The organism is Amycolatopsis sp. NPDC049868, assembly GCF_044461365.1.
Classification (GTDB): Bacteria; Actinomycetota; Actinomycetes; order Mycobacteriales; family Pseudonocardiaceae; genus Amycolatopsis.
This window is the reverse complement of record NZ_JBITKV010000005.1, coordinates 573,254-621,112: the sequence shown is the minus strand read 5'-3', so window position 1 is coordinate 621,112 and position 47,859 is coordinate 573,254. Positions and strand designations below refer to the sequence as shown.

Annotated in this window: 44 protein-coding genes (1 of these 44 running past the window's edge); 29 read left to right on the top strand and 15 right to left on the bottom strand. The window is 67.6% G+C overall.

All coding sequences use genetic code 11. The features are described from left to right. Window positions 1–510: 510 nt before the first annotated feature. Both ACIBTM_RS24425 and ACIBTM_RS24420 read left to right on the top strand, forming a co-directional pair. Window positions 511–1,329, top strand: coding sequence for an alpha/beta fold hydrolase (locus tag ACIBTM_RS24425; RefSeq protein ID WP_395879392.1), 819 nt, complete (start codon window positions 511–513; stop codon window positions 1,327–1,329). Further along, window positions 1,329–2,087 carry an SDR family oxidoreductase gene (locus ACIBTM_RS24420; protein WP_395879391.1) on the top strand — a complete coding sequence of 253 codons (759 nt, stop codon included), beginning with the start codon at window positions 1,329–1,331 and terminating at the stop codon, window positions 2,085–2,087. The genes ACIBTM_RS24425 and ACIBTM_RS24420 overlap by 1 nt, the downstream gene beginning before the upstream one ends. Here the strand turns inward: ACIBTM_RS24420 and ACIBTM_RS24415 are convergent. Next, window positions 2,026–3,624: a transposase gene (locus tag ACIBTM_RS24415; RefSeq protein WP_395879390.1), complete on the bottom strand. Its 1,599-nt coding sequence runs from the start codon at window positions 3,622–3,624 to the stop codon at window positions 2,026–2,028. The two genes, ACIBTM_RS24420 and ACIBTM_RS24415, sit on opposite strands and share 62 nt — an antisense overlap. 143 nt (window positions 3,625–3,767) lie before the next feature. Between ACIBTM_RS24415 and ACIBTM_RS24410 the strand changes: the two genes are divergently transcribed. From ACIBTM_RS24410 to ACIBTM_RS24395, 4 genes are all read left to right on the top strand, one after another. Continuing rightward, window positions 3,768–6,365: a bifunctional FO biosynthesis protein CofGH gene (locus ACIBTM_RS24410; protein ID WP_395879389.1), complete on the top strand. Its 2,598-nt coding sequence runs from the start codon at window positions 3,768–3,770 to the stop codon at window positions 6,363–6,365. A gap of 149 nt (window positions 6,366–6,514) precedes the next feature. Continuing rightward, window positions 6,515–7,366: an arpA protein gene (locus tag ACIBTM_RS24405; RefSeq protein WP_395879388.1), complete on the top strand. Its 852-nt coding sequence runs from the start codon at window positions 6,515–6,517 to the stop codon at window positions 7,364–7,366. A 21-nt stretch (window positions 7,367–7,387) separates the two neighbouring features. Next, window positions 7,388–8,206 carry a class I SAM-dependent methyltransferase gene (locus ACIBTM_RS24400; protein WP_395879414.1) on the top strand — a complete coding sequence of 273 codons (819 nt, stop codon included), beginning with the start codon at window positions 7,388–7,390 and terminating at the stop codon, window positions 8,204–8,206. After that, entirely contained in the window at window positions 8,203–9,981 is a 1,779-nt protein-coding gene (locus ACIBTM_RS24395) for a choline/carnitine O-acyltransferase (RefSeq protein ID WP_395879387.1), read from the top strand. Before ACIBTM_RS24400 ends, ACIBTM_RS24395 begins: the two co-directional genes overlap by 4 nt. A gap of 67 nt (window positions 9,982–10,048) precedes the next feature. Here ACIBTM_RS24395 and ACIBTM_RS24390 read toward each other — a convergent pair whose 3' ends face one another. Next, on the bottom strand, window positions 10,049–10,486 hold the full coding sequence (locus ACIBTM_RS24390; RefSeq protein WP_395879386.1) for a hypothetical protein: 438 nt from the start codon (window positions 10,484–10,486) through the stop codon (window positions 10,049–10,051). A 14-nt stretch (window positions 10,487–10,500) separates the two neighbouring features. Further along, window positions 10,501–11,838 carry an LVIVD repeat-containing protein gene (locus ACIBTM_RS24385; protein ID WP_395879385.1) on the bottom strand — a complete coding sequence of 446 codons (1,338 nt, stop codon included), beginning with the start codon at window positions 11,836–11,838 and terminating at the stop codon, window positions 10,501–10,503. Window positions 11,839–11,938: 100 nt separating this feature from the next. On the opposite strand from ACIBTM_RS24385, the gene ACIBTM_RS24380 reads away from it, so the two are divergent. Next, complete coding sequence (locus ACIBTM_RS24380; RefSeq protein ID WP_395879384.1) at window positions 11,939–13,381, top strand: ABC transporter substrate-binding protein; 1,443 nt, start codon at window positions 11,939–11,941, stop codon at window positions 13,379–13,381. Here the strand turns inward: ACIBTM_RS24380 and ACIBTM_RS24375 are convergent. Continuing rightward, window positions 13,361–14,260: a LysR family transcriptional regulator gene (locus ACIBTM_RS24375; RefSeq protein ID WP_395879383.1), complete on the bottom strand. Its 900-nt coding sequence runs from the start codon at window positions 14,258–14,260 to the stop codon at window positions 13,361–13,363. The two genes, ACIBTM_RS24380 and ACIBTM_RS24375, sit on opposite strands and share 21 nt — an antisense overlap. A 71-nt stretch (window positions 14,261–14,331) precedes the next feature. Between ACIBTM_RS24375 and ACIBTM_RS24370 the strand changes: the two genes are divergently transcribed. Next, window positions 14,332–15,366, top strand: a complete 1,035-nt coding sequence (locus ACIBTM_RS24370; RefSeq protein ID WP_395879382.1) for an SDR family oxidoreductase — start codon at window positions 14,332–14,334, stop codon at window positions 15,364–15,366. Between the two features lie 4 nt (window positions 15,367–15,370). Here ACIBTM_RS24370 and ACIBTM_RS24365 read toward each other — a convergent pair whose 3' ends face one another. Further along, a complete protein-coding gene (locus ACIBTM_RS24365; protein ID WP_395879381.1) occupies window positions 15,371–16,111 on the bottom strand; it encodes an SDR family oxidoreductase in 741 nt (246 codons plus the stop codon). 221 nt (window positions 16,112–16,332) lie between these two features. Here ACIBTM_RS24365 and ACIBTM_RS24360 point away from each other — a divergent pair, with 221 nt between their 5' ends. Both ACIBTM_RS24360 and ACIBTM_RS24355 read left to right on the top strand, forming a co-directional pair. Then, window positions 16,333–16,740, top strand: a complete 408-nt coding sequence (locus ACIBTM_RS24360; protein WP_395879379.1) for a DUF1508 domain-containing protein — start codon at window positions 16,333–16,335, stop codon at window positions 16,738–16,740. Between the two features lie 156 nt (window positions 16,741–16,896). Further along, window positions 16,897–17,985 (top strand): substrate-binding domain-containing protein, encoded by a 1,089-nt coding sequence (locus ACIBTM_RS24355; RefSeq protein ID WP_395879378.1) that lies wholly within the window; start codon window positions 16,897–16,899, stop codon window positions 17,983–17,985. Window positions 17,986–18,056: 71 nt separating this feature from the next. Here ACIBTM_RS24355 and ACIBTM_RS24350 read toward each other — a convergent pair whose 3' ends face one another. From ACIBTM_RS24350 to ACIBTM_RS24340, 3 genes are all read right to left on the bottom strand, one after another. After that, window positions 18,057–19,949 carry a S8 family peptidase gene (locus tag ACIBTM_RS24350; RefSeq protein ID WP_395879377.1) on the bottom strand — a complete coding sequence of 631 codons (1,893 nt, stop codon included), beginning with the start codon at window positions 19,947–19,949 and terminating at the stop codon, window positions 18,057–18,059. 194 nt (window positions 19,950–20,143) lie between these two features. Further along, a complete protein-coding gene (locus ACIBTM_RS24345) occupies window positions 20,144–21,028 on the bottom strand; it encodes a sortase (protein ID WP_395879375.1) in 885 nt (294 codons plus the stop codon). Beyond that, complete coding sequence (locus tag ACIBTM_RS24340; RefSeq protein WP_395879374.1) at window positions 21,025–23,382, bottom strand: hypothetical protein; 2,358 nt, start codon at window positions 23,380–23,382, stop codon at window positions 21,025–21,027. The genes ACIBTM_RS24345 and ACIBTM_RS24340 overlap by 4 nt, the downstream gene beginning before the upstream one ends. A gap of 197 nt (window positions 23,383–23,579) precedes the next feature. Between ACIBTM_RS24340 and pstC the strand changes: the two genes are divergently transcribed. Genes pstC through ACIBTM_RS24320 form a run of 4 tightly spaced genes read left to right on the top strand, consistent with a single transcriptional unit; the run spans window position 23,580 to window position 28,085 of the window. Next, a complete protein-coding gene (gene pstC / locus ACIBTM_RS24335) occupies window positions 23,580–24,569 on the top strand; it encodes a phosphate ABC transporter permease subunit PstC (RefSeq protein ID WP_395879373.1) in 990 nt (329 codons plus the stop codon). Continuing rightward, a complete protein-coding gene (gene pstA, locus ACIBTM_RS24330; protein ID WP_395879372.1) occupies window positions 24,566–25,702 on the top strand; it encodes a phosphate ABC transporter permease PstA in 1,137 nt (378 codons plus the stop codon). The genes pstC and pstA overlap by 4 nt, the downstream gene beginning before the upstream one ends. Before the next feature lie 41 nt (window positions 25,703–25,743). Further along, on the top strand, window positions 25,744–26,544 hold the full coding sequence (locus ACIBTM_RS24325; protein ID WP_395879413.1) for a phosphate ABC transporter ATP-binding protein: 801 nt from the start codon (window positions 25,744–25,746) through the stop codon (window positions 26,542–26,544). Then, window positions 26,541–28,085 carry a substrate-binding domain-containing protein gene (locus ACIBTM_RS24320; protein ID WP_395879371.1) on the top strand — a complete coding sequence of 515 codons (1,545 nt, stop codon included), beginning with the start codon at window positions 26,541–26,543 and terminating at the stop codon, window positions 28,083–28,085. Before ACIBTM_RS24325 ends, ACIBTM_RS24320 begins: the two co-directional genes overlap by 4 nt. A gap of 407 nt (window positions 28,086–28,492) precedes the next feature. Here ACIBTM_RS24320 and ACIBTM_RS24315 read toward each other — a convergent pair whose 3' ends face one another. After that, window positions 28,493–29,746: a DUF222 domain-containing protein gene (locus tag ACIBTM_RS24315; protein ID WP_395879370.1), complete on the bottom strand. Its 1,254-nt coding sequence runs from the start codon at window positions 29,744–29,746 to the stop codon at window positions 28,493–28,495. Between the two features lie 549 nt (window positions 29,747–30,295). Further along, window positions 30,296–31,207 (bottom strand): NADP-dependent oxidoreductase, encoded by a 912-nt coding sequence (locus tag ACIBTM_RS24310; RefSeq protein WP_395879369.1) that lies wholly within the window; start codon window positions 31,205–31,207, stop codon window positions 30,296–30,298. A 100-nt stretch (window positions 31,208–31,307) separates the two neighbouring features. On the opposite strand from ACIBTM_RS24310, the gene ACIBTM_RS24305 reads away from it, so the two are divergent. Further along, window positions 31,308–31,769 carry a GNAT family N-acetyltransferase gene (locus ACIBTM_RS24305; RefSeq protein ID WP_395879368.1) on the top strand — a complete coding sequence of 154 codons (462 nt, stop codon included), beginning with the start codon at window positions 31,308–31,310 and terminating at the stop codon, window positions 31,767–31,769. Here ACIBTM_RS24305 and ACIBTM_RS24300 read toward each other — a convergent pair. Next, complete coding sequence (locus tag ACIBTM_RS24300; protein ID WP_395879367.1) at window positions 31,747–32,700, bottom strand: helix-turn-helix transcriptional regulator; 954 nt, start codon at window positions 32,698–32,700, stop codon at window positions 31,747–31,749. The genes ACIBTM_RS24305 and ACIBTM_RS24300 overlap by 23 nt on opposite strands. A gap of 62 nt (window positions 32,701–32,762) precedes the next feature. Here ACIBTM_RS24300 and ACIBTM_RS24295 point away from each other — a divergent pair, with 62 nt between their 5' ends. From ACIBTM_RS24295 to ACIBTM_RS24285, 3 genes are all read left to right on the top strand, one after another. Further along, window positions 32,763–33,899, top strand: coding sequence for an epoxide hydrolase family protein (locus tag ACIBTM_RS24295; RefSeq protein WP_395879366.1), 1,137 nt, complete (start codon window positions 32,763–32,765; stop codon window positions 33,897–33,899). A 3-nt stretch (window positions 33,900–33,902) separates the two neighbouring features. After that, on the top strand, window positions 33,903–34,982 hold the full coding sequence (locus tag ACIBTM_RS24290; protein ID WP_395879365.1) for a winged helix DNA-binding domain-containing protein: 1,080 nt from the start codon (window positions 33,903–33,905) through the stop codon (window positions 34,980–34,982). Window positions 34,983–35,058: 76 nt separating this feature from the next. Next, on the top strand, window positions 35,059–35,355 hold the full coding sequence (locus ACIBTM_RS24285) for a hypothetical protein (RefSeq protein WP_240594742.1): 297 nt from the start codon (window positions 35,059–35,061) through the stop codon (window positions 35,353–35,355). A 19-nt stretch (window positions 35,356–35,374) separates the two neighbouring features. Here ACIBTM_RS24285 and ACIBTM_RS24280 read toward each other — a convergent pair whose 3' ends face one another. Continuing rightward, window positions 35,375–36,145: an FHA domain-containing protein gene (locus tag ACIBTM_RS24280; protein ID WP_395879364.1), complete on the bottom strand. Its 771-nt coding sequence runs from the start codon at window positions 36,143–36,145 to the stop codon at window positions 35,375–35,377. A gap of 84 nt (window positions 36,146–36,229) precedes the next feature. Between ACIBTM_RS24280 and ACIBTM_RS24275 the strand changes: the two genes are divergently transcribed. Both ACIBTM_RS24275 and ACIBTM_RS24270 read left to right on the top strand, forming a co-directional pair. Then, complete coding sequence (locus ACIBTM_RS24275) at window positions 36,230–36,601, top strand: PH domain-containing protein (protein ID WP_038517592.1); 372 nt, start codon at window positions 36,230–36,232, stop codon at window positions 36,599–36,601. A 1,087-nt stretch (window positions 36,602–37,688) separates the two neighbouring features. Next, window positions 37,689–38,816 carry a pentapeptide repeat-containing protein gene (locus ACIBTM_RS24270; RefSeq protein ID WP_395879363.1) on the top strand — a complete coding sequence of 376 codons (1,128 nt, stop codon included), beginning with the start codon at window positions 37,689–37,691 and terminating at the stop codon, window positions 38,814–38,816. Window positions 38,817–38,843: 27 nt separating this feature from the next. Here ACIBTM_RS24270 and ACIBTM_RS24265 read toward each other — a convergent pair whose 3' ends face one another. After that, complete coding sequence (locus tag ACIBTM_RS24265; protein WP_395879362.1) at window positions 38,844–39,314, bottom strand: NUDIX hydrolase; 471 nt, start codon at window positions 39,312–39,314, stop codon at window positions 38,844–38,846. Window positions 39,315–39,324: 10 nt separating this feature from the next. Then, window positions 39,325–40,068, bottom strand: coding sequence for a helix-turn-helix domain-containing protein (locus tag ACIBTM_RS24260; RefSeq protein ID WP_007033915.1), 744 nt, complete (start codon window positions 40,066–40,068; stop codon window positions 39,325–39,327). A 242-nt stretch (window positions 40,069–40,310) separates the two neighbouring features. On the opposite strand from ACIBTM_RS24260, the gene ACIBTM_RS24255 reads away from it, so the two are divergent. The 9 genes from ACIBTM_RS24255 (at window position 40,311) to ACIBTM_RS24215 (ending at window position 47,119) form a co-directional block, all read left to right on the top strand. Further along, window positions 40,311–40,556: a hypothetical protein gene (locus ACIBTM_RS24255; RefSeq protein ID WP_378440264.1), complete on the top strand. Its 246-nt coding sequence runs from the start codon at window positions 40,311–40,313 to the stop codon at window positions 40,554–40,556. A gap of 4 nt (window positions 40,557–40,560) precedes the next feature. Continuing rightward, window positions 40,561–41,022 carry a hypothetical protein gene (locus ACIBTM_RS24250; RefSeq protein ID WP_395879361.1) on the top strand — a complete coding sequence of 154 codons (462 nt, stop codon included), beginning with the start codon at window positions 40,561–40,563 and terminating at the stop codon, window positions 41,020–41,022. Window positions 41,023–41,325: 303 nt separating this feature from the next. Next, window positions 41,326–41,574 carry a hypothetical protein gene (locus ACIBTM_RS24245; RefSeq protein ID WP_395879360.1) on the top strand — a complete coding sequence of 83 codons (249 nt, stop codon included), beginning with the start codon at window positions 41,326–41,328 and terminating at the stop codon, window positions 41,572–41,574. Continuing rightward, complete coding sequence (locus tag ACIBTM_RS24240) at window positions 41,552–41,806, top strand: AMED_5909 family protein (protein ID WP_395879359.1); 255 nt, start codon at window positions 41,552–41,554, stop codon at window positions 41,804–41,806. The genes ACIBTM_RS24245 and ACIBTM_RS24240 overlap by 23 nt, the downstream gene beginning before the upstream one ends. A 308-nt stretch (window positions 41,807–42,114) precedes the next feature. After that, complete coding sequence (locus tag ACIBTM_RS24235) at window positions 42,115–43,689, top strand: FtsK/SpoIIIE domain-containing protein (RefSeq protein WP_395879358.1); 1,575 nt, start codon at window positions 42,115–42,117, stop codon at window positions 43,687–43,689. Next, complete coding sequence (locus ACIBTM_RS24230) at window positions 43,686–44,072, top strand: hypothetical protein (protein ID WP_395879357.1); 387 nt, start codon at window positions 43,686–43,688, stop codon at window positions 44,070–44,072. Before ACIBTM_RS24235 ends, ACIBTM_RS24230 begins: the two co-directional genes overlap by 4 nt. Further along, the gene (locus ACIBTM_RS24225; RefSeq protein ID WP_395879356.1) at window positions 44,072–45,691 is read left to right on the top strand and encodes a replication initiator; all 1,620 of its coding nucleotides are present in this window, start codon (window positions 44,072–44,074) and stop codon (window positions 45,689–45,691) included. Before ACIBTM_RS24230 ends, ACIBTM_RS24225 begins: the two co-directional genes overlap by 1 nt. Before the next feature lie 10 nt (window positions 45,692–45,701). Beyond that, the gene (locus tag ACIBTM_RS24220) at window positions 45,702–45,881 is read left to right on the top strand and encodes a helix-turn-helix domain-containing protein (RefSeq protein WP_007033922.1); all 180 of its coding nucleotides are present in this window, start codon (window positions 45,702–45,704) and stop codon (window positions 45,879–45,881) included. Continuing rightward, window positions 45,881–47,119, top strand: coding sequence for a tyrosine-type recombinase/integrase (locus ACIBTM_RS24215; protein ID WP_395879354.1), 1,239 nt, complete (start codon window positions 45,881–45,883; stop codon window positions 47,117–47,119). The genes ACIBTM_RS24220 and ACIBTM_RS24215 overlap by 1 nt, the downstream gene beginning before the upstream one ends. Before the next feature lie 64 nt (window positions 47,120–47,183). On the opposite strand, the gene lpdA is transcribed toward ACIBTM_RS24215, so the two are convergent. After that, window positions 47,184–47,859, bottom strand: partial view of a dihydrolipoyl dehydrogenase gene (lpdA, locus tag ACIBTM_RS24210; RefSeq protein WP_395879353.1) — the 3' portion only. Its footprint extends 710 nt past the window's final position; the window shows 676 of its 1,386 coding nt (coding positions 711–1,386); its start codon lies beyond the right edge, outside the window — the gene reads right to left on this strand; the stop codon is at window positions 47,184–47,186.

Here is a 47,859-nt window from a genome sequence, read left to right as displayed (position 1 = left end):
TTAAGCACGCCGCCAGCGTTCGTCCTGAGCCAGGATCAAACTCTCCAACAATGTCAAATTTGATCGAGGCAATTTAATGCTCTCAAAGGAACCTCAAACGAGGTTCAAATACATAAGCTCTACTGGCTTAGTTCACTAGCACACTGTTGAGTTCTCAAGCAACACACCCCGAATCGCACCGTGGCTACACGGCCTTATCCGAAGCAGTCATTCCTAGCAGTTTTTGGTGAGACACCCACTCAATCGCACTGAGCGAGAGCTTGGTTCGTGTCCCGGTCGGCCGCCCGGTTTCCCTGGCGACGAAGAGAACTTTACATGGCCGGAAACCCCCGAAAACAGGGGGGTACCTTAACGGCATTCCCGCAGGTCAGAGGCCATAAACGAGCCCAGGCCCGGCGATCACGCGGTGATCGCCCCAGGAGACCCCAGGTGAACTCCGAGGCAAGAACATTGCTCCGAGTACATTGCACCGTATTGATCCCATCGATTGCTCCGATTAGCGTCGGGCTCATGAGTACTGCGGAACTCGACGGCATCTCCGTCGCTTACGACGACCTCGGCACCGGGTTGCCCGTCGTCCTCGTCCACGGCCACCCCTTCAACCGTTCGATGTGGCGGCCCCAGGTCGAACGGTTCAGCCGGGAGGGCTACCGCGTCATCGCCGCAGACCTCCGTGGGTACGGCGAGACGACCAAGCCACCGGAGAGCACGAAGACCGGACTCGACGTCTTCGCCAAGGACATCTGCCGCCTCGCGGATCGCCTCGGCCTCGGGCGCTTCGTACTGGGCGGCCTCTCCATGGGCGGGCAGATCGTCATGGAGTTCCATCGCACCTACCCCGAGCGCGTCGCCGGGCTCCTGCTCGCCGACACCTCTCCCCAGGCGGAGACAGAGGAGGGCAAGCGCGTCCGCAACGAGATGGCGGACCGCGTCCTCGCGGAGGGACTGGACCCGTACGCGGAGGAAGTGCTGACGAAGATGGTCTCCCCGGAGAACGTCCGCACGATGCCGGAGGTGGCGGCGCAGGTACTGGGGATGATGCGCACAACCCCTAAAGAAGGAGCGGCGGCCGCACTCAGGGGGCGCGCCGAACGTCCGGACTACCGGGAGAGCCTCACTCGCGTGGAAGTACCGACCCTGGTCGTGGTCGGGACCGAGGACGAGTTCACGCCGGTCGCGGACGCCCAGCTCATGCACGACCTCATCCCCGGCTCCACCCTGGCGGTGATCGAAGGCGCCGCGCACATGCCTAACCTGGAGCGCGAGGCCGAGTTCAACGACGTGTTCGCACGGTTCTTGGCAGTGTCCAAACAAAGGATGACTACCTGATGCCCCAGAAGACCGTTTTCGTGACCGGCGCCAGCGCCGGGTTCGGCGTCGAGATCGTCCGCCGGTTCGCCGCCGACGGCGCCAAGGTCGTCGCGGCCGCGCGCAGCAAGGACCGTCTCGACAAGCTGGCCGGCGAGCTGGGCGAGAACGTCCTCCCGTTCGAGCTCGACGTCCGGGACGCCGACGCGGTGGCCGCGCTCCCCGGCACGCTGCCCGCCGAGTTCGCCGAAGTCGACCTGCTGGTCAACAACGCCGGCCTCGCGAAGGGGCTCGAGCCCGCCCACAGGGCGAAGCTCGACGACTGGGACCAGATGATCGACACGAACATCAAGGGGCTCGCGCACCTCACCCGCGCCCTGCTGCCCGGCATGGTCGAGCGCGGCCGCGGGCACGTGATCAACATCGGCTCGGTCGCGGGCAGCTACCCCTACCCCGGCGGCAACGCGTACGGCGCGACCAAGGCGTTCGTGCACCAGTTCAGCCTGAACCTGCGCGCGGATCTGCAGGGCACCGGCGTCCGGGTGACCAACGTCGAGCCGGGCCTGGTCGGCGGCACCGAGTTCTCGGTGGTCCGGTTCGAGGGCGACCAGAGCAAGGCCGACAACGTCTACAAGGGCACGACGCCGCTGACGGCCGCCGACGTGGCCGAGTCCGTCTTCTGGGCGGCTTCGCAGCCGGAGCACGTGAACATCAACGTCATCGAGTTGATGCCGGTGGTCCAGAGCTTCTCGGCGCTCCATATCCACCGAGAGCAGTGAGGCCGAAGAGGTCGAAGAGCGCCTGCTGTTCCGGGTTCCGCTCGGTCAGCAGGCGCCGCGTCCGCGGCCGGCCACCGGTGGACGGGTAGCGCAACACCGTCTCCCCTATTCCCGCGAGGCTGTCCATCAGTTCGCGGACCGACAGATTCATCCCCGCGCGGTCGGCCTCGCGCCGCATGAGGTGGGTGACCGTGGACGCGAGCACCGTGACCAGGGTGTGCACCGCGATCCGATGCGGTGTCCAGTCCCAGCGCGGGGCCGGACCGGCGACGGCGGGGCCGGTCAGCCAGCGGAACGTCGAGTCGAGGTGGGTACGGGCCCGGTACGCGGTGACGACCTCGGACACCGGCCAGTCGTGGTCGGTGACCAGCACCTGCTTGCCGAAGAACTCGTCGTGCAACCGCGACACCGCGGCGTCGTCGACCTTCCAGGTCAGCCGGATGTCCCCCGGTTTCGTTCCCGTCAGAGCGGGAGAAAGCACCCGTTCGACGCGGCGGCCGCGGGTGATCCGCGCGATTTCGGCGTTCACCTGGCCGCGGTCGCCCCGGTACGTGCCCGAGGCCAGCGCGGCGTCGAGACCGGCGAGTTCGCGGGTCGCGGTGCCCAGTTCCTCGCCGAACGCGCGGGCCTGCGCGTTGTGCAAGGTCTCCGAATGGGTCAGGATCACGCGCCGCCGCACCCCGGCGACCACGGCCCGGGTGTCGAGGGCGGTCAGCCCGGTGAAGCGCTCCGGGTCGACGGGTTTGCGCGCGGACGGCGGTTTCGCCAGCAGTTCCGGGTGCTCCGAGAGCGGGAGCGCGCCGACGAAATGCCGTCCGAGGTCCAGTTGGGCGGCCTGGCCCGCGGTGAAGACCAGCGTGACGGGATACCGCGAGCGGAGTTCCTCGGCGAGCGCGGCGAACGGCGGCGCCCCTTCCCGCGGGTACACGTGCGACGCCAGCGGGATCGCGCCGTCCTTGGTCACCACCAGGCCCAGGCCGGCGAGTTCGCAGCGGCAGGGGTCGGCCGTGGTGAAGGTGGCGAACTGCGGGACGTCGACGGCGAGCGCCGTGTCGCCCGTCCCCAGTAAGGAGAGCACCGCGTCGGCGACGGCCGTCTCGATCCGCGCGATCCGTTCGGGTGTGAGGCGTTGCAGCGCCCGCCGGTGATTCGGCAGGTCCGCCTGGACGAAGTCCCGGGCGACGGAGTCACGCCACCAGTCGGCCAACTGCGTTTCGGGCGCCGTCGCCCGGTGCAGGACGGCGAGCGCGAGATGCGTCCCCAGGGTGGTCGCCGCGCGCTGGGCCCCGACGGCTTCGTCGACCCGGCGCACGAAGTCGAGCCGCCGCAGCGTGGCCCACACCGCCGCGACGTCGCCGAAGGTCCGGTGACGCGCTTCGCCGGGCGCGGAGACGTCACCGTCCATCGCCCGCCCGATCTCCTCGGCCGTGCCGAGATAGCGCTGCGAAACCACCCTCGGCTCGCCGTCGACCCGCGCGGAGGTGACGAGGTAGTAGTACGTCCGCCCGCCGACCTTCTTGCCGATCACCGAAGCCACACTTTAGGTAATACACTCGCATCCCCTGATCGGCAACCGAGATCATGCTCTGACCAGCGGAAACAGTGACCACACCCACGTGGGTGACGCGGTGGCGGGATGCACACTGGCAGGTGGAGCGAGTCCGGCCATAGCGTGCGGGAATGGCATCCCCTGCTGACCCGAACGCCCCCACCACCTCGGCGATGCGCCGGGCGCTCGCCAGGGCGCGCGACGGGAAGACCCTCGACATCACCGAGGCCTCGATCCTGCTCCAGGCGCGTGGCGACGACCTCAAGACGCTGTCCGAGCACGCCTCCCGCGTCCGTGACGCCGGCCTCGTCGCGGCGGGCCGTCCCGGCGTGGTCACCTACAGCCGTTCGGTGTTCATCCCGCTGACCCGGCTGTGCCGGGACCGCTGCGGTTACTGCACCTTCGCGACCGTCCCCGGCCGCGTCGAATCACCGTTCCTCTCCCCCGACGAGGTTCTCGACATCGCCCGCAAGGGTGCCGAGATGGGGGTCAAGGAAGCGCTCTTCACCCTCGGCGACCGTCCGGAGGACCGCTGGAAGGCGGCGAAGGACTGGCTCGACGCGCACGGCTACGACGACACGCTGTCCTACGTCCGGGCGATGGCGATCCGGGTACTCGAAGAGACCGGCGTCCTCCCCCACCTCAACCCCGGCGTGCTGACCTGGCAGGACTTCCAGCGGCTCAAGCCGGTTTCGGCGTCGATGGGCATGATGCTGGAGACCACGGCGAAGCGGCTGTACACCGAGAAGGGCGGCCCGCACTACGGCTCGCCCGACAAGGACCCCGACGTCCGCCTGCGGGTGCTGGAGGACGCCGGCCGCAGTTCGGTGCCGTTCACCACCGGCATCCTGATCGGCATCGGCGAGAACTTCGAGGAACGCGCCGACTCCCTGTTCGCCATCCGCAAGGTCGCGAAGACCTACGGCGGCATCCAGGAGGTCATCGTCCAGAACTTCCGCGCGAAGCCCGACACCAAGATGCGGGCGACGCCGGACGCCGACCTCGAAGAACTCGCCGCGACCATCGCCGTCGCGCGGCTGGTGCTCGGGCCGCGGATGCGCATCCAGGCGCCGCCGAACCTGATCGGCCAGCAGTACGAACTGATGCTGAACGCGGGTATCGACGACTGGGGCGGTGTCTCGCCGCTGACCCCCGACCACGTGAACCCCGAACGCGCGTGGCCGCAGATCGACGAGCTCAAACGCCGCACCGAGGCGCTCGGGTTCACCGTGCGCGAGCGGCTGCCGATCTATCCGGAGTACGTCAAGACCGGCGAGCCGTGGATCGACCCGCGGATGAACGCGCACCTCGCGCCGCTGACCGACACCGAGACCGGGCTCGCGATCGAAGAGGCCATCCCGGTGGGCATCCCGTGGCAGGAGCCGGACGGCGGCTGGAAGGAGGCCGGGCGTACCGACCTGCACGTCGAGGTCGACACCATCGGCCGGACGGAAGACCGCCGCAGCGACTTCGACTCGGTCTACGGCGACTGGGCCGAGATCAAGGGCAATATCAAGACCGGGCCGCAGCGGTTCGACACCGACATCCGGGATGCCTTGCGCAGCGCGGAAAAGAACCCCGCCGGGCTCTCGGACGACGAGGCGCTGGCACTGCTGCACGCCGACGGGCCGGAGCTCGACGCGCTGGCGAAGATCGCCGACGACCTGCGCCGTGAGGTCAACGGCGACGACATCACCTTCGTCGTCACGCGCAACATCAACTTCACCAACGTCTGTTACACCGGCTGCCGGTTCTGCGCGTTCGCCCAGCGGCGCACCGACGCCGACGCGTACACGCTCTCGCTGGAGCAGGTCGGCGACCGGGTCGACGAGGCGTGGGCCGCGGGCGCGACCGAGATCTGCATGCAGGGCGGCATCCACCCGGATCTGCCGGGCACCGCGTACTTCGACCTCGCGGCGGAGGTGAAACGCCGTCAGCCGGACATCCACCTGCACTCGTACTCGCCGATGGAGGTCGTCAACGGCGCTTCGCGGACGAACCTCTCGATCGAGGACTGGCTGGCGCGGGCGAAGGAAGCCGGCGTCGACTCGCTGCCGGGTACGGCCGCGGAGATCCTCGACGACGACGTGCGCTGGGTGCTGACGAAGGGCAAGCTGCCGACGTCCGAATGGATCAACGTCGTCACCACCGCGCACAAACTCGGCATCACCACGACGTCGACGATGATGTACGGCCACGTCGACACCCCGGCGCACTGGGTCGGGCATCTGAAGCTGCTGGCGAAACTGCAGCGGGAAGGCCTGGAGCGCAACGGGCGGCGCGGGTTCAGCGAGTTCGTGCTGCTGCCGTTCATCCACCAGAGTTCGCCGATCTACCTCGCCGGGCTGGCGAGGGCGGGGACGACGCTGCGCGAGAACCGCGCGGTGCACGCGCTGGCCCGGCTGCTGCTGCACGGGATGATCGACAACATCCAGAGTTCGTGGGTGAAGCTCGGCGAGGAGGGCAGCCGCGCGGTGCTCCAGGGCGGGGTCAACGACATCGGCGGGACGCTGATGGAGGAGACGATCAGCCGGATGGCCGGCGCGGCGAACGGGTCGTACAAGACGATCAGCGACATGCGCGCGATGGTCGAGCCGCTGGGCCGCCCGCTGCGGCAGCGGACCACGGAGTATGGCACGCCGACGGCGGAGCGGATCGCCGCGGCCCAGGCCTCCGACGGTGTCGCGACCGCGGTGCGCCGGCCGCTGCTGCCACTTGTCACCTCCTGACGAATCGCGCGTGAAGGACCCCTTCCCTCGGCTCAGCCGCGGGAAGGGGTCCTTCACGTTCCGTGTGTCACCGCTCACAAGGCGCGGGGGGACCCGGCGTTCTTTGTGCTAAACCCGAGAATCACTTCCGGGCAGCCGAGAGGACGTCGATGACCGCGAGCGCAGTCCAGGTGGCCGATACCGCCCGCTATCCGTTGTCCGAGCCGGGAAGCCCGGCGTGGTGCGAAATCGTCGCCCGGACCCGCGCCGAACTGCGGGAAACGGGCTGCAGTGTGCTGGCCGACTTCATCCGTCCGGAGTTGCGTGACGTCCTTCGCCACGAAGGCGCGAAGATCGCTCCGGAGGCGTACGCGAAGATCGAACGCGTCAACGCCTACAACATCGCCATCGACACTCCGCTGCCGGAAGGCCACCCCGGCCGCACGATCATGGAACGCGGCAACGCTTTCGTGGCGAGAGACCGGATCCCGGCGACCGCGGTGATCCAGCAGCTGTACTCGAGCCGTGAGTTCCAGCGGTTCGTGGCCGACTGCTTCGAACTCCCCGAGCTGCACGAACTCGCCGATCCGCTGTCCGGTCTGGTGCTCAACGTGATCGAACCGGGCCGCTCGCATCCGTGGCATTTCGACACCAACGAGTACACGGTCAGCATGCTCACGCAGGAAGCCTCCGACGGCGGTGTCTTCGAGTATTGCCCGAACATCCGCTCCGAAACCGCGGAGAACTTCGACGACGTCCGCGCCGTCCTGGCGGGCGAAGGTGATCACCTGATCAGGCGGCTCACTCTGCGTCCCGGTGATCTTCAGCTGTTTCGCGGACGCTTCGCGCTGCACCGGGTGAGTAGTGTTCAAGGGGCAGTCGCCCGCCATTCCGCGATCTTCGCGTACAGCGAGCGCCCTGGGGTCATCGGCAGTCCGGAACGGACGAGACAGCTGTTCGGCCGGGTTCTGCCGGAACACGTCGCCTCGGCGGCCGTCCGGGGCGATCAGCTGCTCGACTAAGTCAGGAGCTTGGCCGTGCCATTGGATTCGACCGGCAAGATCAATTTCGACGACATCTACACCGAGCCCGATCCCCGCGCGTTCTTCGGCACCTTGCGCAGACTGGACTACGACATCCCGCAGCAGGCGAAGGCCTACTTCGCGAACCTGATCGACGAGTACCGCGCGGAAGCCGGCGTCAAGGTCCCGACGGTGCTCGACCTCGGCTGTTCCTACGGCGTCAACGCGGCGCTGTACAGATGCGGCACCTCGATGGAGCGCCTGTACGACCACTACGCGTCCGCCGCGTCCCTGAGCCGGGACGAACTGATCGCGCGCGATCGCAGGTTGGTCGAGAACGACACAGTCCGCTTCATCGGGCTCGACGCCTCCGCGCCCGCTCTGGACTACGCGCTCGCCGCGGGCTTCATCGACGAAGCGATCCACGCCGACTTGGAGAGCGAAGACCCGACAGAGGAACAGCGCGCGTTGCTGTCCGAGGTCGACATCGTCATCTCGACCGGCTGCGTCGGCTACGTCACCGAGAAGACCCTCGTGCGGATCGCGCGGGAAAATCGTCCATGGATGGCGCATTTCGTCCTCCGGATGTTCTCCTACGGCCCGGTCGCCGACAGCCTCGGCGAGCTGGGCTACGAGACGACCGGGGTCGAGGGCGTCTTCCGGCAGCGGAAATTCGCCTCGGATGAGGAACAGACGCAGATCCTGGACAATCTGTCCGTCGCGGGCGTCGACCCGCGTGGGCTGGAGGAAGGCGGCCGGTTGTACGCGCGGCTGTTCGTCTCCCGCCCGAACGGCGCGGCCTCCGCGCTGAACGCCCTTCCCCTTCGAGATCAAGGATGATCGTGAGCAGTCCGGAACCGTCCACCCGCACGTTCGGCAACGAGGACATCCTGCCGCGGGTCCCCGTGCCCAGCCTGGAGGACACCTGCCGCCGGTTCCTCGAGTGGTGCTCGCCGCTGCTCACCCCCGGCGAACTCGCGGAGACCGAAGGCGCCGTCACCGAGTTCCTCGCGGAAGGAAGCCCGGCGCACGAACTGCAGAGCGCACTCGAGGCCTACGACAACCGCGAAGACGTCCGTAGCTGGCTCGACACCTTCTGGCCGTACCGCTACCTCGGCCGTCGCGACCGGATCGCTCTCAACGCGAACTTCTTCTTCCTGTTCACCGAGTCCCCGCTGGGACAGCTGGAGCGCGCGGCCGAACTGGCGGCTTCGGCGGTGGACTACAAGCTGAAGCTCGACGAGGAACTGGTCCCGCCGATCCTGCTGCGCGGGCAGCCGCAGTCGATGGTGCAGCACAAGTTCCTGTTCTCGGCGACGCGGATCCCCGGCGCCGTGCAGGACACTGCGCGCACGCCGTACCGCGAGGACTGGCCGGGGCCGTCGAGGGCGCGGCACATCGTGGTGTTCCACCGCGACACCCCGTTCCGGATGGACGTCATCGCGCCCGACGGCCGTCCGTATTCGCCTGAACAGCTGGTCGCTGGGCTGCAAGCGATCGTGAAGTCGGGGAACTTCATCGAAGACCCGCAGACCGCCGCGGGGCATTTCACCACCAAGGCCAGGGCCGAGTGGGCGGCGACGCGGGAAGCGTTGCTGGCGGCGGGGAACGCGGCCGCGCTCGACGACATCGAGACGGCGTTGTTCTGCCTGTGCCTGGAGGACTTCACGCCGTCGGGCACGCAGGAGGCGTGCGACAACCTGCTGCACGGCGACAGCGGGAACCGCTGGTTCGACAAGGCCGTGTCGCTGATCGTGTTCGAGGACGGCACGGCGGGGATCAACGTCGAGCACTGCGAACTGGACGGGACCACGATCCTCGGGTTCACCGATGCGCTGCTCAGCGGGACACGGCTGGAGCGGGCGCCTGCCGACGGTGTGCCGTCGTCCGAGGTCATCGAGTTCGTCCTGGGTGACGCGTTGCGCGAGGACGCCCGTGCCGCCGCCGCGTCCTTCGCCGAGTACGCCGACGCGACCGCTACGAAGACGGTGTCCTTCACCGACTTCGGCGCGAAGCGGGCGAAGGAGCTCGGGATGTCCCCGGACGCCTTCGCGCAGATGGCGTACCAGCTCGCGCACAAGCGGGCGAAGGGGATCACGGGCGCGACGTACGAGTCGATCGCGACGCGGCAGTACCAGAACGGGCGCACCGAAGCGATGCGCGTGGTGACCCCCGAGGTGCTGTGGTTCGTCCAGGTGATGAACGACCCGCAAGCCGACCGCCAGACTCGCCAGGCCGCTTTCCGCGCGGCGGCCGCGAAGCACGTCACGCGGGCGAAGGAGTGCCAGGCGGGTGACGCGCCGGAGCAGCACCTGTGGGAGCTGCAGCTGATCCAGAAGCGGCGTGGCGTCGAGGGCTCTCCGGCGCTGTACTCGTCACCGGGCTGGCTGAAGATGCGCAACGACTACCTGAGCACCAGCTCGGCGCCTTCGGTGAACATCCGGTACTTCGGGTTCGGGTCGACCAGCCCGCAGTGCATCGGCGTCGCGTACGTGCTGCTGCCGGAGTCGCTGAATCTGTACCTGTGCACGCCGAAGCACGTGGCGCACGAGATGGAGCTGTTCGCGACGGAACTGACCGCGGCCGTGGCGGAATTGCAGGAGTTGCTGGCCTGAGTACGTGAAGGCGTCCTTCGCCGCGTCGGATGCGGTGAAGGACGCCTTCGGCCCGGACCGGACGGCGTCACATGGTCGTCGAGGTGAGGAAGGCCTGCTCGGACCCGTCGGCGACGAACGCGGTCCGCGTCTTGGTGGTCGTGGGCAGCTCGCAGGAAAGCCACTTCACCCCGGACGGGAAGAGTCCCTTCAAGGATTCGGGCACCGCCGGAGAACCCGCTTGGCACTTGTAGTCCGCCAGCACCTTCGCGACGGCCTCGCCGCGAAGCTTCACCAGAGCGGAAAACCGGAGGTCGCTCGGTCCGGGTGCCGCGTCCCGGCCTTCGGCGTTGCCCATCCGCTCCTCGACCCACGACGCCTGGACGATCTCGCCGACCTCCGGGAAATCCTCGGCGACCGCCGCCGGATCGGTGTGGACGGCCGCTTGCTTCGGCGGTGCCGGGGCACAGGCCGCGATCAGCACGATCGCGGCCGTGATCCCCAGCGTCTTCCCCATGATGCGCATGGGGACATCTTGGCTCAGGCGGTGAGCTTCAGGATGTCGATTCCGCGAGTGTTGTCGGCGACGTAGACGTAACCCTTGTGCCAGTACGGCGCCCACGCGCTGGCGTCCGCCGGGCGGAAGTAGGCGATCTGCTTCGGGTCGGTCGGGTCGCTGACGTCGAGGAAGCGCGTGCCCTGCGTGTAGAACGACTGCACGAGGACCTTGCCGCGGATGTCGAAGTAGTGCGCGGAGCAGTCACCCGTCGCCGGGTCGCTGCCTTCCTGCCCGGCGACGCTCCAGGTGCCGACGGACTTGAGGCGGAACGGCTTCTCCGGCGTCGAGCGCCAGCCTTCGCCGTTGTAGGAGTTCTGCAGCGACGAGATCGTCAGCACGCCGTCACCGGCGCAGCCGTCGAGGAAGCTCTCTTCGGTGGCGTAGATCAGGTCGCGGCCGTGCCAGCGGTTCGAGTCGGCGCCGTCGGCCGAGCGGTGTCCCGCCGGGTGGAAGCTGTTGTGCATGAACTTCGACGGCGCCGCCGTCTCCTCGATCCCGCCGCCCGCGTACGGCACGGGGTCGAACGCCGTCGCGCGGCGGACCTTGCCCTGTACGGGATCGCGGTGGTAGCCGTTGGTCCAGTAGCCGCGGACACCGCCCCGGCCGGACACCCACGCCACGCCCTCGTCGTCGACCTGGACGTCGTGCACGTAGTCGGTCTTGCCGTCGTTGCGCGCGAGCTCGATCGGGTTCGGGAACGTCTTGGGGTTGCGCGGGTCGCGGATGTCGGTCACCCAGATGGGGCGGCCACCCCACTCCGCGGGCTGGTTCGCGGCCTTCGCGGGGCCGCCGGTCCAGAGGTACCGGCAGTCGTCGACGCAGCTGGTCGTGTGGCCGGCGGGCACCTTGGTGTAACTCAGGAGGGCCGGTTTGTCCGGGTTCTTCAGGTCGATGATGTAGATGCCGGACTCGCCGGTCTGCGTGGTGCCGCCGTAGGCCCGCGGGTCCCGCGCGAGGAAGACGAGCTTGCGCTTGACATCGACCTCGGTGTCCTCGGTCTCCCACAGGCCGGGAAGGCTGACCTCGCCGATCAGCTTCGGGGCGGTGGGGTTCTTCGTCAGGTCGTAGACCTTCAGGCCGAACTCGCCGGAAACCGCCATGACGTCACGTTTGCCGTACTGCAGGAACCCCATGGCGATGGCGCCTTGCGCGTCGGGCACATTGCCGACGGCCTTGACGTTCTTCACCGCGCCGGGCGCGCCCGCGACCCGGACCTTCTCACTTGCCGGTTTGTCCTCTTCGCCGCACGCGGCGGCGGGCAGGCCGGTGGCGATCAAGGTCGCGGTGACCGTGGTGAGCGCCAAGCATGAACGAAGCAACCAGTTTCCTCGCACAGAAACCTCCCAGGCTGGTCCCTGCACCTTATGATCGCCGCTTTGCCCGCACAACCGCCGATGGTCGGCGTGGGACTGCTATGACATGACCATGCGCTTGCGTCTTCTGGCCCCGCTCCTCGCCGCCGCCGTGGTCGCGGCCGGCTGCACCGAATCCGGCGAACCGCCCGCACCGGACGTTCTTCGCGTGGGCCTGGCCGCCCCGGCGACCCTCCTGCCCGCGGACGTCCGCGACCAGTCCGGACGGATGCTCGCCGGCGCGCTGTGGACACCGCTGGCCGATTACGACCCGGCGACGGGGAAGACGGCGCCACGGGCGGCCGAAGCGTTCTCCAGCTCCGATCGAGTCACCTGGACGGTCAAGCTCAAGGACGGCGGGAAGTTCCACGACGGCACCCCGGTCACCGCGCAGTCCTATGTGGACACCTGGAAGGCGATCGGCACGGAGCAGTGGCAGGCGTCCCGGGTGGTCAAGGAGCTGTTGCGGGCCAAGGAGATCACCGCAACCGCACCGCTGACCATCCGGCTCGTGCTCGACCGGCCGTCCGGACAGGTCCCGGCACTGCTCTCCTCGCCCGCGCTGGTCCCGCTGCCCGCTTCCGTGCTGGCTTCGCGTGATTGGGCGGGTTTCGCGCGGCGGCCGGTCGGCAACGGGCCGTTCCGGCTGGACGGCGAATGGCAGCCCTCAGGCGGCAAACTGGTCCGGGTCGCCGACGCGCCGGGCAAAGCACGGGTGATCGAGCTGAAGACCGGCGACGCGGCGGCACAGTACGACGAGGTCAAGGCCGGGAAACTCGACCTGTCGACCTTCGTCCCCGGCGATCGCCACGAGGCGATGCACGCGGATTTCGCGCAGCGGCACGTGATGTGGGCCCTGCCCACCGTCGCCTACCTCGGGTTTCCCTTGACCGCACCGCATTTCTCCGACGCGACCGTCCGGCACGGCTTCGCGCTCGGGATCGACCGCACGGCGCTGGAGGCCGGCGCGCTCGGCAAGCAGGTTGATCCGGCGAAGTCGCTGCTGCCGCCCGCGGTCGCCCCAGGTGAGCGCAGCAGCACCTGCCGCCCCTGCACCTTCGACGCCGGAGCCGGGAAATCCCTGCTGACCCAGGCGGAGTTCCCGGCCGCTCCCGTCCACTTCGGACAGCAGCAGGCGAACTGGCTGCGCCCGCTCGCGGAGCAGGTCAGCACCGCCGTCGGTGTCCCGCTCGCCGCGGAGCCGGGGCAAGGACCGTTCGCGATCGACGTGGCGCTGACGACGCCGAGTCCGCAAGAAGTGCTGGCCGAGATCGTGAAGGCGACCGGCTACCAGAGCGACGGATTCGCCGACCTGCTGAAATCGGCCGAGGAGACCGACTCCGCCGAAAGCGGCGAGGTCTACCGGCTGGTGGAGAACCAGTTGCTGCGGGATCTCCCGGTCGTACCGCTGTGGTCCGGGCACGGGCACGCCGTCTGGGCGGATCGCGCGGGCGATGTCAAGGCGACGGCGTTCGGGGGCGTGGACCTCTCAGGGATTTCCGTGCGGTGACCCGAGCGTGCACTTACCCGCGACGACGTCGATGAAGGCCGACGTCAGCGGGTCCGGTGTGCTGCGGCAATAGGCGGCGAGCGTACGGCGGATCGCCGGTTCGGGCCGCAGGACCCGGCCGTGGAAGCCGTCGGGCAGCACGTTGGCCGGCACCAGCGCCGGACCGAGACCCGCCGCCGCGAGCATCGGGGCCGCCGCGCTCTGTTCGGTCCGGACCGCGGCCCTCGGCTGGAATCCCGCCGCGGCGCACGCCTGGTCGACGAGGTCGGCCAAGCCGTTGCCCGGTGCGTAGTGCACCCACGCGCAGTCGGCGAGGGTCGCCAGGTCGACGACGCCGGTGCCGTCGTCCTCGCGCGGTCCGTCGATCGGCAGGACGACGACGAACTCCTCGATCCCGAGTTCGCGCACCGGCCCGTCCCAGTCCGGCGGTACCGGGCCGACCGCGACGTCGGCCTCCCCCGCCGCCATCGCCTCCCGCAGTTCGTCCGCGTGCCGGAACTCCACCAGCCGCACGTCGACGTCGGGCCGCTCCCGGCGCCACACCCGCAACGCCGGGGGAAGGACCCCGAGGCCGACCGAGTAGACCGTGGCGATCTGCAGTTCCCCGGCCTCCAGCCCCGACGCCTGCCGAGCCGCGCACCGCGCGCGTTCGGCGTCGGCGAGGGTGGCACGGGCGTGCGGCAGCATGGCGCGCCCCATCGGGGTGAGCCGGACGCTGCGCGGCAGCCGTTCGAGCAGCGGGCCGCCGACGCCCTTCTCCAGCGCGCGCACCTGATGCGACAGCGCGGGCTGCGTCACGTGCAGCAACTCGGCGGCCCTGGTGAAGGAGCCGGTGTCGACGACGGTCACCAGGTATTCGAGCTGCCGCAAGCTGGTCATGAAGAAAGTTTATCGGAGCCGTGAGATCTATGCCTTGGACTTATCGACCGACCGGGGCCAAGCTCGATGACATGAACGAAGAACGCAAGGTCGCCCTGGTCGCCGGGGCCAACGGGGTCATCGGCAAGAACCTGATCGCCTACCTGGAGACCCTGCCGGGCTGGCACGTCATCGGCCTGTCGCGGCGCGGTGGCCCCGGGCAGATCGCGGTCGACCTGCTCGACGCGGACGACACCCGCGCGAAGCTCGGCGGCCTGGACGACGTCACGCACGTGTTCTACGCGGCCTATGTCGACAAGCCGACCTGGGCCGAACTGGTCCCGCCGAATCTGGCGATGCTGACCAACCTCGTCGACGCGATCGAGCCCGTCGCGCCCGGCCTGCGCCACATCAGCCTCATGCAGGGCTACAAGGTCTACGGCGCCCACCTCGGCCCGTTCAAGACCCCGGCCCGCGAGGACGACGCCGGGCATATGCCGCCCGAGTTCAACGTCGACCAGCAGCAGTTCCTGGAGCGACGCCAGTCCGGGAAGTCCTGGACGTGGTCGGCGATCCGGCCCTCGGTGGTCGGCGGCACCGCGCTGGGCAACCCGATGAACCTGGCGCTGGCCATCGCGGTCTACGCGTCGATCTCGAAGGAACTCGGCCTGCCGCTGCGGTTCCCCGGCAAACCCGGCGCGTACGACAGTCTCCTGGAGATGACCGACGCCGGGCTGCTGGCGAAGGCCACGGTCTGGGCCACCGGCTCGGAGAACGAGGCGTACAACATCGCGAACGGGGATCTGTTCCGGTGGAACGACCTCTGGCCGCGGATCGCGCGCTACTTCGACCTGGAGGTGGCGCCGCCGCTGCCGATGTCGCTGGACGTCGTCATGGCGGACAAGGAAGAACTCTGGAACTCGATCGCCGCGAAGTACGGCCTCGACGTCCCGTACAGCGCCGTTTCGTCGTCGTGGGCGTTCGCGGACTTCGTGTTCGGCTGGGACTACGACATGTTCGCGGACGGTTCGAAGGCGCGGCGGGCCGGTTTCCACGAGTACGCCGAGACGCCGGAGATGTTCTTCCGGCTGTTCGACGAGTTCAAGAAGGCGAAGGTGATCCCGTGATTCGCTAGCCGCGCCCGATGTACGGCATCGCGGTCGCCGTGATGGTCAGGAATCCGACGTTCGCGTCCAGCGGCAGCCCGGCCATGTACAGCACGGCGTCCGCGACGTGCCGGGCGTCGAAGGTCGGCTCGGCCTTGACGCTGCCGTCGGCCTGCGGGATCCCGTCGGCCATCCGCACTGTCATCTCGGTGGCGGCGTTGCCGATGTCGATCTGTCCACATGCGACGTTCCAGGCGCGGCCGTCGAGGGAGATCGACTTCGTCAGCCCGGTGACCGCGTGTTTCGTCGCGGTGTAGGCGACGGACGCGGGCCGCGGGGCGTGCGCGGAGATGGAACCGTTGTTGACGATGCGGCCGCCGCGTGGCTCCTGCGCCTTCATCAGCCGCACGGCCTGTTGCGCGCACAGGAACATCCCGGTCAGATTGGTGTCGACGGCGCGTTTCCAGTCCGCGAAGGACAGTTCGTCGACGGTCCCGCCCACCGACACGCCCGCGTTGTTCACCAGGAGGTCCAGCCGCCCCCACCGGGCGCGGACCGTCTCGAACAGCGCGGCGACGGAATCGGGATCCGCGACGTCGGTGGGCACGGGAAGCGCGTCCGCGGCACCGTCGGCGGTCTCGGCCAGCGCGTCGGCGCGGCGGCCGGCGAGGGCGACCCGGTAACCGGCGCCGAGCAACGCGCGGGAGATCTCCCTGCCGAGCCCGGAACCCGCTCCGGTGACGACCGCGATCCTGCCGTTGCCCATCGATCCTCCTCGCAGACCGTGCCGGACCGAACCGGCTCGGTGATTTTTTTCCGATTACCCGCGTCCGTTCAGGCTAGCGCGCCGCCACCGGAGGAAAACGTTCACCCCGCGGCCGTCGCGCCTTAAGGAAAACCGGTAACCCCTTCACCACATCGAGGCGATTCACCGGATGTGCCCAGGGGGAATTCACGTCGTTCACTTCGTCTACAGGACGGTGAACAGTGAAGAAGAATCCACGCTTCCAGCTGGTCCAGACCGGCGAACAGACCCTTCGATGGCGGCTGCTCGGCGGCAACAACGTGTCGCTCGGTTCGGCGCCAGACGACTATCCGAGAGCCGAGGAATGCCTCGTCGCGATCGCCTGGCTCAGCGCGCATGTTTCCGAACTGACCAGCGATTTCAGTCATCTCAGCGGTGGCCGCTGGCGGTGGCGCCTGCACTCCGGCGACCGCCTCGTCGCGATCGCCAGCCACGCCTACGGACGGCGTATCGAGGCCCAGCGCGGCCTCGACCGGTTCCGCTCGGCGACGACCGAAGCGTCCATCGGCGAAGGAATCGAGACAATAGCCGATTGGCGCCGCAAATACCGCCGCGATTCCGGCGGACATTCACCGAATCGTTCTCCGTGACGGCCGATCACGCAAAGTGCGTTCCCCGGAGATTAACCACCAGGACGTCGGGCGGGAACGCGAAGCACCGCCACCGGACAGTGTTGCGGAGCGAGGATTGTGTCAAGTCACGGAATCCCGCGACTACTTGGGGACTAGAGAAAGAGTGCAAACAAGATGCGTGCTCGTACCACTCGGTTTCTCGGCGCCACCGCGATCGCCGCGTGTGCCTGCCTCACCCTGACCGGCACCGCCTCGGCGGTCGCCCCGGCCAACGGCCTCTCCGAGGTCATCGCCGCGGCCGGCTCGGACACCACCGTCGACATCACCGGCGCGATCCTGGCCAACGCGAACGGCGGCGCCTGGAACAGCGACCCCGACAACTTCGTCAACGTGCCGCCGCTGCTGTCCGGCACCCAGACCTTCACCGTCCCGGCCGACCCGTTCGCCGACGAGATCGTCTACAGCGCGAGCAACCCGGCCCCGAACGGTTCTTCGCAGGGCAAGGCCGCGCTGAAGGCCTCCGCCGAAGCGGGCGACGGCAAGATCGACATCGCGCGGTCGTCCTCGGCCCGCGGCTCGTCCGACCCCGGCACCTTCGAGTACTTCGCCTTCGCCACCGACGGTGTCACCTGGGCCTCGTCGGCCACCGGTTCGGGCGCCGGCCTGACCCTGACCCTGGCGCAGCTGCGCGGTATCTACGACGGTTCCATCACCAACTGGAACCAGGTCGGCGGCGCCAACGCCCCCATCGCGGTCTACCTGCCGCAGACCGGTTCCGGCACGCTGAGCTTCTTCACCGGCACCGTCCTCGGCTTCGACCCGACCACCAAGCCGGTCACCATCAAGCGGTTCCAGGAGCACGACGGCAACTCCATCCCGGCCGCCGACCGCGCCAACGCCATCGCGCCGTTCTCCATCGCGCAGTGGATCGCGCAGGGCAACACGGTCGTCGCCGACAAGCGGGCGGGCTTCACCGTCAACCCGCTGACCGGGGCCGGCTTCAACGGCTCCCCGGTCGCCGGTTCGGCAGGCAGCTACACCCCGGCGTTCACCACCGCGTTCCTGGGTTCGCGCAGCGTCTACAACATCGTCGACTCCCGCACCCCCAGCTACGACCAGGCCAAGCGCGCCGTCGGCTTCGACGACGGTGACACGGCCTCGACCGCCAGCCCGCTGTGCGGCGGCCAGCTCGCCGCCACCATCCAGCAGTACGGCTTCCTGACCGTGTCGGGCCCGAACGGCCTGTCCTGCGTCAAGTCCTGACCCCCTCCTAGCGCGTGAAGGCCCCCTTCACTCGGCTCAGCCGAGGGAAGGGGGCCTTCACGCGAGAAGTGTTACTTAGGGGCGACGCCCAGCGCGGCGAGCGCCGGGTCGGTCATGATCACGCCCGCCCCGGTGACCGGGTCGAAACCGGGGGCGCCGAGGTCGATCGCGGTCGACACGAGCGCGTTCCGGATCTCCGCCGGGGTCGCGGCCGGCTTGCCCTGCTTCAGCAGCGCGGCGATGGCGGCGGCGCTCGGCGCGGCGGCCGAAGTCCCGAAGAACGGCTGGAAACCGCTCACCGAGGTCGCGACGCCGTCGGCCGCGGTGATGTCCGGCTTGTTGCGCGTCGCACCACCGGTCGAGGACACGTTGCCGGGGGTGATCACCGAACCGTCCGGGTTGTAGAACTGGTGACGGCGACCGTCCGAAGTGAACCGCTCCCACTTGCTGGCGGAAGTGAACAGACCCGGGTACGGGCCGGCCGGGTTCGCCGGGTCACCGGTCTCGAGCGCGCGGCCGAAGGCACCGGCGGCCGGGGCGGCCGCGACACTGAAGGCGTTGACGGCCGCCGAGTGGCCGGAGGTGACACCGTTGGTACTGAAGGCTTTCAGGTCACCCGAGGGGACGAAGCGGCCGCGGATCACGTTGAGCGCGATGAACCGGTCGGAGCCGCTGTACTTGACCACGGCGACCTTGAAGCCCGAGCCACTGGCCGGGACCTGGGCGATCTCGTACGGGTTCTGGGTGCCGTTCTGCGCGCCCTCGCTGGAGGCGACGACCGAACCGGACGAGTTCAGGACGAACAGGTCGTAGTCGCTGGTGGCCTTGCCCCACGGGTCGGACCAGAACAGGGTGACGTAGCGGCCGACCGAGTTCGGCGAAAGCGCGTTGTACAGCTGGGTCGTGGTGCTCGGGTCGAAGTCGTGCGGCGTGCCGGTGATCCCGGAGATCTTGCTGCTGGAGCCGCGGAAGTCGCCCTCGTAGTAGCCGCTGGTACCGTCGGTCAGGTTGCCCGAGTTCCCCGCGGAGGAGAAGTAGAGCGCGCCGGCCGCGGTCACGTCGTTGACGGCCTGCGCGACCGGGCCGTCCTGGAACGGCGACTCGTCGAAGTAGGACACGTCGTCGACGATGATCGTGCACTTGCCGGTGTTCCGCAGGGCACGGATGTTGTCGGCGAAGCTCTGCTCGCTGGTGAACGCGGTGGCGAAACCGAGCGCGGCGCCGGGCGCCATGTCGTGGATGATCTCCAGCATCGCGGTGCCCTCGTCACCGCTGCCCGCCTGGCCGGGGAGGACGTCGACGGCGGGGAGCTCGCCCGCGGTCTGGGACGCCTTCAGCGACTTGATGCCGTCGGAGAGCACGCAGACCTTCTGACCCGCGCCGGTGACGCCGTACTTGGTACGGGCGGTGTCGTTGCCGTGCGCCTTGTCGCCCTCGGCGACCTGCAGCGCGGCGGCGGTCTGCTTGGCCGCGGCCTGCCGCCGGTCCTGCGGCGCGGATTCGTTCCAGGTCATGGCCTGAGAAGCGGCCTTGACCTCGGCGACGTCCCCGCGTCCGGCGATCGCGTCGACGGCGTTCAGGGGGAGGTCGGCGCGGATCGCGCCGGCGGGAGAGGCGTAGCGGACGGTGCCGCCCGCCGCCTTGACGGCGTCCACGAGGGACTGTCCGGCGCCCTTGATGTCCACCGCGACCGTGCCGGCGTCGCTGACGCCCAGCCCGGTCCGGTACTCGGGCAGCTTGCCCGCCAGGCCCTTGTCGGCGCGCAGGCGCTTCTCGACGACGAGCTGACTCGACTGCTTGCGCTCGGCCGGGGTGAGGCTGTTCTTGATGCTCTGCAGTGCGGTGATCCCGGCCTGCGTGCGCGCCTCCTCCGACGGTTGGGCGCCGGAAACCGCCGTCGACAGCAGCAAAGCGCCGACCGCGACCGGAACCGAGCAAGTGACCACCCGGCTGAATCTGCTCATCGAATCTCTCCCTGGCTTTCGCGACACAGCCCGTAACAGGAAATCCCTTCGGCTGCCCGAATGAATTACCCCTGACCGGGTGTAATGGGGAGAATCTAAAGAGCGATCCGTGACGAGTCCACCGACCAAAGTCTGGATCGGGGGGTGATCCACATCGTGGGAGCGATTCCGGTCCGAAAAGACCGAAATCCGGATTACGCCCAGGCGGGGAACAACCGCCACAACGCCAGCGCCGCGAGCGCGGCGAGAGTGAGCAGCACCGGCCCGGTGATGACATAGGTCGAAACCGGACGCCAGCGGCGATAAAGGAATGTCGCCCCGGCCGCCGCCACCACGAATCCGCCGAAGGCCAGCACCAGCCCGGCCCACGCGTCGCCGTCGCCGGTACGGCCGTCCTGCGCGTCCGCCCTGCCGTTCTGCGGGGTGGGCCGGAACGGCCTCCCTTCCAGAGCGGCGGTCACCACCGTCGCCTCCTCCGCGGCCAGCGGCCACCACGACGCCGACGTCACCAAGGTCAGCCGGTCGTTCTGGGTCTTGCCGTAGTCGGCGCCCTCGTCGAGCGGCCGGGTGGCCTTGTCGGTCACCCGGTAGACGGATTTGCCCTGCGTGGTCGCGACGACGATCTCGTCGCCCTTCTCCAGAGCGCCGAGCGAGCCGAACGGGCCGCCGAACCCGGCGTTCCGGGCGGCGATCACCGCGTTTCCCGGCTGCCCCAGCCCGGCCGTTCCCGGCACATGCCCTGGTCCGGACGCGGTTTCCCCGCTCGAAGCGCCCTCGATGACGACCTGCTGCACCTTGAGGGCGGGAATCTCCATGACGGCGACCGGCTTGCCGAACTCGACCGGTTTCACGGGCGGCGCGGCACCGAAGAGGCTCTGGCTGGCACCCAGCGCCACGCCGATCTCGCCTCGGATCTCGGTCAGCGCTTCCCGCTGATCACTCGACTGCAGCATCGGGCCCAGCGCGTAGACGACCAGTGCCAGCGCGACCAGGGTGGTGACCAGCCACGCGAACACGACCGCGCCGATCCAGCCGGGACCGAACCGGAGGAACTGTCTTTCCGCGACCTCTGTGCTCACGCCACACCAGCCGACGGCTTGCGGCGAAGAAGGGCGATCAGCGCCGCCACCGCCCTGGTCAGCCAGGACGGCACCGGCCGCCCGGCCGCGAGATACGCCGTCGCGGACGGCAGGGTCGCCAGGATCACCAGCGCCACCAACGGGATCAGGGCACCGAGCGCGCCGGCGCCCGCGAACTTCGGGATGTCGATCGACTCGGCGAGATTCTTCGCCGCCGCCACGCTTTCCGGGGTCGGGGCGACCGCGGGCGCGGGCCCGGTGGCGGCCGAGGGCGTACCGGCCGGCGAACCCGGACCGCCGGAGGGGCCGCCCAAGGACGAATTGGCCGCCTGCGTGACTCCGGTCGCGCCCGGTGGCGGCGGATTCTTCGCCTCTTCCTTCTCCTGACAGGCCTTTTCGGCGGTGCCGGTGCCGATCTTGGTGACGCGTTCCGCGGCGGTGGCGGCCAATCCGGGGGTCAACCGGGCCATCCCGGGTGGCAGCAACGCCTGTCCGAAACCGGCCGCGAGACCGGCGAACGCCTTCAGCTGGTCCTGCTTCTCCTTCATCGGCTTACAGGTCGCGTCGATCAACGGATTGACCGGAACGGCCATGTACTCGACGAAGGTGAGCGGGTAGGCGCCGTCCTTGGTGACGGTGCCGGTCTCGGCCGTCCCGTCGGGCCCGATCTTCATCGAATCGGCCGCCAGCTGCAGGCTCTGCTCGGTCGGCGCGACGAACTTCCCCTTGCCGTCCGGAAGCGCCACCGGCGTCCAGCGGTTGATCGTCGCCGTCGCGAGATCGGTGATCACCCAGTTCAGGCAGCCGCCCGCGCAGTCGGCGCCCCTGCCGACGACCGCGTTGTCCACGGTTTTGCGCACCGACAGCTGACCGGTCTTCGCGTCGACGTTGTTCACCCGTGACCTGCCGGGATCGAGCACGCTCAGATCGGAGATCACCCCGGGCGACTTCCCGCTCAGCGCACCGAAATAGTCCTCGCCCAGTGCCGGGAAGACCCACGCCTCCGGCGCCGTGCCGGCGAGGAGCCTGCTCAGCGCGAACGGGACGGTCCCCGGCCCTGATTCCCCGGTCACCCCGAAGAAGTCCGGGCTTCCGCCGTAGCCGGCCCGGCGGTTCACCGCGATCACCCCGGCGGGCTGGCCGTCCTTGATTGCCGAGAGGGCGGGATTGCGCTCGACCAGCGGCGAACCGTTCTTGAAGACGCCACCCCGGCCATTGGCATCGGGGTTCTGCCCGCCCTTCGTGAACATGTGCGCCAGCTCGGTGGCGGTGAACGACATCGTGGCGGCGAGCTTCGAGCCGAGCGGGTTCCCCTCGTCGTTGACGTCGGTCGGGGACCAGCCGACCGCGGCGATCACCGCCGCGTTGACCCCGACGGGGACGTACTCCCTGGACCGCACCTTCTGGGAAGCCAGCGCGCTCCCGCTCCCGGTGATCATGAGATCCGAGGTGCCCTTGTCGAACGCGGTCAGCCCGGTGTCCTCGGTCTCGCTCACGATGTTGGCGGGCTGATCGGCCTTGGTGGGCGCGCACAACGCCTGGTTCCAGGCGACCGCGGCCCGGCCGAGCCGCTCTGGCATGCTCGCGTTGAGCGTGTTCCGGCCGATCCCCTGACAGCCCTTGACCCCGATCCCCGGCAGGTACGGGGTGAACTTGAGCGACTCGTCGACCCAGGTCACCGTCTTGCCCGTGGCGTCCTGCGCGGTGATCTGGATCGTGACGGTGCAGGGATTGTTCTCGTCGCAGGTGAACGAGTACTGCCGTCTGGTCTTCGCGCCGGTCGCCGGATCGACGACCACGGGATTGTCCGCCCACGGCACCTTGGGGAATTTGTCGCCGGGATTCACCGCTTTCTCATAAGTGGTGTAAAGCGGATCCCAGGCCACCGCGTGCGGGCGCAAGGTACCGCGCGGAATCGTCGTGTCGAAGACGATGTCGCCGCTCGTGCTGCTCCGCACCCTTTCCATCGACTGCATACCCGCGGCCTTGCCGGTGAATTCGTCGCCGAATTCGTCCTGGCAGTAGGACTGCACCCTGGTGAGCAGGGTGCTGTCCTTGGGCCACGGCGGGACGTACACCTTCTTCATGAGGTTGTCCGGCACGTCTTTCGGGCAGATGACGAGCTTCGCCTTCGCCCCCTTGGGAAGTCCCGAGAGGGTGATCCGCAGCGGATCTCCGTTCTGGACCGCCGAAAGATCGGCGGGTTCGGTTTTGAGCCGATACGGCGGATTCGCGGGCGCCTGCGCCTGCGCGGCGGGAACGGACACCCCCGCGACCGCGAGCACCCCGCAGATCAGCACGATCCCGACTCGTCTTGCGCGGACCAGGAACACGGACGACTCCCCAGATTTCACGGGATCCAACGTCCACGAGTCACCCGTTCGGGGTCAACCGGCTCGGACCGGATGGCCGCACTGATTCACATACGTCCCGTCGGGCGTTCCCCGTGCGGACACCTTTCCCGGGCGCGGGCACCACATACTGGCCGCATCGAGGGGCGACGTGGTGTGCCCTGAACTCCTTTACTTGCCAACACGAAGGAAGGCCGCTCGTGACCATCGCGCCACCCCGGCCCGACCCGTCCCCACCGGGAGCCCCGGTGCGGCGGGCGATCACCGAAGTCCTGTCGCGGGCCGACCGCGCGTTCCGCCGGGTCACCACCGGCGCCGGGCTGACCATGCTGGCGATCCTCGTGGTCATCGGCTTCTTCCTCGTCTACCGGTCCGGGCCCGCCTTCGACGCGAGCGGGTTCGGGTTCTTCACCACCATCCGGTTCGATCCGGCCTCGGGCGTCCTCGGCGTACTCGGCCTGCTTTACGGGACGATCGTGGTCGCGCTGATCGCGATCCTGATCGCGGTACCGCTGAGCATCCTGGCGGCGCTGTTCATCACCGAGTACTCCAGCGGGCGGCTCCGCGGGTTCCTGACCGGGCTGGTCGACCTGCTCGCCGCGATCCCGAGCCTGCTCTACGGTCTGTGGGGGTTCGCCTTCCTCGGCCCCCAGATCGTGCCGATCTCCCTGTGGCTGACCGAGAACCTCGGCTGGTTCCCGTTGTTCTCGTCCAAGGAGAACGCGCTGTACATCCAGTCGATGTTCATCGCGGGCCTGGTGGTCTCGCTGATGGTCCTCCCGATCACGACGTCGGTGATCCGGGAGGTGTTCGCGCAGACGCCGCCCGGCGAGAAGGAGGCGGCACTCGCACTGGGCAGCACGCGCTGGGGGATGGTCAAAACCGTCATGCTGCCGTTCGGGCGGGGCGGGATCATCGGCGGTTCGATGCTCGGGCTCGGCCGCGCGCTCGGCGAGACGATCGCCGTTTCCCTGCTGCTGCCCCAGGTTCCGGAGATCACGAACCACATCCTCCAGTTCGGCGGCGCGACGATCTCCGGGTTCATCGCCAACAACTCCGGCGCGTCCGGGCTCGCGCTGTCCGGGCTGATGGCCGCGGGCCTGGTGCTGTTCGTCTTCACCCTGGCGACGAACTTCACCGCGTCGGTGATCATCTCCAAGAGCCGCTCCGGCGCGGGGGTGGACGCATGACCACGACCATGTCTCCTCCCATCACCCCCGCCCCGCGCAAACTCGTCAAACGCCGTCCGTCGGAGACCACCAGGCAGGACCGGCTCGCGGCGCTCGGCTGTGCGGTGTCGGCCACGCTGCTCACCTGGTTCGTCATGCATCTGCTGCTGGACTCGCCCGGCTGGCTGGCCGACCTGATCGTCGCGTACCTGCTGTATCTGACGATGCTCTACCTGGTCACCCGCGACCGGCTGGGCAAGCTCGCCGCGTCGGACCGGCTCGTGTCCACCGTCGTCGTCACCGGTGCGCTGGTCCTGCTCGCGCCGCTGCTGTCGCTGTTGATCTACATCGTCGCCGAAGGTGCACCGTATCTGCGCCTGGGCTTCTTCACCCACGACATGTCCACGGTCGCGCCCACGGATCCGGTCACCGACACCGGCGGTCTGCACGCGATCGTCGGAACCCTCGAACAGACGGCGCTGACCCTGGTCCTCGTCGTCCCGCTGGGCGTGCTCACCGCGGTGTTCCTGAACGAGACCCGGTCGCGATTCCGCCGTCCGGTGCGGATCATGGTCGACGCGATGAGCGGCCTTCCGTCCATTGTGGCCGGCTTGTTCGTCTACGCGGCGTTGATCATCCCCGGCATCCAGGCGGGCGTGGGATTGTTCAGCTACAACGGGATGATGGCCACCCTCGCCTTGACGATGGTCATGCTGCCGACCGTCACGCGGACCGTGGACGTCGTGCTCCGGCTCGTCCCGGACGGCCTGCGCGAGGCGTCGCTGGCACTCGGCGCGAGCCGGGCTCGCACGGTGTGGTCGGTGGTGCTGCCGACCGCAAGGACCGGGGTGACGACCGCCGTGATCCTCGGCATCGCCCGGGTGGCCGGGGAAACCGCGCCGCTGCTGTTCACCTCGTTCGGCGCGCTGGGGATGAACGCCAACCCGTTCTCCGATCCACAGGAGAGCATCCCGCTGTTCATCTACCGCTTCATCAAGCAGCCGCTGGAGAACGTCCAGCAGCGCGGCTACGTCGGCGCGCTCGTGCTGATCCTGCTCATCTTCAGCCTGTTCGCGATCGCCCGCGTGGTGGGGCGCGACCGGTCGAAGCGCAAGGCGAAGAGAACCACCGTCAAGACACAGGAGAACCGGTGACCGACACTGAAGTGTCCTACGTGGACAGTCCGGCGCGCCCGCTGGTCGAACTGACCGGCGGGCCGCCGCCCGGCGCGGCGGAACTCGAATCCCGTGAGATCGGTGCCTGGTTCGGAGACCGCCTGGTGCTCGAAGGAGTTTCGCTGCGGATGCCCGCCAAGGAGGTGACCGCGCTCATCGGCCCCTCCGGCTGCGGCAAGTCGACCTTCCTGCGCATCCTGAACCGGATGCACGAGCTGGTGCCATCCGCGTCGCTGACCGGCGAAGTCCTGTTGGACGGCACGGACATCTACGCCGACGGGACGCGCCCGCAGCAGGTCCGGCTGCGGATCGGCATGGTGTTCCAGAAGCCGAACCCGTTCCCGGCGATGTCCATACGCGACAACGTGCTGGCCGGGCTGAAACTCGCCGGCGTCAAATGCGGCGACAAGGACGCGCTCGTCGAGCAGAGCCTGGAACGGGCCGGGCTGTGGCGCGAGGTCCGCGACCGGCTGGGCTCCCCCGGCGGCGCGCTGTCCGGCGGACAGCAGCAGCGGCTCTGCATCGCGCGGTCGCTGGCCGTGCAGCCGAACGTGCTGCTGATGGACGAGCCGTGTTCCGCGCTCGACCCGACGTCGACGCGGCGGATCGAGCAGACCATCGCCGAGATCGGGCACGAGGTGACGATCGTGATCGTCACGCACAATATGCAGCAGGCCCAACGGGTTTCGGATCACTGCGCGTTCTTCCTCGCCGCCGAGAACGAACCCGGCCGGGTGATCGAACACGGCCCGACGGACACCATCTTCAACGCGCCGTCGGACGAACGCACCTACGACTACGTGAACGGGCGATTCGGATGATCATGAGGCTGGCCGCGGTGGTGGCGTTGCTGTTCTCGGTCTCCGTGGCCACCGCACCCGGCGCGGCGGCGCTCACCAGGGTCACCGGCTCCGGCTCCAGTTACGTCGGCCCGGCGATGAACGACTGGCAGAACGGCGCGACGTCACGCGGTATCCCGGTCAACTACTCGGCCAACAACTCCCCCGCCGGGGTCAACCAGTTCGGTGACCGGACGGTCGACTTCGCCGGGACCGAGGCCGAGGTCTCCTCGCTCATCGCGGCGGGCGGCGGCGGGCTGTCCGCGCAAACCCGCGGCTACCAGTACGTCCCGGACGTCGCCGGCGCGATCGCGCTGATGTACAACGTCAACGACCAGGCCGGGAAACGCGTCGACTACCTGCACCTCAGCCGGGAGGTGATCGGGCGGATCTTCAGCCGGGACATCACCCGCTGGAGCGATCCCGCCATCACCGCGACCAACGGCGGGAAGTCCCTGCCCGATCAGCCCATCACCCTGGTCGGCCGGACCGGGCAATCGGGGACGACGGCATTGTTCTACGACTTCATCGCGCACGCGGCGCCTGATGCCTACAACCGGTTCGTCTCCCGCAACGTCGGCAACGGGATGGGGAACCTGCCCGCGGGCGTCCGCCCCATCCAGCTTCCCGGACAGGGCCCGGACGCCGAGTGGTACCGGCTGCTCGCGGATTCGGACCAGATCGCGACGGCCATGGACAACGCGACCATCCCGTTCTCCATCAGCTACGACGAATTCGCCTACGCCCAGCGGTACCAGGTGCCGGCGGCCTGGGTGCAGAACGGCGCGGGCCAGTACACGCAGCCCTACGCGGAGAACATCGCGGCCGCGTTGAAACACGCCGAACTACGGCCGGACCTGAGCCAGAAGCTGGACAAGGTCTACTCGAACACCGATCCGAAGTCGTATCCGATCTCGGCGTACTCGTACGTCATGATGCCGTGCACCAACGGCCGTGACACCTGCCGAGGCGGCTACGGCGACCAGGGCAAGACCGACACGATCACCGCGTTCCTCGAACACGTCGCCTGCGACGGCCAGATCAACATGGCCCGGATCGGCTACTCACCGCTGCCGCCGAACCTGTCGCAGGAGATCATGAACTCCAACGCGCGGCTCACCGGGCAACCGGCGAAACAGCTGAACGCGGGCAACTGCGGCAACCCGACCTTCCACGGCAGCCTCGGCGCCGGCGCGACCAGCCCGGCGGATCCGCTGGTGACCGGCGGGATCATCAACCCGGACGGCAAACCCAAGGCGGGCACCTCTGGTCCAAAGGCCTCCGCCGGGCCCAGCGCGGGTCCGGCCGCCGGCGACAAGACCGCGACCGCGACGGCGAACCCCGACGAAGAGTCGGCGGGCGGCGGCTCGAAGAACTGGCGGGAAGCCTCCCCGGCGGCCTACGACGAGGGCGGGTTCGGCGGCTTCGGCGGCTGGGCGGCGCTGGTGCTCTTCGTGGCGATCGTGGCGCCTTTGGTGGTGCGCGGGGTGATCCGGAAGCTGCGCGGGGCTTCGGGCTCGTGAGCGGAATGCCCGGCGGATGCCGCAGGTTCTCTTGAGCCGACGGTGGCGGGTGCGTTCGGTCCCGAGGTCGTAAGCGGGTCCACCGAGGCGCGACTGTGTGGATTTCGGGACATCTGACGTCCCGAAATCCACACAGTCGCCGGTGCGGCCGACGGGCTCCTCGGGGTTCAGCGGTGCTGGAGGGTGTTGCGGCGGGGTTGTCGGAGCGGATCCCGGTACTGGGGTGGGATGAACTCCGGTAACCCATCGGCCGCCATCCGTACTTCCCAATCACCATGGTGAATCAGCCGGTGGGTCCGCTTCGGTCGTGATCGGACCGGCCGTTGTGATGGCACGTGGGTCCGAGCGCTGCCCGCCGGGCATGACGAGGTGCCCGTCGCCGGTGTGGCCGACGGGCTCCTCGGGGTTCAGCGGTGGTGCAGGGTGTTGCGGCGGGGTTGTCGGAGCGGATCCCGGTACTGGGGCGGGATGAACTCCGGTAGCCCGTCGGCGGCCATGCGTACTTCCCAGTCACCGTGGTGAATCAGCCGATGATGGAAACCACACAGCAGCACCAGATTCCGGAGATCCGTCGGACCCCCGTCCGCCCAATGGTGAATGTGATGGGCGTGGCAATTCTTGGGCTTCCGATGACAGCCCGGGAACGCGCAACCACCGTCCCGGATGTTCAACGCCCGGCGTTGGCCGGGGGTGACGAACCGCCGTAGCCGCCCCAAATCCAACGGTTCGCCCGCAGCGCTCATCACGACCGGCAACATGAGGCAGTCGCAGGCCGCGAGCCGGGCTTCCCGCGCGGTCATCGTCCCCACGAAGTCCAGGCATGCGGTGCCGAGGCCGGATTTGAGTTCCTCAAGTCCGATGGTGACGTGGATGAGGGTGCGGTAGCCGCTGGTTCCGGGCTGGTCCGGGCAGGCGATCGCCAGGTCCAGGAGTTCGGCCCAGGCGTCTCCCATGCGCTCGCATTTCATCCGCAGATCCGCCTGCCCGAACTCATCCACCGGCCGCGGCTGCGCATACGCCTCCAACGCGGCCGCCGTCCGGGCCCCGGTCTCATCATCGAGCAGACCGGTCAGCTTCCAGAACCCGTCCTTACGCCGCTCCAGGGTGATCTCGCGGCGCGGCCCCTTCGGCTCGGGGTCTTTGGGTTCGTTGCCGTCGGGGTTCAACCAGCCCTGCAGTTTCGCTTCGGCGTCTGCGAGTTGGCGGGGCCCGGCGTTCGGGGCAAGGTCGGCGAGGATCTTCTCCGCGCTCTCCCGATCCTCAGCAGAGGTGTCGGCGGGGAGGTTTTTCAAGATCTCCAGGATCTGATCGATCCGCTCATCCCCGACCAACCCCTGAGCGGCGACAGCGGCGGTCGCGGGCGCGACAGGTGGAACTTCGGTGCCGTCCAAAGCGCGGGTCGGGTTCAGGGCGAGGGCCCGGTTCACCACTGCTCGTGCTTCCCCGACCGATAGTCCCGCCATATCGGCGAACCATTTATCCGTACGGCCATACCCGTACAAGTCTTTGACGCCCCTATCCTCGATCTCCGCCAAAAACCGCCCCAAACAAGCGGTCGCCACCCTGATCACCTGCAGAGACTGCTCCACGCCATGCGCAAGCTCCAGCTTGCCAGCGCGCCACAGCTCCTGCGGCAACTCGGGAAGGAAGGTCTCGGACACACCTCCACAATACCGCATTTCGTCGAACACGTGTTCGTAATTTTAAGCAACAATCAAACCGCGCATTTACCACTGAAGGGTGGTATCGACAGGAGGTGCCGTAACACCGCGCGCGGGTCAAGCGAGTACGTCCGGCCAACTCCCGACACTGGCCTTGGATACCCTCGTCGCCGCAGCGCTTTCGGGAACCTTGGTACTCGTACTGCTCGGCAACGAAGGCGTCAACGGCTGGGTGCCGGCCGACGGCTCCTACGAAAGCACCACACGCGCGACCCCACCGGCTACGTGGCACCGACGACGACCAACCTGCCACCGCTCACTCCGGCGGATTTCACCCTCGAGCTGAAGACCTATTCCAAAAATGCTTCGGCTCCGCCGGCTGCAACGTGGTCGTCGAACCTGTTTTGACCTACAAGGGCTCCTCGGAAACCATGCTGAGCCACAGAATGTGCTCGATGACCTACGACATCACAGGCGACGAATCGGGCACGAAGGTCGTCAGCGTTTCCTGCCCCTGACCGGGGGCGCCCCCACGCCCCCGGCCGCCCCCTAGGGAAAGGTCAGCACGACCTTCCCTCGCCCGTGCCCGGTCTCGATCTCCCGGTGCGCCGCCGCGGCCTCGCCGAACGGATACGTCCGCCGTACGAGGAATCGCAGCTCCCCCTTGACGTACAACGACGCCAGCATCCCCAGCCGCTCGGCCGACCGGGTGCCGGTGACGACCCGCGCCCCGGCCTCGGGAGCGCGGCCGTGCTCGACCAGCGTGAGCACGCGGTCCGGATTCCCGACCAGCTCCAGGGAAAGGTCGAAGGCTTCCCCGCCCGCGCCGTCCAGCGCCGCGTCGATCCCGGAGGGAGCGAGCGCCCGCACCCGGTCGGCGAGGCCATCGCCGTAGACCACCGGTTCGGCGCCGAGCGACCGGACGTAGTCCTGGTTCGCCTCGCTCGCCGTCCCGATCACCTTCGCACCGCGCAACACGGCGAGCTGGACGGCGGCCGTGCCCACCGCGCCCGCGGCCCCATGGATCAGCAGCGTCTCGCCACGGGCGACCCGCAGAGCGTCGAGCGCCAGGTACGCCGTCTGCGTCCCCGCCGTGAAGCCGCCCGCGACCTCCCACGGCATCTCCGCCGGCTTCGGCGTGACGTTCTCCGCGGGCACCACGATGTACTCGGCGTACGCCTGCACGGCGGTGAAGCCGAGCACCTCGGCCCCCGCGACGAGGCCGGTAACCCCGGAACCGACCTCGTCGACGACCCCGGCGAACTCGTTCCCCGGGACACGCGGCCAACGCAGCTCGAACCCCGCGGGTTCCCAGCCCGCCCGCACGGCCGCGTCGTACGGCTGCACCCCCGCCGCCTTCACCCGCACCCGGACCTCCCCCGCGCCGGCGTGCGGCTCCTCCAGCTCCAGCACCCGGAGCACCTCCGGGCCACCGGCTTCCGTGAACGCGGCCGCTTTCATCTCGTTCCTCCAGTTCGTTCCCCAGCTGTCGGAACCCAGCCTGATACCTCCAGCTAACTGGAGGTCAAGAAATGTCGGTGTGACGTTCTAAGCTGCGCACGTGACGAGCTACCGCATCTCCAGGGCAAGCGCCTCCGACGCCGGCAGGCTGACCGCGCTGATGCACGAATCGGCCGCCTACCAAGGGGAATACGCCTCGATCCTCGACGGCTACCAGGTCACCGAGGACTATCTCGCCACCCATCCCGCGTATGTCGCGCACGCGCAGCGGGACGTGGTCGGTTTCTACAGCCTGATCGAGTACCCGGCCGAGCTGGACCTGCTGTTCGTCGCCGATTCGGCACAGGGCACGGGTATCGGCGCATGGCTGATCGAGCACATGCTCGGGCAGGCCGCGAGCCTCGGCATGACCGAGATCCGCGTCGTCTCCCATCCGCCCGCCGCCGGGTTCTACGAGCGGATGGGCGCCCGCCGCGTCGGTGTCCTGCCTGCCAGCCCGCCGAAGATCACCTGGGAGCGCCCGGAGCTGGTCTTCGACGTCAAGCACCCACCGCGCGGCTGAATCGCCCGATCAGTTCGCGCAGGTGGCCGGCGAACTCCGGGGAGTCGACCACCTCGAAATCGGTGTCGAGCAGGCCCAGGTAGAGCGCCAGATACTCCAGCGTGTCCGCACCGGCTTTGAGCAGGCAGGTCCGCTCGTCGACGGCTTCGACGACGACGGCGGGCGGCACCTTCGCCGCGGCTTCGGCGGCCGGGGCGTGCAGCCTGATCGTCGCGTGGTGCCGCCAGAGCGCCGCGCCGACACCACGTTGGAGGTAGGCGACCACACCGCCTTCGGGTGGTTCGCGCTCCTCGAAACGTCGGCCGTTCGGCGTACGCGGCCGCACCCGATCCGCGCGGAACGTGCGCCAATCCTGCTTGTCGACGTCCCAGCCGACGAGGTACCACCGGCGGCTCATGTGCACGACGCGGAGCGGCTCGACCTGCCTTCGGGTCTCGGATCCGTTGTGTCCCACGTAGTCGAAGCGCAGGGTCTCGCGGTCACGGCAGGCCCCGGCGATGGCGGCGAGCACCTCGGCGTCGACCGTGGGGCCGCCGCCCTGCACCGCGAGGGTCGCGGAATTCAACGCCGCGACCCGGTGCCGCAGCCGCGACGGCAGCACCTGCTCCAGCTTCGCCAGCGCGCGCACCGACGTCTCTTCGATCCCCGCGATCGTGCCGCCCGCGGCCGTGCGCAGGCCCATCGCCACCGCGACGGCCTCGTCGTCGTCGAGCAACAAAGGTGGCATGGCCGCGCCGGCGCCCAGGCTGTAGCCACCGGAGACGCCGGGCGTCGCGTCGACTGGGTAACCCAGCCCGCGAAGCCGCTCGACGTCGTTCCGGATCGTCCTGGTCGTGACTTCGAGCCGCTCCGCCAGTTCCGGACCCGTCCAGTTACGCCTGGCCTGCAGCAACGACAGGAGCCGCAGCAGTCTCGCCGAAGTTTCCGCCATGAATCCCACCTTGTCCGCAATCGCGGAACGAACCTTTCCGCAATCGTTCCTAATCTAGCCCCATGACCGAAATCAAGCCCTTCCGCATCGCCATCGACCAGGCCGAACTCGACGACCTCAAGGACCGCCTGAGCCGCACCCGCTGGCCCCGCGAGGTCACCGGTGACTGGAGCCGAGGTGTCCCGGTCGCCTACCTCAAGGCACTGGCCGAGTACTGGGCCGACGGCTTCGACTGGCGCGCCCAGGAAGCGGAACTGAACGAGTTTCCGCAGTTCACCACCGAGATCGACGGCCAGATCATCCACTTCCTGCACATCCGGTCGACCGCTCCGGACGCGCTGCCGGTGGTCCTCACACACGGCTGGCCGAGCTCGCCGTTCGAATTCCGGCGGGTCGTCGAGGAGCTCAGCGGCGAGTTCCACCTGGTCATCCCGTCGCTGCCCGGTTACGGGTTTTCGAGCCCGGTGAACGGACCCGGCTGGGGCAACCTGTTCCGCGTCGCCCAGGCATGGATCACGCTGATGGACCGCCTCGGCTACGAGCGCTTCGGCGTCCACGGCACCGACGCTGGTGCCGGGGTCGCGGGCATCCTGTCGATGATCGCCGCGCCCCGGGTGGTCGGCGTGCATCTCACCGGGACCAGCGCGGGTATGCCGTTCGGCCCGGCTCTCGACCTGGACGGCCTCGACGAGAAGGACCGCGAGCGCGGCGAACGCTTCAACCGGTTCCAGTCGGACGGTCTCGGTTACCTGCATCTGCAGGCGACCCGGCCGCAGACGCTGGCCTATTCGCTGAACGACTCCCCCACCGGCCAGCTCGCGTGGATCGTGGAGAAGTTCGCCGAATGGACCGATCCGGCCAAGGAACTGCCGGACGACGCCGTCGATCGCGACGATCTGCTGACCGCGGTGAGCCTGTACTGGTTCACCGGCGCCGGCGCTTCCTCCGCGCACGCCGTGTACGAAGGTATGGAGGTCTACCGGCAGATGGCCCAAGGCGGCTGGGACGACGGCGGTGAGGCTCCCGCCGGTCCGCCGCGCGGGATCGCCGTCTTCGCTGGGGACACCACGATCCGGAGTCTCCAGGACGGTCCGGTGGCACACTGGTCCGAGTACGACACCGGCGGCCACTTCCCGGCGATGGAGGTCCCCGGTCTGTTCGCCGAAGACCTCCGTTCCTTCCTGCGAAAGTGCGTCTGACGAATGGATCAGCTCAGTCCCCGGGCCCTCAACCGCGCGACCCTGGCCAGGCAGCTCCTGCTGGATCGCGCCGATCTGCCCGCCGTCACCGCGATCGAGCGGCTGGCCGGTCTCCAGGCGCAGGCCCCCGACTCGTCGTATGTCGGACTGTGGTCGCGGCTCCGTGACTTCCAGGTGGACGAACTGGCAAAACCGCTGGCCGCCCGCGAAGTCGTCCGGATGACCTTGATGCGCGGCACGGTGCACCTGGTGACGGCCCGCGACGGTCTCGCTCTGTGGCCCACCCTCGAACCGGTGGTCGAGCGCGGTTTCCTCGGCCATTACTCGCGGGAGGTCGCCGGGCTCGACCTCGCCGCGATCGCCGAAGCGGGGCGGGCCCTGGTCGCCGAACGGCCACACACCCGCGCCGAGATCCGGGCCGCGCTGGCGCCCCGATGGCCCGACGCCGACCCGACCGCCCTCGCCTACGCGATCCAGAGCCTGCTCCCCCTCGCGCACGCGACCCCGCGCGGCCTGTGGGGCCAGACCGGCCCGGCCGCGTTCGCCCTGCTCGAAGACTGGATCGGCGAACCGATCACGGACGGCATCTCCCTCGACGACCTGGTGCTGCGCTATCTCGGGGCGTTCGGCCCGGCGACCGTCCGCGACGCGCAGGTCTGGTCGGGACTCACGCGGTTGAAGGAGGTCTTCGAGCGGCTGCGGCCACAGCTCCGCACTTTCACCGACACCGCGGGGAAGGAACTGTTCGACCTTCCCGAAGCACCGCGCCCCGACCCCGAAACCCCGGCGCCGCCCCGGTTCCTGCCCGAGTACGACAACGTCCTGCTCTCCCACGCCGACCGTGTGCGGGTGATCCCCGACGGCCGCCGCGTGCCGTTGCCACCGGGTAACGGCGGCCGACGGGGCACTCTGCTCGTCGACGGTGAATTCCTGGCCATTTGGGCGATCAAAGGGGCGACACTGACGATCGAATCGCGGGAACCCTTGCGAGATCAGGATTCGATCGCCGAAGAGGGCGCTCGGCTGCTGGAATTCGTAGTGCCGGACTCGGCGCACGACATACGTTTCGGCATCGGCGGGTAACGGTCCGGCCTTTTGCCGTAACGATGGACACCGTTCGGGCGAAGCATGGGCGCAAAGAGCCTGAAGGGAGCGGGCCATGAGCAAGAACTACGGCTTCATGACGGTGCTGGCGGGCCTCAGCGCGCTCGCCGTGATCGCGGTCGCTGCGGTGTGGCGATATCCGAACACGTCGGACGTGACGGCGGTGATCACCGCGGCGGGAACGGTGATCGGCACCGTGGTGGGCGCCTTCTTCGGCGTGAACGCGGCCTCGGCGGGACGCGTGAAGGCCGAAGAAAGCCGGGACCAGGCGACCGCTGCGCTGGTCAAGGTCGCCACCCAGGCGGACGAAGGCAGCGACGTCGCGAAGACGGCGATGGAAGGCGTGCGCTGACCGTCCTCTATGGACGAATTCAGTCGAGCGCCTCGAGCAGGGCGAGGTCCGGCGGGACGAGCGTCGTGGACAACACGAGCTCTCGCAACAGGTTGTCGTTCAACGCGTTGCCGACCGGCTCGCCGACCTCTTCGCGCCGCAGCCCGAAAACGCCGCCGGCGGACAGCCGCGCCCGGACGTCGATGACGACGTGCTCGACCCGGCGGCTGGTCCACGTCTCGCCGGGCCTGAGTTCGGAAAGCACCTCGGCCGTCTGCTGGCGGGACAACGGCTGCGGATTGAGGTCGTGCAGCAGGTAACGCTGCCCGAAGACGACCAGGACCAGGCGTTCTTCCGCGCTGAGGCGCCAGCGGCGGGGCGGCACGGTGACGTCGTCGTGCCGGGTGACGGGATGCCCGCCTTCGGGACCCGCGACGTACAACTCGAGCAGGTGCTCCCGCCTGCCCGAACCGCGGACGAACAGCGGCGTATACCCGTCCGACAGGGGAATTGGCTCCTCACCGCGGGAAAGCCAGCGGGAATTCGGCAAGCGGATGGGCAGCTGGCCGGTATTGCTGACCCACCATTGACCGTCGGTGAAGTTCAGCAGCCCGTGCTTGCGGCTGACCTGCAGATCGTTCTCCCCCACACAGACGTCGACCTGCGGCCGATTACGCCCGAAAGAGATCTCGCCACCCTCACCGGGATCGACGGACACGCCACCCGCGAGCGTGAGCGCGAACACCGCGCCGGGCGCCGACTGGGGCACGCCGAGCGCCAGGCTCTCGTGCGTCGTCGTGAGCCGCTTCATCGTCCCTCCTCCTGATCCCCGGCATTATGCGAGATCCCGCCGGGGACGGGTCCCGGTGTCGCGTTCGTCCGTATGTTGGAGTACATGATTGACTTCTCCAAGGACACCGTCTTCAAGCTCACGCCGTGCAAGCCGAAGGACATCGCGCCGACGGTGCAGCCGATCATCATCCCCGGCGAGCAGATCATCTCGTCGTTCAAGGCGGTGCGCGACTTCGTGGTGTTCACGAACAAGCGGCTGATCGCGGTGAACGTCCAGGGCATGACGGGCCGGAAGAAGGACTTCACCTCGCTGCCGTACAACAGGATCCAGGCCTTCTCGATCGAAACCGCGGGCACTTTCGACCTGGACGCGGAACTGGACCTGTGGTTCAGCGGGCTGGGGAACGTGCGGCTGGAGTTCCGGGGTTCGGACATCCGGGCGATCGGGCAGCTGATCGCTACGCACACGCTTTAGGTCGCTTGCGGGAACTGGGCTGGGGGTGGACCGGGTATTTGCTTACCTGTCGGGCTTGACGCCGTCCCGCTGGCTTGGTGGAGCCGATGTCGGCGAGCGGGGAGGATTTCGGACGTTCAGTGTCCGGAATCTTCCCCACTCGGCATGACCTTGATCAACGGAGGATCGGGGACGTTGAGTGTCCCCGATCCTCCGTTGATCAAGCTCCGAGCAACCCCTCGACCAACCAACCCTCGCACCGGTCAGGTGATTCGAGTGTGGAGGATTCGGGACATTGAACGTCCCAAATCCTCCACACTCGACCCTGCCACGGAGAGATTCCGCTGCTATCGAACTGCGAGACCGACGCCCCCCTCGACGCTCCATATACACCCTGCTCAGACGCGGGCAAACAAGTACCGATCCGCTCTAACCGTCCCTGCCACTCACGACCCGCTCGGCCGACGAGAACCAACTACATGTTGATCTTTTGGGTCCGGGGTTTCGCCCACCTCGGCATGATCGCCGCTCGTAGCCGCTGACCTGCGCGGACAGGGCTGGACACTTCTCGCGTGTTCTCACCCCTACCCGACGTCTGACGGCCTGGAGACGGCCTGGCACTCGCCCACTCCTCCCCCATCCCCCGATACGAAGCCATCCACGCGGCCGTCACGTCGGGTCAAGGCACGCTTTCCCGCCTTGACGCGGCGTGACGGCCGTTGTGACGATCTGGCATCGGGGCGATGGCTCCGCGTAACAGCCGTTGGTCCGTCTGCGACATCGGTGGCACGAATGTCTCAACGAGGAGGCCGACGTGCTATTTGGCGTACCTGCGCGCCGCTGGCGGCGGCAACACCTGTCCACGGCTTCAGCGGGCGCACCGCCCGGCCGGTGGGCGGAGCGGAGCGGCAGCCCGCCGTGTCGGGCAAGGTGCGCCCGCAGGCGAGACGCGGACGCAAGGTGACCAGCGCGCCGCCGACGGCGGCGCGCCTTGATCCCATAGAGTCAAGTTCGGCAAACTTTACGAAGCAACCCACAAAGAGTGGACTTCGCAGAGTTAATCAGTTACCAAACTTAGCTACATGCGGACGGTACATTGCTAAAAATATTGGCAGCCAGGTTCCGACGATGGCTCGGAGCCGATCCCGAGTGGACTAAAAAAGAAAAGGCACGCTGGGCAATTGAGGTTTTCTTCTGGAATATAAAGAAGAGACACCTGGAAAAACTACGAGGCAAGTCGAGGTTTCTTCTACTAAGCCTGACAATTCCTCTCTTAACTTTTGCCATACTCGCCGCAATCTGGATCGGTCCCACTCTGCTCGATTCCCAGACCATAGGAAGAATATCCGACCCTAAGGAGCAGCTGAACTCTACCAATCAGAGCAGAACGCTTATACTGCAATCATTCATCGCACTGGCCGGATTAGCGACGGTCTTATACACGGCAAGGAACTATTTTTTATCCAGGTCCGGCCAGGCCTCAGATCGATTGTCTGCCGCCACTGAAAGACTTAGTTCAGAGAGCAGAGTTCAACGTGTAGGAGCCGTTTACGCCCTAACTCGGCTTATGCGAGATTCTGCCGTTGATCATCGAGGAATTGTCGACATTCTTTCTTCCTACATAAAGGAATCAGTCCCCAGGACACTTCCACAAGGTGATGACGAGGACTCGCCGAGCGATCTAGAAGAAATCATAGATGAAGAAGACTACGAATACATGTGGTATCACGTTCCAGAACGCCCGGAACTCGACATTGACGCGGCCATCAGAGCCTTGATAGGAAGACCCAAGCGTTACGAGTCTCCTTGGATCACAATTGGCCAAACTCGACTTGTTGGCGCCAGGTTTCTTCATAGCGAGATTCAGAACATCCACCTGGAAGGCGCCGACCTTCGAGGAGCAGACTTCGTTAGCGTACGGTCAACAAACTTCGCGCTTCACGAATGCGATCTTCGAGGCGTTAATTTTAGCGGAGCAGTTCTACGAACAGGCCATTTCTCAGACTCGGATATGCGATACGCATACTTTCGCTGGGTCGACTTTTCGGGCTCACTCATGGGCGGCGTCGACCTCCGTGGCGCTACTTTTTCCGACGCGATTCTACACGACTGCGACCTAAGTAACGCAGATTTGCGCGGGGTAGATATGTCAAGCGTTCAAGGGCTGACCAAAGATGCGATAGAGGGCGCTATCGTCGACGACGAAACCATACTTCCAAAAAATCTTTCAAAGTAAAGAATGTTCATAAATTTGAAGCTTTTATCAACTGAAGAATGGTTCATTGCGGAGCTGTACTGCGTGCCCAATCCGCAGTCGAATCGAAGGATGAGTTTTCAACTGAGCAAGTGCGTCTCGCGACACCCAAAGAACCTCGCGACTCTCATTACTAATGCGCAGATTTCCGCCGAGCAATTTTGCGCGAAAACAGATTGAGAACTCCTGTCGCACCTCGCCGTCGTCGTACGCGATGACGTGGTTGGGGTTCGAGTACAGGCCGATCACCCCGGTCACCTCGCACTCAATCCCGGTCTCTTCGCGGACCTCGCGCACGGCGGCCTCTGACAGGGTCTCGCCGAGTTCGAGCTGTCCGCCGGGGATCGAGTAGAGGTCGTTGTCGGTGCGCCGGATCATGAGGATGCGGCCTTCGTCGTCCTGGATGAACGCGGACACGGCGACCGCGATGCTGTTCGCCTTGGGGGCGTTGGGGTCGTTGTAGTAGTCGACGCGTGCCATGGGTGGCCTCCTAGAAGGTGGCGGGCTTGGCGAGGTTCCAGACGGCTTCGAAGCTCTCCGAGTAGGTCTCGAAGAGGTCCCCGGCGGATAGCCGGCGGAGGTGCAGGGACGGGGCGTGGGCTCCCTGGAAGCCGTAGACGTGCGTGTTGATGATCATTTCGTCGTCGAAGCGGAAGATGGAGTTGTAGAGCGTGGTGTTGTGGAAGCGCATCTCCACCCCGTCTACCCCGATCAGCGGCCGGTAGAACGCGAGTGCGTTACGGATGCGCGCCGGTAGCGTCCCGTCGCCTAGCTGCTCCTCGTCCCCGCGCAGAGCGACACTGTCCCCCTCGGGGTCCCCGAAGATCAGTCGAATCTTGGCCCCGGCCTGCGCTTTTGCTGTCAGGTCCTTGATGAACCGCGGGCGCTCCACCAGGAACAGCGCGGCGTGGACCAGGACTTCGACGGTGTCCGACGCTTCCTTGATCAGCCGGTCCCACAGTTCTACGGGGATGGCGTTGCGGTGCGGGAACACGCGCACGACCTCGGCGGCGGCCGTCTCGGCCTTGCGCTCCGGGGCCACCGAGTCCGGCCAGAGGTAGGTCTCGGACTCGCGTGCCATCGCGGCGATCTTGTGCCGGTGCTTCGGGTACGGCGTCCGCCCCTTGGTGATCCACCGTTCCACGGTCTTCTGATCGACCCCGGTGGCGTCGGCGACCTGCTTCGGCGTCAGGCCGTTGCGCAGCAGGGCGTCCCGCAGGCGTTCGTTCGGCATCCGCCCTCCTAGGGACTTGTAGGGACGTCTTCGACCGTACCAGGGACGTCCCTAGATGTCCCGCCAGATGGTGATCACGTCCCGCGTTTTGGCGGAGATTAGGTGCCAGGTTGCCGGGGACTCGCCCCAGCACCTCGACACCAAGAGGGAGGCAGGCATGACGACTCCAACCGCCGGTCGAGCAGTGTCCGCACGCGGCTCGGGAACGTGGACAGTCCGCCGGTTCGCGATCTGAGCGCCTGATGCGTGACACGGTCCAGATCCACGTCACGGCAGACCTGCCGATCCGCGTCCGCGCGCTCACCTACGCCAACCGGGCGGAGATCCGTTTCGGCAAGGCGTTCCCCGTGGTCCTGCTCGTCGATTCCGACGCGATAGCGGTGCTGGGGAGAGAACTCGCAGAGGTACAGGCCGCGCTGAACGCGGCTGCCGCAAGGGGCAAAGACGGCGACGAAGTGCCGACAGACACAGACAAGCAAGGGAACTAATGACATGGCTATCTACAAAGGACACCGCTTCACCATTGACTTCGACGAAGCGTTCGCGCAGGGCCTCGTGATGGTCGGTGAGGTGTCGCCGGACAACGAGTACCAGTCGCGGGAGGACCGGGCTGCGGGTCGTCCCGCGCGGCAGCGGGTCGATGAGGTGACGGGCAAGCGGCAGTGGAAGGTCACAGTGACCGACCCGGACGAGGTCAAGGCCAAGCGGGCATCGTTCGAGATCACGTTGCTGGCGGATGTGCAGCCGGTGCCGACGACGTCGGAGGTGCTGCCGGGTATGCGGCCGATCGAGCTGGAGGGCCTGACGGCGGAGCCGAAGGTGGCTGGTCAGGGTGAGTTCAAGTACCAGTCCTACGTGTTCCGCGCGACCGGCTTCAAGGCTGCGGCGTCAGGTGGGGCGTCGAAGTCGTCGCGGGCCTCGGGCGCTGCCGAGTCGACGCCCAAGGCTGCGTGATGCCGGGCGGGGTGCCGGGAAGCCACTGCGTGGCGGTGGTTCCTCCGCACCTGGTCCAGGCATGGGAGAGCGCCTACCGCCACTACAGCGCCCTGAGAGCGACGGCGGCACCCGGCGCTGATGCTGTGGCGGCCCATGACCTGGCCGTCGCCTCGCTAGCGGTGGCGGCGTCCTGGCAGGACCTGGCCGCCGAGAGCCAGTTGCCGTGGTGGGTCCTCGCGGCCGTGACAGCGGCGGCAGAAGGTTTCGAAGAGAACGCGCGGTCCTGGGAGATGCGCGCACGACGTGAGGAAGGGCAGGTCCGTGGCGTTCAACGCGATGTGGAAGCCGGGGCCGCAGGCGGTCGCGGGGATGCAGGGCAATGGTTCAGCGAACCCGGCCCTGGTGATCTATTTGGATCCGGACAGTCTGGCGATCCTGCCGCCGTCCGATCCGGCCGGGTGGCCGGGGTTCATTCGGCTCCTTCGTCAAATCCGCGACAGCGCGGACGAACTGGCCGTGTTCCTCGACAAGCACAAGGCGGTGCGCAATGACAACGCCCGGTGGGAATGAGCCGCAGACCCTCCGGGACGCACACGCGCTTGTCTCGGCTCGTCGGCCGAAGCCTGGGGCGAACCTGGAGACGTGGCTGAAGTTCCATCAGGCCAACGCGCGCATGTACCGCGCTGTGTCCGATGTGGACCGCTGGCACCACCACGAACTCAAATACTGGGTGGCCTATGAGGAGTGCAAGGCGGAGGAGGTGGCGGCGCAGATCCAGAAGGAGAAGTCGCAAGCCAGCTAGAAACTGAATGACAGAGCGAAAAACGCACGTCAGGACGTGCGGCGTACAAACACGTCCCCAAACGTTCTTCTTGTCCTGTAAGGCGCAGAAGCGGAATCCGGCTACCAACCTTGCCGCTCCTGCGCTGTCCACAACCTCTGGAAGTGAACAATGACAACGCTAAACGATGGCAACAACCGTGCGCTAGACGGGGTCACCCGAACGCGCTGCACGACCTGTAAGCGGTTCGCGAAGCTGCTGCCCGGTGAGACCGAATGCGCTCCCTGCCGGGGAATGCTGCCGCTGGACCTGACCGGCGGTGGTCGCCGATGAACACGAACGGGATCGGTGTTCTCCTCGTCGGTGGCGGGGTGCTGGGTGTGGTGGTGTGGCTGCTGCACAAGCTCGGCCGCACCCTGGCCACGATCGCGGAAGTCCTCGCTGCGGCTGCGGTGGTCTTCATCGCCCTGTGGTCGGCTGTGAAGTTGTTGGTGTGGCTGGGAAAGCAAGTCTTCCAACGCTGGCGGACCAGTCTCGGCGTGGTCGCGGTGGTGGCCTGGTGGCAGTGGCTCGGCTGGCCGTCGCTGGCGATCACGGCGGGTTCGGTCGCGGTGGTCCAGGTGGTGTGGCGGCTGCTTGACCTGGTGTCGTTCGACCGGTGTTGTGGCCGGTTCCTGCGGGCGTGGTGGCTGCGCTGGTTCACCTATGCCCGGAAGCTGCCGGGCTGGCTGCATGCCTGCGGCCTGTCCATTTCCGACGGCACCGTGCCCGTGGAAGTGACGGTGAATCTGGTCGGCCGTCGCCGGAAGGCGGTGTCGCGTGCTGCGGCTGGTGGTGCTGCGGTGCAGGTGCCGAAGGTGCTGGGTGTGAAGTCGGGGCCGTCCTGGGATGAGGTCCGCGTCCGGCTGGTACCTGGTCAGAAGCCGGAAGACTTCGACGACGCCGCCCGTGCACTGGCCGTGGCTCGCAAGGTCACGCGGTGTCAGGTGCGGGAGCTGGAACCCAACGTCGTCTCCCTCGACTTCCAGCGCCGGGACCTCCTCACAGCGCCGGTGGATTGTGCGGCGCCCGAACTGGCGGCCGTTGACGGCGTGGATCTGCGGCGGGTGTTCGCCGGGCGCACTGAGTACGGCAAGGACTGGCGGCTGCCGCTGACCGGTCCTGGCGCTCACATGCTCGTCGCCGGTGCCACTGGCGCTGGGAAGAACTCGGTCATGTGGTGTCCGCTGGTGTCGGCGGCCTCGGCGATCCGGGCCGGGACGGTGCGGGTCTCGGGGATCGACCCGAAGGGGATGGAACTGGCCTACGGGCGTGGGATCTTCGCTCGCTACGGCGTCGAGGGGAAGGAAGCGATCGAGGTCCTGGATGACCTGCTCGGTGGCCTTGAGTCCCGTAAGCGCGAGTTCGCCGGGCACACCCGCAAGGTCCCGATCTCCACTGAGCATCCCTTGGAGGTTCTGGAGTTCGACGAGATCGGGGCACTCACCAAGTACACCGACCGCAAGACCCGCGAAGCCATCGTCGAACGGGTCGCCATCCTGACGACCCAAGGTCGGGCGCTCGGCTACACCGTGCGCGGGTATGTGCAGGAGCCGACGAAGGACACCGTTCCGGTTCGGGAGCTGTTCCCGCGCCGGGTGTGCCTGCGCGTCACCTCGAAGACGCATGTCGGGATGGTCCTCGGTGACGGTGCCTATGAGCGCGGGGCGTGGGCGAATCGAATCGAGGAGTCGGCTGCGGGGGTCGGCTACGTCTGGGGTGAGGGCATCCGGGAACCGCTGCGGATCCGGGCTGGCTGGGTGCCGGACGAGACGGTCAAGGCGCTGGAGACCTACGTGACCAACGGCGGCGCTCATGTCGTCGACCTGGCCACCCGTCGCGGACCTGAGGGGGTGGCGGCGTGAACCGGCTCATGGTCTTCCTCGACGCTATCCGCGACCACCTCGACTCATTCGTCCTGCCTCCGGCCGCGTCCGTACGTGTCGGGGTGGGTGCTGATCCGATCACGGTGCAACTCGACTCTCATCGGCTTGAGGACGTTGCCCGTGGCCTGCTCACGTGGGCCAACTCCCTGGAGGACGTGAAGGCGTCGCTGTGGCGTCCTGCGGACGGTGCCTCGGTGCACCTGGAACTCAGCGGCCGGACTCCCTGCGGCATCCCGGTAGTCGTCTACGGCGGCGTCTGGTTCGACGAAGCCACCTTCCCGGACCTCCCTGCCGGGATGCGGCAGGAGATGCCGGTGTTCGTGCTACGGCGGTGGAGCACCCCTGGGGAGGTGGCCGCCTGATGAGCGCCCAGGAAGCCGCGGTGACCCCGCCGGCCAAAACTCGGGCCGCCCGGATGCGGGAACCCCTGGCATCGGACGTGGTGAAAGCGACCGCTGAGAAGCACGGTGTCTGTGTTCGGCCGTTCACGATGGAGGTCGGGGACACCGACACCGGCGAACTCCGCTACGTCCCCGTCCCCTGCGGCTCCACCGTCGAATCGGTCTGCCTGCCCTGTGCCCGGAAAGCGAAGGCGCTGCGACAGGTCCAGTGCCGCGAGGGCTGGCACATGACCGAAGAACCCGACTTCACCCCGGAGCCGCCCTCCGAGACTCAGACGGAGCTGTTGGCGTTCCGGGCTGACCTCGTCGCCGCTTACCGGCAAGAGACGAACCAGGCCGAAGCGGAGGAGCTGCGGGCAGAGATCCAGAGCGTCGACGACGAACTTCGGCAACTCGGGATGCGCGGCCGTCTCCCCTCGATCGACCTGCCCACCAAGAAGACCGTGAAGCGGTCAACGAAACGGCGGCAAGATGCGCCGAACCTGCCTCGGCGCAAGGTCGCCAAGACCACGCTCGGACGGGAGTACGCGGGACGGTTCCGGCCATCGATGTTCGTCACGCTCACCTGCGACACCTACGGCCCAGTCCGATCGGACGGCGCCCCGGTCGACCCGGCGACCTATGACTACCGGCGGGCCGCTCGGGACGCGGTCCACTTCTCCGCGCTCGTGGACCGGTGGTGGCAGAACCTCCGGCGGGTCGTCGGCTGGGACGCGCAGTACTTCGCCACCGTCGAACCCCAACGACGCGCCGCACCCCACCTCCACGCGGCCATCCGGGGATCGGTCCCGCACGACGTCATCCGGCAAGTCACCGAAGCGACCTATCACCAGGTCTGGTGGCCCAACCATGACCAGATCGTCTACGTCGACCGGATGCCGATCTGGGACGGCGACGCCAGGGTGTTCGTCGACCCCGACACCCGCGAACCACTGACCGACTGGGACGACGCGGTGGAAGCCGTGGAAGACCCGGCACACGTAGTCACCTTCGGCCGCCAGGTCCACTCCAAGGGCATCCTCGGCGGCTCCGAAGAAGCCGGGCGGCACATCGGCTACCTGACCAAGTACCTCACCAAATCCACCGGCGAGGTCGTCGAAGCCGACACCGCCCGGCAGAAGGACCACCACGACCGGTTGCACGCGGAACTGTCGGTAACACCGTGCTCTCCCCGGTGCGCCGTGTGGCTGCTGTACGGCATCAATCCCAAGGGAGCCAACGGAAAGACCACTCCGGGGCACTGCAAGGGACGGGCTCATCGGCGGACCACTCTCGGCCTGCCGGGGCGGCGGGTGCTGGTGTCGCGCAAGTGGTCGGGGAAGACGCTCGTCGACCACAGGGCCGACCGGAAAGCCTTCGTGATCGAAGCGCTGGCGGCGGTCGGGATCGAGAAACCCGCACCGGACCCGGCCCGGCTGGTCTGGCGCAAGGTCGACTCCGGAGACCCTTCCGTGCCACCTCGGGACCACCTGGTCATGCACGCCATCTCCGAACGCATCACCTGGAAAGCCGAGTACGACAAAGCACTACTAGCCGCGCAGAGTCCACCCAATCTTTCGGCAATTCCGCTCGCGGCTTAAGGGGGAAGGCATGGACAGTATCGATCCACTGTGGTCAGTCGAAGACGTCGCGGACTATCTCCGCGTACCAGTGAAGACGCTCTACCAATGGAAATGGCTCGGTGAGGGACCGCCGGTACGCAAGATCGGCCGTCACCTCCGCTATGACCCGACGAAAGTCCGGGCCTGGGTTGCTGAGGAGGCCGCCTGATGGGACACATCCAAGATCGCTGGTACAAACCGGCCAAGGATGCCAATGGCAACCTGCGGCTCAACGCCCGTGGGAAGCCGATTCTGGAGAAGACCGAACTGTACGGCGTCGGGATGCGGTACAAGGTCCGCTACCTCGACCCGGACGGTAGCGAACGGTCGAAGTCCTTTCCGGACAAGCAAAAGAAGCGCGCCGAAGACTTCCTCATCGAGATGGAGTCGGACAAGCGCGAGGGCAAGTACATCGACCCTCGCGCGGGCCTGGTGCTGTTCGAGGTCGTAGCGCAAAGCTGGCTGGACTCGCAGACGGTCGACTACACCAGTCGGGAACGCTTCGCAACGCGCGTCAATGTCCACCTGCTTCCGTACTTCGGCAAGAAGGCGGTCGGGTCGATCCGGCCGAGTCACATTCAGACCTGGTTACGGAAGCTCCAGGACGACGAAGCCTCGGAGACCTCGCGGGCGCTCTATTTCGGGCACCTGGTGTCGATCCTGAACTTCGCGATGGCGGACAAGAAGATCTCGGAGAATCCGGCGCTGTCCAAGGTGATCTCGCGTCCGAGGGCGAGCCGGAATCAGGTCGTGCCCTGGTCCCGCGAGCGGGCTCGGGCGGTGCGGGACAACCTCCCGAGGCGGTACAAGCCCGCTGTCGACGTCCCGGCCGGTCTGGGCCTGCGGAAGGGCGAGCTGTTCGGATTCTCGCTCGATGACATCGACCGGAGCAAGGACCTGGCGCACATCACCCGACAGGTGCGAGTGGTCGCCGGGAAACCGGTGTTCGCTCCGCCCAAGGGCGGCAAGTCACGTGAGGTGCCGATCGGGCGGAAGCTGCTCGGCCTCCTCGATGAGTACGCGGAGGAGTTCCCGGCGACCGAAGTGACGCTCCCCTGGTCGCATCCGGGCGGCGAACCGACCACGGTCCGTCTGCTGATGGTCAACGGGTACGGACGGGTCTTCCGGGCGGAGTGGTTCCGGGTGAACTTCTGGCTGCCCGCGCTCAAGGACGCCGGGGTGGAGAAGCCGACCAGGGCGGACGGCGTGCACGCGCTGCGGCACCTCTACGCCTCGGTCCTGCTCGACGCTGGCGAGTCGATCAAGGCGCTGTCGCAGTACCTCGGCCACACCGACCCCGGCTTCACGCTCCGGGTGTACACGCATCTCCTGCCGAGTAGCCACGCTCGGACGCGGAAGGCCGTCGACGACTTCTTCGACGACACGCTCGGCGACCAGGCCGCATGACGGCCTGGCCACGGCCTGACACCTGCCCTGACCCGCAAACTCGCAGGTCAGGGCAGGCTCACGCTTACATGTTGATCATGTGTCCGGCAAGACCGTGCACGGCTTCCTTGACCGCTTCCCCCAGCGTCGGGTGAGCGTGCACGTTCCGCGAGATCTCGTGCACCGTAAGGTCCCACTGCTGCGCCAAAGTCAGCTCCGGCAGCAGTTCGGTCACCTCGGGGCCGATCAGGTGCGCGCCCAGCAATTCGCCATGTTCCCCGTCGCTCAGGACCTTCACGAAGCCGACGGCGTCGCCGAGGCCGTGCGCCTTTCCGTTGGCGGTGAAGGGGAACTTCGCCACCTGGACGTCGAAGCCCTTTTCGCGGGCCTGTTCTTCGGTCCAGCCGAAGCTGGCGATCTGCGGCTGGCAGTAGGTCGCGCGCGGGATCATCACGAAGTCGAGTTCCATGGTCTCGGCGCCCGCGATGGTTTCGGCGGCGACGACGCCCATGGATTCGGACGCGTGCGCGAGCATCAGTTTCGCGGTGACGTCGCCGATCGCGAAGATGTGCGAGACGTTGGTGCGGCCGCGCGCGTCGACGGCGATGGCGCCGCGTTCGGTCAGTTCCACGCCGGTCTTGTCCAGGCCGTAGCCCTCGACCCGCGGCTGGAAACCGATGGCCTGCAACACCTTGTCCGCTTCCAGGACGCGGGATTCACCGTTCTTCGACACGGTCACGTGCACGCTGGAGCCGGAGTCG

What these genes read in the sequence shown, in the direction of transcription:
- ACIBTM_RS24425 (WP_395879392.1), top strand. Translation starts at nt 511, where the DNA reads ATGAGTACTGCGGAACTCGACGGCATCTCCGTCGCTTACGACGACCTC.
- ACIBTM_RS24420 (WP_395879391.1), top strand. Translation starts at nt 1,329, where the DNA reads ATGCCCCAGAAGACCGTTTTCGTGACCGGCGCCAGCGCCGGGTTCGGC.
- ACIBTM_RS24410 (WP_395879389.1), top strand. Translation starts at nt 3,768, where the DNA reads ATGGCATCCCCTGCTGACCCGAACGCCCCCACCACCTCGGCGATGCGC.
- ACIBTM_RS24405 (WP_395879388.1), top strand. Translation starts at nt 6,515, where the DNA reads ATGACCGCGAGCGCAGTCCAGGTGGCCGATACCGCCCGCTATCCGTTG.
- ACIBTM_RS24395 (WP_395879387.1), top strand. Translation starts at nt 8,203, where the DNA reads ATGATCGTGAGCAGTCCGGAACCGTCCACCCGCACGTTCGGCAACGAG.
- ACIBTM_RS24390 (WP_395879386.1), bottom strand. Translation starts at nt 10,486, where the DNA reads ATGCGCATCATGGGGAAGACGCTGGGGATCACGGCCGCGATCGTGCTG.
- ACIBTM_RS24380 (WP_395879384.1), top strand. Translation starts at nt 11,939, where the DNA reads ATGACCATGCGCTTGCGTCTTCTGGCCCCGCTCCTCGCCGCCGCCGTG.
- ACIBTM_RS24375 (WP_395879383.1), bottom strand. Translation starts at nt 14,260, where the DNA reads ATGACCAGCTTGCGGCAGCTCGAATACCTGGTGACCGTCGTCGACACC.
- ACIBTM_RS24370 (WP_395879382.1), top strand. Translation starts at nt 14,332, where the DNA reads ATGAACGAAGAACGCAAGGTCGCCCTGGTCGCCGGGGCCAACGGGGTC.
- ACIBTM_RS24365 (WP_395879381.1), bottom strand. Translation starts at nt 16,111, where the DNA reads ATGGGCAACGGCAGGATCGCGGTCGTCACCGGAGCGGGTTCCGGGCTC.
- ACIBTM_RS24355 (WP_395879378.1), top strand. Translation starts at nt 16,897, where the DNA reads ATGCGTGCTCGTACCACTCGGTTTCTCGGCGCCACCGCGATCGCCGCG.
- ACIBTM_RS24350 (WP_395879377.1), bottom strand. Translation starts at nt 19,949, where the DNA reads ATGAGCAGATTCAGCCGGGTGGTCACTTGCTCGGTTCCGGTCGCGGTC.
- pstA (WP_395879372.1), top strand. Translation starts at nt 24,566, where the DNA reads ATGACCACGACCATGTCTCCTCCCATCACCCCCGCCCCGCGCAAACTC.
- ACIBTM_RS24320 (WP_395879371.1), top strand. Translation starts at nt 26,541, where the DNA reads ATGATCATGAGGCTGGCCGCGGTGGTGGCGTTGCTGTTCTCGGTCTCC.
- ACIBTM_RS24310 (WP_395879369.1), bottom strand. Translation starts at nt 31,207, where the DNA reads ATGAAAGCGGCCGCGTTCACGGAAGCCGGTGGCCCGGAGGTGCTCCGG.
- ACIBTM_RS24300 (WP_395879367.1), bottom strand. Translation starts at nt 32,700, where the DNA reads ATGGCGGAAACTTCGGCGAGACTGCTGCGGCTCCTGTCGTTGCTGCAG.
- ACIBTM_RS24295 (WP_395879366.1), top strand. Translation starts at nt 32,763, where the DNA reads ATGACCGAAATCAAGCCCTTCCGCATCGCCATCGACCAGGCCGAACTC.
- ACIBTM_RS24290 (WP_395879365.1), top strand. Translation starts at nt 33,903, where the DNA reads ATGGATCAGCTCAGTCCCCGGGCCCTCAACCGCGCGACCCTGGCCAGG.
- ACIBTM_RS24285 (WP_240594742.1), top strand. Translation starts at nt 35,059, where the DNA reads ATGAGCAAGAACTACGGCTTCATGACGGTGCTGGCGGGCCTCAGCGCG.
- ACIBTM_RS24280 (WP_395879364.1), bottom strand. Translation starts at nt 36,145, where the DNA reads ATGAAGCGGCTCACGACGACGCACGAGAGCCTGGCGCTCGGCGTGCCC.
- ACIBTM_RS24275 (WP_038517592.1), top strand. Translation starts at nt 36,230, where the DNA reads ATGATTGACTTCTCCAAGGACACCGTCTTCAAGCTCACGCCGTGCAAG.
- ACIBTM_RS24265 (WP_395879362.1), bottom strand. Translation starts at nt 39,314, where the DNA reads ATGGCACGCGTCGACTACTACAACGACCCCAACGCCCCCAAGGCGAAC.
- ACIBTM_RS24260 (WP_007033915.1), bottom strand. Translation starts at nt 40,068, where the DNA reads ATGCCGAACGAACGCCTGCGGGACGCCCTGCTGCGCAACGGCCTGACG.
- ACIBTM_RS24255 (WP_378440264.1), top strand. Translation starts at nt 40,311, where the DNA reads ATGCGTGACACGGTCCAGATCCACGTCACGGCAGACCTGCCGATCCGC.
- ACIBTM_RS24250 (WP_395879361.1), top strand. Translation starts at nt 40,561, where the DNA reads ATGGCTATCTACAAAGGACACCGCTTCACCATTGACTTCGACGAAGCG.
- ACIBTM_RS24240 (WP_395879359.1), top strand. Translation starts at nt 41,552, where the DNA reads ATGACAACGCCCGGTGGGAATGAGCCGCAGACCCTCCGGGACGCACAC.
- ACIBTM_RS24235 (WP_395879358.1), top strand. Translation starts at nt 42,115, where the DNA reads ATGAACACGAACGGGATCGGTGTTCTCCTCGTCGGTGGCGGGGTGCTG.
- ACIBTM_RS24225 (WP_395879356.1), top strand. Translation starts at nt 44,072, where the DNA reads ATGAGCGCCCAGGAAGCCGCGGTGACCCCGCCGGCCAAAACTCGGGCC.
- ACIBTM_RS24220 (WP_007033922.1), top strand. Translation starts at nt 45,702, where the DNA reads ATGGACAGTATCGATCCACTGTGGTCAGTCGAAGACGTCGCGGACTAT.
- ACIBTM_RS24215 (WP_395879354.1), top strand. Translation starts at nt 45,881, where the DNA reads ATGGGACACATCCAAGATCGCTGGTACAAACCGGCCAAGGATGCCAAT.